Raw genomic sequence first — 57,671 nt, forward strand, 5'->3', positions numbered from 1 at the left:
AGGCGGAGCTGCGCGGCGGAGAGCCAGGCGTACGCGATATAGAACGCTACGTCACTTCTGAAACCTTTAGCGTGCGCAGCCGATTCCGTCAGCTGTAGGCGCCCGGAGAACACCATGCGTAACTGGCAATCTGCTTTACACCGCAACGCCGCGCCCACGCTGAAAAAGGCCGGTAAGTTCGTGCTGCTGGGCGCGTTAAGCTACGGCCCGGCTGGCCTGACCGGCTGGGCGGTGAAATCCGTCGCGCGTCGGCCGCTGAAAATATTGTTAGCCTGGGCGCTGGAGCCGCTTATCCGCCGCGCGCTGCGGGGCGCAACGGCGCGCTGGAACAAACCCTGAACGTCGCGGCTATGCTATTCTGAGCCGTCGGCCTTAAGGATATGGACCAATGAAACGACTTCAGACAGAACTGCTTTCATTAATGAACCGGGGCGCAGATCGTCATTTGCGCCTCGCCGTCACCGGCCTGAGCCGCAGCGGCAAAACGGCTTTTATCACCTCGCTGGTCAATCAACTGCTTAACGTTAACGCCGACGCGCGTCTGCCGATGTTTTCCGCTGCGCGAGAAGGCCGCCTGCTGGGCGTTAAGCGCGTGCCACAGCGCGATATGGGTATTCAGCGCTTTACCTATGATGAAGGCCTGGCGCAGCTGTATGGCGAGCCACCCGCCTGGCCGACGCCGACGCGCGGGGTCAGCGAAATGCGTCTGGCGTTGCGCTATCGCTCGCAGGAATCTTTGCTGCGCCATTTTAAAGATGCCTCCACGCTTTATCTTGAAATTGTCGACTACCCCGGCGAATGGCTGCTGGATCTGCCCATGCTGGCGCAGGACTATCCTGGCTGGTCGCGACAGATGGCGGGTCTGTTGAATGGCGATCGCGCCAGCTGGTCAGCGCCATGGCGCAAGCTTTGCGCCGATCTGGATCCGTTTGCGCCTGCGGATGAAAACCGGCTGGCGGCAATCGCGGCGGCGTGGACAGACTACCTGCATAAGTGTAAACGGGAAGGGCTGCACTTTATCCAGCCTGGCCGCTTTGTGCTGCCGGGCGATATGGCCGGCGCGCCAGCCTTACAGTTTTTCCCCTGGCCGCAGGCGGAAGAGGCGGACGCCTCCAGGCTGGCGCAGGCGGATGCCAACAGTAATATCGGGATGCTGCGCGCGCGCTATAACTACTATTGCCAGCACGTGGTTAAAGACTTCTACAAAAACCACTTCCTGCGCTTTGACCGCCAAATCGTGCTGGTGGACTGTTTGCAGCCGCTTAACAGCGGGCCACAGGCGTTTAATGATATGCGGCTGGCGCTGACGCAGCTGATGCAAAGCTTTTCCTACGGCCAGCGCACGCTATTCCGCCGCCTTTTCTCGCCGGTAATCGATAAGCTCCTGTTTGCCGCCACCAAATCCGATCACGTTACCAGCGATCAGCACGCCAACCTGGTGTCGCTGTTGCAGCAGCTGGTACAGGATGCGTGGCAGAATGCTGCTTTTGAGGGTATCGATATGGAGTGCCTGGGCCTGGCGTCGGTGCAGGCTACGCAAAGCGGGCTGGTCGATCATCAGGGCGAAAAGATACCGGCGCTGCGCGGTCACCGGCTGACCGACAACGAGCCGCTAACCGTCTATCCGGGCGAGGTGCCGCCGCGCCTGCCGGGCAACACATTCTGGCAGCAGCAGGGGTTTCATTTTGAACAGTTCAGGCCGCAGCAGCTGGACGCAGACAGGCCTTTGCCGCATATCCGTCTGGACGCGGTGCTGGAATTTTTACTGGGAGATAAACTGCGATGAACGCACCGCTTAAACCGCGTATCGACTTTGCGCAGCCGCTGACCGCGGAAAAAGATGCCGCTATAAAATCCGCCAGACATTTTACCCCGCAGGAGGCGAGCTTTATCGCTGCGGAGCCGGAAGCGCATGTGGAAGAGGAAGACGCGGGGGAAAAGGCGGTCGAGGCGGCGCTGCGGCCTAAACGTAGCCTGTGGCGCACGCTGGTAAAAGCCGGTCTGGCGCTGTTTGGCCTGAGCGTGGCGGCGCAGGGTGTGCAGTGGACTTATCAGGCCTGGCAGGCGCAGGACTGGATCGCCCTGGGAGGCTGCGCGGCGGGCGGACTGATCGTCGTGGCCGGCGCCGGTTCCCTGGTAGGCGAGTGGCGACGGCTTTACCGGCTGCGCGAGCGGGCCGAAGAGCGAGATATCGGCCGCGAGCTGTTAAACAGCCAGAGCATGGGCAAAGGGCGCGAATTTTGTGAAAGGCTGGCGCGCCAGGCCGGGCTGGATCGCACTAACCCGGCGCTGCAACGCTGGCATGCCTCGCTGCACGAAACGCATAACGATCGCGAAGTCGTGGCGCTCTATGCACAGATAGTGCAGCCGATGCTGGATAGCCAGGCGCGACGCGAAATCGGCCGCAGCGCCGCCGAGTCAACGCTGATGATCGCCGTCAGCCCGCTGGCGCTGGTGGATATGGCGTTTATCGCCTGGCGCAACCTGCGGCTGGTTAACCGTATCGCCGCGCTGTACGGCATCGAGCTGGGCTATTTCAGCCGCATTCGTCTGTTCCGGCTGGTGCTGTTAAACATTGCGTTCGCTGGCGCTTCCGAGCTGGTGCGGGAAGTGGGTATGGACTGGATGTCGCAGGACATTGCCGCGCGCTTCTCCGCTCGCGCCGCGCAGGGCATCGGCGCAGGCCTGCTCACCGCGCGGCTGGGCATCAAGACGATGGAGCTATGCCGTCCGCTGCCCTGGCTGGAAGGCGACAAGCCGAGGCTGGGCGATTTCCGCCGCGACCTGGTGGTGAAATTGAAAGAGACGTTGCAGAAGTAGGCAACTGTCAACTTTTCCTTCCAGAACGCTTCTGACCCCTGCGGCAATGGGGTATTATTAATGTCCGCCCGGAATTGATAAAGGTTTATACATGCGTCTGGAAGTCTTTTGCCACGACCGACTTGGTCTGACCCGCGAACTGCTCGATCTGCTGGTTGAAAGGAACATCGACCTGCGCGGCATCGAGATTGCCTCAATCGGCCGCATCTATCTTAACTTTTCAGCTGTGCCCTTCGAGCAGTTCAGCCAGCTGATGGCGGAAATCCGTCGTATTCCCAGCGTCACCGACGTGCGCACGGTGGCGTTTTTGCCGTCCGAACGCGAGCATCGGGCGCTGAGCGCGCTGCTGATTGCGCTGCCGGAGCCGGTGTTTTCCATCGATATGAAAAGCAAAATTGAGCTGGCGAACCCGGCAGCTCAGGCGCTGTTTTCGCTTAATGAAGAGAAAATGCGTAACTACGGCGCAGGCGCGCTGATTGGCGGCTTTAATTTTCAGCGCTGGCTGGAAAACGAGCGCATTGAGCCGCAGGCGCATCATGTGGTATTGCAGGGCCGCGACTTTCTGATGGAAATCACGCCTATTTTTACCGCAGGCGAGCACGAACAGGCAGACCGGCCAGCTGGCGCGGTAGTTATGCTTAAATCCACCGCCCGAATGGGCCAACAGCTACAGAACCTGGCGGTTAACGACGACAGCGAGTTCCAGCATATCGTGGCGGTTACGCCAAAAATGCGTCAGGTCGTGGACCAGGCGCGCAAGCTGGCGATGCTGGATGCGCCGCTGCTGATTGTAGGCGATACCGGCACCGGCAAAGATATGCTGGCACGCGCCTGCCATCTGCGCAGCGCGCGCGGTAAAAAACCTTTCCTGGCGCTGAACTGCGCCTCGCTGCCTGACGACGTGGCGGAAAGCGAGCTGTTTGGTCATGCCGCCGGCGCCTATCCCAACGCGCTGGAAGGCAAAAAGGGCTTTTTTGAGCAGGCCAACGGCGGCTCGGTGCTGCTGGACGAGATAGGCGAGATGTCGCCAAGAATGCAAACCAAGCTGCTGCGTTTTCTTAACGACGGCACTTTCCGCCGCGTAGGCGAAGAGCATGAAGTGCACGTAGACGTGCGGGTAATCTGCGCCACGCAGAAAAACCTGACGGAAATGGTGCAGCGCGGCGAGTTTCGCGAAGATCTCTTTTATCGACTGAACGTGCTGACGCTGAACCTGCCGCCGCTGCGCGATCGCCCTCAGGATATTTTGCCGCTGACGGAAATGTTTGTTGCGCGTTTCGCCGACGAGCAGGGCGTCGCCAGACCCAAGCTTTCTCCTCAGCTTAATGCCTTCCTTAGCCGCTATACCTGGCCCGGCAACGTCCGCCAGCTGAAAAACGCGCTTTATCGGGCGCTGACCCAGCTGGAAGGTTATGAGCTACGGCCGCAGGATATTGTTCTGCCGGAGTTTTCGATGGATATTCAGCTTGGCGAAGAGGCAATGGAAGGATCGCTGGACGACATCACCAGCCGCTTCGAGCGTTCGGTGCTGACCAAACTTTATCTCTCTTATCCCAGCACGCGCAAGCTGGCGAAACGGCTTGGCGTCTCGCATACCGCTATCGCCAACAAGCTGAGGGAATATGGGCTGAGTAAAAAAGCGGACAGCGAAGGGAAATAGCAAAAAAGCAGAGCGCTGGCTCTGCTTTTTACTCACAGACAGGGAAGGATATGCTGATGGAGAGTAACGACCCTATTCGTACCGTTATCGAAAATGAAATTGCAGCAGAATTAAAAAAGATTGGCGATTTCACCTGGGCTTACGTGGTCATGGAAAAAAAGAGCATGTTGCTCTCTTTCTATGCCACAACTTACCCTGAAGAGTGGGTGAAACACTATTATGAAAATAATTTGCAATGCACCGATCCGGTCGTCATTACCGCCTTAAAACGACTGACGCCATTTGCATGGAATGAGCAAATCAGGGTGGAAAATTATCATCACGGCAGCGATCTGCTGGCCAAAGCGGCGCAGCACACTATCAGCGGAGGCTATACCTTCGTTCTTCATGATTACAATAATAATCTGGCGATGCTTTCGCTACTTATTAATAAAGACGTATCCGAAGACATTCTCCATCTGGTTCAGTTTCACCAGAGCCAGCTGAATTTATTTTTGGCTGCCGTACACGAAAAATATCTTTCCCTGGCTTTATCGTCTCAGAGCGAGCCAGCGTCAGCCACGCTTTTCACCACAAGAGAAAATGCGATCCTTTACTGGGCGAGCGTGGGTAAGACCTATGAGGAAACCGGATTAATACTGGGCATCAAAACTACCACGGTTAAATTTCATATGGCGAATATAGTGAAAAAGCTGGGTGTGAATAATGCCAGGCAGGCAGTTTGTTTGGGCGTGGAGCTTAAGCTGGTAAAGCCGGTGCAGTAATAAAAGAGGCCGGTCGGTGACCGGCCCGGCGAATTACTTCAGCACGGCCAGCGCGGCGTCATAATCCGGCTCGGTGGCGATTTCATCGACCAGCTGGCTATGCAGCACCTTATCCTGCTCGTCCAGCACGACGACGGCACGCGCCGTCAGTCCTCTTAGCGCGCCGTCGTTAAGCGCCACGCCATACTCTTCTTTAAACGTCTCACCACGCAGGGTGGAAAGCGTAACCACGTTATTCAGGCCTTCCGCGCCGCAAAAACGCGACTGGGCAAATGGCAGATCGGAAGAAATGCACAGCACTACCGTGTTTTCTACCTTTCCGGCAAGCTCATTAAATTTACGCACCGAGGCGGCGCAAACGCCGGTATCCACGCTCGGGAAAATATTCAGCACCTTGCGCTTGCCCGCATAGTGCGAGAGCGAAACATCAGAAAAATCTTTAGCTACCAGCGTAAATGGTTTCGCGGTCTGGCCCGGCGTCGGCAGCTCGCCTGCCACGGCGACCGGATTGCCCTGAAAATGTACGGTCTGAGTCATAACTTTTCCTTATTAACGCGGTAAACGAATGTCTGAGTGTAAGCTATGGGGCTAAACTCCAACAGCGCTAAACACAACATTTCCCGCTTTATTGTCAAAATCCCCGTGGAATGGCTATGGTGTGGAAAGAATCATTGCTCTGCCAAAAGGAACCTTTAATGAGAAGTGTCAAAGTCTGGCCGGAAACCTGGCCGTTGCGCGCGCCTTTTGTTATCGCACGCGGCGGCCGCAACGAAGCGGACGTGCTGGTGGTGGAACTGGAGGAAGAGGGGATCGTCGGCACCGGCGAAGCCACGCCCTATGCGCGCTATGGTGAAACGGCGGCTTCAGTGCAGGCGCAAATCACGGCGCTGACCAAAGATCTGGAGCAGGGCATGACGCGTGAGCAGCTACAGCAGGCGTTACCCGCTGGCGCGGCGCGTAATGCTATCGACTCCGCGCTGTGGGATCTGGAAACCCGCAGGGCAAACAGCGATCTGTGGCGGATGACTCATGTTGTGCGTCCCGATGTGGTGGAAATGGCTCAGACCATCAGTATCGACTCGCCGGAAGTCATGGCCAGCGGCGCGCTGGCGCTGTGGCAGAACGGCGCGAAGGTGTTGAAAATCAAAATGGACAACGCGCTGATCACGGAAAGGCTGGTGGCTATCCGCACCGCCGTGCCGGACGCCACGCTGATCGTCGATGCCAATGAGTCCTGGCACAGCGAAGGCCTGGCGGCGCGCTGTCAGCTGCTGGCGGATCTGGGCGTGGTGATGCTTGAGCAGCCCTTACCGGCGGCGGACGATGCGCTGCTGGCCAACTTTATCCATCCGCTGCCGATCTGCGCCGATGAAAGCTGCCACACCCGCGAAAGCCTGCCTCAGCTGGCGGGACGTTATGAAATGATTAACATCAAGCTGGATAAAACGGGCGGGCTGACCGAGGCGCTGGCGCTGGCCGCCGCCGCCAAAACGGCCGGGCTGGAGGTGATGCTGGGCTGTATGCTTTGCACCTCCAGAGCCATTCGCGCCGCGCTGCCGCTGGCCGGCACGGCCCGTTTTGTCGATCTGGACGGGCCTACCTGGCTGGCGCAGGACGTGACCGCCTTGCCGTTCCGCTGCGGCAGAATCGCGCTTTCAGAAAGTCTTACTCAGTAGCTCGACCAGCGCGGTCAGATATTTTTCGCTGGCCTCGTCTGCCGAAACGGGCGGCAGCTCGGCGGTGATCACCGGCAGCCCCAAATCGGCGCACCAGCTGCCGAACGAGCCTGGCGTGGCGTAGCCGACAGACGTGACCAGCGGCAGCCCCATCTTTTCGGCCAGCCAGCGGCCCGCCTCGCTGTCGAGCGGATCCTCAATACAGGCCAGCGGCTCATGAAAGCTCACCACCCACGCCGGTTTGAGCTGATGGATCAGCGCACACAGCGCCTGCGTTTCCGGTTCTGATCCGGCGCTTTCCCCTGTGGAAAGCGTCACGTCTCGTTCATTCGCCGCGCTGTTCCAGCGATAAACTGTCTCGCCCGGCTGCCAGTTAGCCGCAGGAAAGTTACGGTTCAAATCCACGCCGCGCGCGTTTGCCCGTAGGCCAAGCTGGCAGCCGTCGGGATTAACCGCCAGCACCACGTGATGGCGACGATGCCTTTCGTGCAGCGTGCGCATGGCGCAGGAAAGGGTGATCACCGCCGCCGTTTCGTCGCCGTGTGTCCCGGCCAGGATCAGCCCGCTGGCATCATCCGCATTCGGCGCGGGAAACCAGAGCAGGGGGGCGCCCAGCACGCTGCTGCCATAGCGCAGGCGATCGGCCTCCAGCTTGCCGCGCCGGGGCCGTGGATGATTCTGAGGCATAGTGACTCCAGAGGATTTGTCTAAAAGCTTTTTATAGCAGACTCGGCGTACTCAAAGGAGGATGTTTTACGTGTTGTGAACTGACGAGCCGGAAAATGCTGTAATTATCACAATCAGTTGCGCTAAAGTTCCCTCTAAATTCCGTTGCCCTGACTGAGGTATCCTGATGAGGAACGCTTTTCGTTTTACGCTGACGCTGCTGGCCCTGAGCGTCAGCGCTTCTCTCTGCGCCGCAGAGGTGCCGGCCGGCACCGAACTGGCCGCCCGGCAGGAAATCGTTCGGCATATCAAAGACGAACCCGCCTCGCTCGATCCCGCTAAGGCGGTAGGGCTGCCGGAAATCCAGGTTATCCGCGATCTCTTTGAAGGATTGACCAATCAAAACGCGCAGGGCGAAAGCGTGCCGGGCGTGGCGACCCAGTGGCAAACCACCGACAATAAAACCTGGATTTTCACGCTGCGTAAGGATGCCCGCTGGTCGAATGGCGATCCCGTGACCGCCAGCGATTTTGTTTACAGCTGGCGGCGGCTGGTCGACCCGAAAACCGCCTCCACCTTCGCCTGGTTTGCCGATCTGGCCGGGATCGCTAACGCCGCCGCTATCACCAAAGGCGAGATGACGCCCGATAAGCTGGGGGTTAGCGCGCTGGACGACCATCGGCTGAAAGTGACGCTGGACAAGCCCGTGCCTTACTTCGTCAGCCTGACCGCTAACTTCAGCCTCTATCCGGTACCGCAAAAAGTAGTGGAGCAGCAGGGCTCTGCCTGGACGCAGCCCGACAGGCTGACAGGCAACGGCGCCTATAAATTGCAGGAAAGGGTGGTAAATGAAAAGCTGGTGCTGGTGCGCAACGATCGCTATTGGGATAACGCGCATAGCGTCATTAATAAAGTGACTTTCGTGCCCATCAACGAGGAGTCAAGCGCGACCAAACGCTATCGCGCGGGTGATATCGATATTACCGAATCTTTTCCTAAAAACATGTATGGCCTGCTGAAAAAGCAGATCCCTGACGAGGTGTATACGCCGGATCAGCTGGGCACTTATTACTACGCTTTTAACACGCAGAAAGGGCCGACGGCGGATGTGCGCGTGCGCAAAGCGCTTTCGTGGAGTATCGATCGCCGTATTATTGCGGAAAAAGTGCTGGGCACCGGCGAGAAACCCGCCTGGCATTTTACGCCGGACGTTACCAACGGCTTTAAGCCGCAGCCGGGCTTCCTGCAGCAGCATTCTCAGGCAGAGCTGGACGCTCAGGCTAAAACGCTGCTGGCGGCGGCGGGCTATGGGCCGACGCACCCGCTCAGCCTGACGCTGCTGTATAACAGCTCTGAAAACAATCAGAAGGTCGCCATCGCCGTCGCGTCTATGTGGAAGAAAAACCTGGGCGTTAACGTGAAGCTACAGAATCAGGAGTGGAAAACCTATATCGACAGCCGTAACAGCGGCAGTTTCGATGTGATCCGCGCTTCCTGGGTAGGCGACTATAATGAGCCTTCCTCTTTTCTGAGCCTGCTGACCGCCAGCCACAGCGGCAATATTTCGCGCTTTAAAGATGCGGCCTATGACGACTTGCTGACCAAAGCGAGCCGGGAAACCAATGCCGGGATCCGTAATGAGAATTACAATCGGGCGGAACAAATCCTCGCGGATCAGGTGCCCATCGCGCCTCTTTATCAACTCTCTAACGGCCGCCTGATCAAGCCCTGGGTCAAAGGTTATCCGATAACGAATCCGGAGGATGTGGCGTACAGCCGGATGCTTTATATCGTTAAGCATAACTAAGTACGCGCCGGAGCAGCTGTCGCTCCGGCCATAGCAGGCGGCCTCTTCGCTAACGCTCAATAAACCAGCTAATCGTGCAGGTGCTTTACGCATCGTTATCGGATTGACGAGAGATAATAACGGACAGTGACTCCCCGTTATCAGGTGCTTTATGACTAAAATCGTTACGCTGCTTTCTTTAATAGTGCTGCTATCCGGCTGCGCGTTGAAACACTATCCTTCTTCACCCTCGGTGAGTGAAGTACAAAAAACGACTCTGGACTGCCCGGCAGTGCAAAAGGAAATTGCCAGCCAGCAGCAGGTACAGCAGCAGATTGATAAAACCGGCGAGTTCAGCGGGCTTACCGTGCTGGGTTTTATCGGTGACTTCGGCATTGGCAACGGCGTGGCGAAAAGCCTGGCGCAAAAACATGCTGACCAGCGGATGATCCAGTTGAAACAACTGGAAAAAACCAAATGTTCCGCCACGCTGCCGGGCTGAAAAACGCGATTTACGAGAGATCTCACAGTTTCATCACGCAGCGCTTGAGCTACACCCGCAATGATCTATGGTAGCGGCTGGATTGCTACTGCTTCGCTGCAGGCAAAACCTGACATCGGCGCGATCCGACCGTCAGGTTTTTTTATTTGTGGGTAACTAAATGGATATTATCAAAGTACTCAATAACAACGTGGCGATAGTGCTGGATAAACAGGGCAAAGAGCAGGTCGTGATGGGGCGCGGGCTGGCCTTTCAGAAACGACCGGGCGAGCGGCTGGATCCCACGCGGGTGGAAAAAGTCTTTGCCTTGCAAAGCAGCGAGCTGACAGGGCGGTTAGCCGAGCTGCTGACGGAAATCCCGCCAGAGGTGCTTGCCGTCAGCGAATGCATTATCGCACAGGCGAGGCAGGCGCTGACCACCGCTCTGCATGAAAGCGTGGCGATTGGTCTGACCGATCATATCCACTTCGCGCTTCAGCGCCAGCAGCAGCAAATTCCCTTGCGCAACGTACTGCGTTGGGAGATCCGCTCGCTTTACCCTAAAGAATATGAGCTTGGCCTGGCGGCGCTGACGATTGTTGAGAAGCGGCTGGGCGTGCGTCTTGAAGAAGATGAAGCTGGTTTCATTGCGCTGCATCTGGTTAACGCGCAGCTGCATAGCGCGATGCCGGAGGTGCACGCCATCACGCGGTTTATGCAGCAAATTTTGGACATCGTGAAATACCATCTGCAGATCGAGTATCAGCCCGACTCGCTAAGCTATAACCGCTTTGTCACCCATCTTAAGTTCTTTGCCCAGCGGATGCTGGGGAAAAACGGCGTGGCCAGCGACGACCGCTCGCTGCACGACGTGGTGCGCAACCGCTACCCACAAGCCTATCGCTGCGTTGAGAAGATCGACCGCCATATCGTAAAAAATTATGCCTATACGCTGGGAACGGAAGAGCGCATGTTTCTGACCATTCATATTGAGCGGGTCAGAAAAGAGACGCTGGCCCTGGAAGAGCATGAGGATGAGGCGTAAGCTCGCAGGGCAGGCCTGACAAAGAGCAGGGCGACGAAATCTGGTATCGGGATACCGGGCCGCGGCTTATAGTAAGCATTATCAGTTATGCCTTACGTGCTATGGATTACAGGCTACAGATTTCAAACCTTATCAGGGCTGCTTACAAATCCACTATCAGAGAACGCCGCCTGAAGTCTCCTATACCGGCAGAAAATTCATCGCGGCGTGCCGATGTTTTTAATCAGAAAGTAATAACCGTTTTTACTCCTGTTACCCAGGCGTCCTGCGTTTCCCGTAAAGCACCGGGACGGTGCCAGTATTGCACTACTGGCTGAACCTCCAGCCACGAGGTCGCACGCAGGCGATAGTAGAGCTCGGCGTTAACGGTGTGACCAGGAAGAGGGTGATAAAGCGCATCGACATAGTCATGTGTTCCCTGTAGCTCGTTAAGGTATTGCTGGTTCCGGCGGTAATCCTTGCTTATTTCAATCCATGTAGCGCCCAGTCCCAGCCAGTCATCGGGCCGTGCATCGGCCAGGCCGTGATAGCGTAACGAAACGGCTGCGACCCGATGCAGCAGGTTACTGCGCCTATCGCTTAAACTCATACTGAATGAAGAGCTCAGCCCGCGGGTGGCATCGTCTTTGTGTCGGGTAAGCTGCTGGTTAAAGCCGCCGTACAGAAACCAGGTTCGATGATGGCTACGATAACCTTCCGCATCGTCAGCGCCGGTAGCCTGGGACTTTCCGGCATAAAAATCGGTTTGCGGCGCATTGGTAAACAGCAGGCCCAGGTTATAAATTCCGGGCAGGTTATTTATGCGAGTTTTTATTTCCAGCTCCAACGGCAGCACCACGCCTTTGCTGCCTCTGGTTGACCCGCTCCAGGCATGGCCGCGCGACTCAGCATTTGGGTTCTGCTCCATTATGCCGCTTTTTAAGGTCAGCTCATCGTTAAGCTTATATTGCAGCGTGGTTCCCCAGTAATGCACGTTCCAGTTATACCAGGTAAAAGAGTTAGCTGATTTGCCGCCGCACTGCGAAAGTAGCTGAAAGTCACAGGGGATTATTTGATCGAAATCCTGCACCTTGTTCATCATACCAATGCGCCAGTGCAGACGGCGATCGTGAAAGGTCCGGGCGAAAGTTAACCAGCCCAGACGGGTGATGGAACCCCGGCCAGAGCTTTCCTGAGCAATATCGTTAGCGCTGACCCTGGGATCCTGTAATCGTTTAAAGGTCAGGCTGTCATCGTGATTGCGATTAACAATATTGCCCTCGATTTTGGCATCGGCAATATTCGTCAGGTCTTCAAGATCCTGCCCGAACGTCAGCGAAAACTGATCGATATAGGCTGCATGACGATCGTGGTTGTAACCACCGGCAGCATTATAAGCAACCTGACTTAAATAGCCGAGGTTGAAATGGAAACCATCCGCCTCCAGAACCGGCCTTACCCCACCCATGTCGCCGAGCAGCCCTGGCGTGGAAGGAACAAAGCCCAGGGCCTCTCCCTGCCAGGCTTCGCTGGCGTAAGCGGGCGGGCCTGAAACCATCAGGCCAAAAACGATTGGCGTAATGAGCGTTCTGAATTTAAAGGTGTAAGCGATCTTTCTCATCCGTTATTCCTTTAACCGATTCAGGCAGGCTATTAACGACATTGCCGGAAGGCGTTAACTGCCCTCCGGATTGAGCATGTCCGGCCTGGATTTATTCACCGCTAGCTCAGAGAGGCACCCTGGGTTTTTATAACCTCGCGATACCACCAAAAACTCTTTTTGGGCCTGCGCGTCAGCGTACCGTTTCCCTGGTCGTCGCGATCGACATAGATAAAACCGTAGCGTTTGGAAAACTCGGCTTTCGAGGCGCTCACTAAATCAATTGGCCCCCAGCTGGTATAGCCCCAGACCTCCACGCCGTCTTTAATGGCTTCACGCACCTGCACCAGATGATCGTTCAGATAAGCGATGCGATAATCGTCGTTGATTGCGCCATCCGCTTCTGCCTTATCCCTGGCGCCCAGGCCGTTCTCCACGATAAACAGCGGCTTTTGATAGCGATCGGCAAGCATATTCAGCAGCAGCCGCAGTCCCTGCGGGTCGATCTGCCATCCCCATTCAGAGGCGGGAAGATGTGGGTTCGGCACCATATCCAGCACGTTGCCACGCGCCAGGGCCGCTGTTTTATCCGCCGTGGCGCAGCCGCTCATGTAATAACTGAAGGAGATAAAATCAACGGGTTCGCGCAGATCGATGTTGTCCTGCTCGCTGATAGCTATTTCGATACCTTGCTGTTTAAAAAAGCGTGCCATATAGGGTGGGTAAGCGCCGCGCGCCTGTACATCGCCAAAGAACAGCCATTCACGATTTTTTTGTAGCGCTTCGAGCATATCTTCAGGACGGCAGGTCAGAGGATAAAGCAGGCCGCCCAGCAGCATATTGCCGATTTTGCCTTCAGACACAATTTGATGGCAGGCTTTTACTGCCCGTGCGCTTGCCACCAGCTGATGGTGAATGGCCTGGTATATCGCCTGCCTGCTGCTGTTTTCCGGCAGGCCTACGCCGGTGAAAGGCGCATGCAGTGACATATTGATCTCATTAAAGGTGAGCCAGTATTTTACTTTGTGCCTGTAGCGCTCAAATACCGTGCGGGCATAGCGTTCAAAAAAAACAATTGTTTGACGGTTGCCCCAGCCGCCGTAGTTGCTGACCAGGCCGTAGGGCATTTCGTAATGCGAAAGCGTCACCATCGGCGCAATATTATATTTAGCCATCTCGTCAAACAGGCGATCGTAAAAAGCCAGTCCGGCCTCGCAGGGTTGCTCCTCGTCGCCCTGTGGGAAAATGCGTGTCCAGGCGATGGAGATGCGTAACACCGTGAAGCCCATTTCGGCGAACAGCCGGATATCTTCCGGATAGCGATGATAAAAATCGATGGCAATATCCTTGATGTTAAAATCGCCCGGCTGGCGCGCAACGCGTTCGCCAAAAATGCCGTGCGGTTGCAGATCGGAGGTCGACAGGCCTTTACCACCTTCCCGCCATGCTCCCTCAACCTGATTAGCGGCCATCGCGCCGCCCCAAAGAAAGTTTTGTGGAAATGTATGCATAATTGCTCCTTAAGCAGTTACATAATCAGCTTCAGCAACGCGCCGTTTTCCGCTACCTGTTCCCGATCGCTGGCGGGAAGCACGTCAAGATAGTCGTCGCTGTTGCTGATGATGACGGGCGTGGTCAGGTCATAACCGGCTTCACGCAGGGCCGGAAGATCGAACTCAATGAGCAGCTCCCCACGGCGCACTGGCTGATCCTGCGCCACGTGAACGGTGAAATAGTTGCCGTTCAGCTGTACCGTATCCAGCCCGACGTGGATCAGCAGCTCCACGCCGTTTTCGGCGATCAGGCCAATCGCGTGTCCGGTGCGAAACAGCGAAGCCACGCGACCGTCCAGTGGGGAAACGACACGACCGCAGTCGGGCACAATCCCTACGCCTTTCCCCAGCAGGCCGCTGGCAAAGGTTTCGTCGGCGATCTGTTCCAGCGGCACTACTTTGCCGCTTAGCGGGCTGGTCAGGGTAAAGGTGTGCGTCAGCTTTTCCGGGGGAGGCTCCGGCGTCGCATCGACGAGGGTTTCGGTTTCCTGCTGTGGAGCAAGACCGAAAAAGTAAGTGGCGACGGCCGCAAAAATCAGCGACAGCAGGGCGCCTGCCAGCACGGCATAAACGGTGATATCAATGCCCGTTTTAGGCACGCTCTGAAAAATCGTAAAGATGCTGGCCAGCCCAAACGAATAAACGCTGGCATGGTAAAAACCGATCAGCGCCGCGCCCAGCGCGCCGCCGATACAGCCAAAGATAAAGGGACGGCGGTTAGGGAGAGTGACGCCATAAACCGCCGGCTCGGTAATGCCAAAAATGGTGGCGCTGAAGGCGGAAGCGGCAATGCCTTTCAGCCTGCGATCGCGGGTTCGCAGCAGCACGCCCAGCGTTGCGCCGCTCTGGCCCATTACGGCGGCGAACAGCAGCGGCATCATAAAGTCCTGGCTATGCATGCTGAGGTTATTAATCATCAGCGGCACCAGCCCCCAGTGCAGGCCAAAAATAACCAGCACCTGCCAGAAACCGCCGAGGAAAAGCCCGGCGATCAGCGGACTCAGGGCGTAAATCCACAGATAGCCGTCGGCCAGCTGGTTACTGAGCCAGGTGGCGACCGGGCCGATAACTAAAAAGCTCAGCGGCACCACCACCCCCAGACAAAGCAGCGGCGTAATAAAATTCCGGATGGCATCCGGCAGGCGCGAATTAACCATTTTCTCCAGCAGGCTGGCGACCCAGGCGGCGAGTAAAATGGGGATCACCGACGAAGCGTAATTGATAAGGATCAGAGGAACGCCGAAAAAGGAGAGCGGCGCTTCGCCGCTTTGCGCCTGATTAAAGGCTTCCAGCATTAAGGGATGCACCAGCGCAGCCCCAATCGCCATCGACGTAAAAGGGTTGCCGCCGAATTTTTTACCGGCACAGTAGCCGAGCACGAGGGGGAAAAAATAAAACAGCGCATCGCTGGCGACGAAAAGAACCCGATAGCTGCCGCTCTGCTCCTGCAGCAGCCCGATCGCCAGCGCCAGCGCCAGCAGGCCTTTCAGCACGCCGGAAGCGGCCATTACGCCAAGGAACGGGGTGAAAATGCCCGAAACGATATCGATAAAACGATTAAAGAGAGACAGTTTTACGGGCGCAGCGGAAGCCTGTTCGCCTTCACTTAAGCCGCCTTCGCTCAACAGCGCCTGATAGACGTCGCCGACATGATTGCCTATCACCACCTGATACTGACCGCCGCTCTCGACGATCGTAATAATTCCCGGATTGTTTTTTAGCGAGGCCGTATCGGCCAGCGCTACGGATTTAAGCCTGAAGCGCAGTCGGGTCGCGCAGTGTACCAGTGACGCTATGTTTTCCCGGCCGCCCACGCCTTGCAGAATTTGTTGGGCCAGCTGCTGATAGTTCATAAAACGCTCCCTGCACCTTCGCCTTAACTGAAAAAAACCAAAAAAAAACCTGAACCGCTTATTTTCGCCACGGGCATGAAAATAAGCGGTTCAGGTTTTGCCTGCGTAGACAGTGACAACCCTGATTAGCATTCAGGATAGTTTCTTAAAGGCGAACAAATAACAAGCATCGGCGATGGGTTGATGACTGAATCGTGAGGCGGATCGAGTTTTATTTGCACACTGACACGCTTTTTAACCTGCGTGCTCAGAAAGGAGGTTTTGCATTGGCATTCGCGCAGGCTAGACTGTATCGCATTGATTATGCTGCGAGGAAAGGTTGTGGAAAGCATAGCAGGCAAGGCCTTACAGGTATCGGACGCCATTATTTCCTGCCAGCTGGACGGAAAGGGCGGACTGATCCCGATTGATGATAAAGACGTAATTCACTGTGACAAGCCCTGCTGGCTGCACCTGAATTACACCCACCGGGAAAGCGCAGAATGGCTGATGTCCACGCCGCTGCTCCCGGACGCCGTGCGGGACGCCCTGGGCGGCGACAGTATGCGCCCAAGAGTCAATCGACTGGGCGACGGAACGATGATTACGCTACGCAGCGTCAACCTGAACACCGAATCGCGTCCCGATCAGCTGGTGGTTGTGCGGGTATTTATTAATGACCGGCTCATTGTTTCTACCCGCCAGCGTAAGGTGTTCGCTATTGATGAAGTGCTGACCGATCTGCAAAACGGCAACGGCCCCACCAACGGCGGCGGCTGGCTGGTGGACGTTTGCGACGCCTTAACCGATCACACCAGCGAGTTTATTGAGGACCTACACGATAAAATTATCGAACTGGAAGATGCGGTAGTCGATCAGCAGGTGCCGCCCAGAGGCGAGCTGGCGCTGATCCGTAAACAGCTGATTATTATGCGGCGCTATATGGCGCCTCAGCGCGACGTATTTTCGCGTATCGCCAGTGAAAGGCTGCCGTGGATGAGCGATGACGATCGACGACGCATGCAGGATATCGCCGACAGGCTGGGTCGTGGGCTGGACGACCTGGATGCCAGCGTGGCGCGCACGGCAGTCTTGTCGGATGAAATCAGCACGGTGATGGCGGAAGCGATGAACCGTCGCACCTATACCATGTCGCTGCTGGCGATGGTCTTTTTACCGACAACCTTTCTCACCGGCCTGTTTGGCGTCAACCTTGGCGGCATCCCGGGCGGCGAGTGGCGCTTCGGCTTTGCCACCTTCTGCTTTTTGTTAGTGGCGCTGGTGCTTGGCGTTGCCTGGTGGTTACGTCGCCGTAAATGGCTGTAATTTACCGCCACTCTGCCGCGATAAAGCGCAAAAAGGGGCAATAAAGCTGATCGATATCAATAAAAGGAGCAGACGGCTGGGGCAAACTCTTTCTCGCAGGTGAATGCAACGTCAAGCGATGGGCGTTGCGCTCCATATTGTCTTACTTCCTTTTTTGAATTACTGCATAGCATTTTTAATTCATACAGGCCGGCGTAAGCCGGCTTTTTTTTGCCCGTTTGCCAGCGCTGGCGGTGGTGCCTATGCTTACAGTTCACCTTATGTTCGAGGAGGAAGATATGCTGTCCGACTACGTAATGGATACACCAAGAGCTTCCGATCCGGTGCCGACCGATCCCGTACCGATTCCCGATCCTATTCCAACACCGCAGCCGATGCCCGATCCGCCGCCTGATATGCCGGATCCCATCACCGATCCGCCGCCGCATATGTAGCACGGCCAGGCCGGTTAACATCGCCGGCCTTTTTTGCAGCTGACGGCCGCTTCCCGAATATTTCCACCTCTGTTAAAAACCCGTATAATCCGCGACAGTCCAACGCTCAACCAGGAAACCCGCCGCCGGTTTGTCCGCTCGGCGTAATAAGTATTTATGAATCAGACTGATACAAGAAAAGAGACGCTCGAATTCAACAAGTTGCAAAAGCGCCTCAGAAGAAACGTCGGCAACGCCATCATTGATTACAACATGATTGAAGAGAATGACGTGGTGATGGCCTGCATGAGCGGCGGTAAAGATTCCTTTGCCATGCTGGATATTTTGCTGGGTCTGCAAAAGGTTGCGCCCGTGAAGTTTGAGGTGGTCGCCGTGAATCTCGACCAGAAGCAGCCTGGTTTTCCCGAGCATATTTTGCCAGAGTACTTCGAGAGCCTGAATATCCCTTACTATATCGTGGATAAAGACACTTACTCTGTTGTAAAAGAGAAAATTCCCGAAGGCAAAACCACCTGTGGGCTTTGTTCAAGACTGCGCCGCGGCACGCTCTATTCTTTTGCAGAACGCATCGGCGCCACCAAAATCGCGCTGGGCCACCATCTTGATGATATTGTGGAAACCCTGTTTCTGAATATTTTTCACGGCGCGCGCATGAAGGCAATGCCGCCCAAGCTGCGTTCCGACGATGGCCGCAATGTGGTTATCCGGCCGCTGGCCTACTGCCGCGAAAAAGATCTGATCGCCTATTCTGAACAGAAAGACTTCCCGATTATTCCCTGCAACCTTTGCGGATCGCAGGAAAACCTACAGCGTCAGGCGATTAAAGCAATGCTTGCCGAGTGGGATAAAAAAGAGCCGGGACGCGTGGAAAGCGTATTCAAATCGCTGCAAAACGTCAGTCCAAGCCAGCTGGCGGATCGCAATCTGTTCGATTTCGTCAATCTGCCGTTGGCTCGCGAAGGCGAAAGAGAGGAGTACGCTTTTACCGAAGCGACGGTTTCCTCTACCAACATTGATAAAGCGATGTTTATCGACGTCACCAATATCTGAGTAAGCCGGGGAGGCCGCTCCCTGTCGTTAACCGTGCAGCGGAAGCCGCGCCTGCTTTTTCAGCCGCTGCTTTTGCTGCCCGTGCATCCCTTCGTCGGCCCGGCACACAATTCCCTCCGCGGCAGTAACGTCCGCCAGCGCTTTTCTGCTACACTCAGCGGCAATTTCCCCTCCGGTTTTTCAGAGAGTAATTTGTGAGCGCTTTTTCAACCCTGACTTCCCTGCCAGCCAGCCAGATCGCCAATCTGAACGAGCTGGGCTACCACACCATGACCCCCATTCAGGCCGCATCGTTACCGGCGATCCTGGAAGGTCGCGACGTCCGCGCGCAGGCAAAAACGGGCAGCGGCAAAACGGCCGCTTTCGGCCTCGGCGTGATGCAGCGCATCGACGCCACGCAGTTTGTTACCCAATCGCTGGTGCTTTGCCCGACGCGCGAGCTGGCCGATCAGGTCACCAAAGAGCTGCGTCGCCTGGCGCGTTTTACCGCCAATATCAAAATTCTGACCCTGTGCGGCGGCCAGCCGATGGGCGCCCAGCGTGATTCGCTGGTGCATGCGCCGCATATCGTCGTCGGCACGCCGGGGCGTATTCTGGATCATCTGAAGCGTGAAACCTTGCAGCTGGGCCAGCTAAGTACGCTGGTGCTGGACGAAGCCGACCGCATGTTAGAGATGGGCTTCCGCGATGATATCGACGCCATTATCAGCTACACGCCGCCCGCGCGTCAGACGCTGCTGTTCTCCGCGACCTGGCCGCAGGATATCGCAAAGATTAGCCAGCGTGTTCAGCGCGATCCGCTGAGCGTGGAAACAGATGTGGTCAGCGATTTGCCAGCGGTTGAGCAAACTTTTTATGAAGCCGGCTCGCGAGAGAAACTGCCGGCGTTAATCGGCCTGCTTAGCGATAAGCAGCCGTCTTCCTGCGTGGTGTTCTGCAACACCCGACGCGAATGCGACGATATCGCCGCCGCGCTGGAAGGGCAGCAAATCAGCGCGCTGGCGCTGCATGGCGATTTGGAACAGCGCGACCGCGACCAGGTGCTGATCCGTTTTGCCAACGGCAGCTGTCGCGTGCTGGTGGCTACGGATGTCGCCGCGCGCGGACTGGATATTAAAGCGCTGGCAATGGTGGTCAACTATCAGCTTTCGTACGATCCGGAAGTGCACGTGCACCGCATTGGCCGTACGGCCCGCGCGGGTGCGGAAGGGTTGGCGATCAGTCTGGTTGCGCCGGACGAGATGATCCGCGCCCACGCGCTGGAAGACTTTTTACAGCAGAAGCTGAGCTGGCGCAGCGTGTCGGAGCTGAAAAGCGTGGCGCCTCGTCCGCTACCGGCGGAAATGGCGACGCTGAGCCTGGACGGCGGGCGTAAGGCAAAAATCCGCCCTGGCGATATTCTGGGCGCGTTAACCGGTGAGGCAGGGCTGAGCGGCGACGCTATCGGTAAAATCGATATTGGCCCAACGCAGGCGTATGTCGCTATCCGTCAGAGCAGCGCGCGCCAGGTGATGAAGCAATTGCAGCAGGTGAAAATCAAAGGGAAAACCTGCCGCGCCCGACTTTTGAAGTAGCGGCGCCGGCAGGCCCGGAACACCCTGAACAGGGTGTTCTTGCTTCAGAACTTCAGCACTTCCGGCGGCTGCGCCACCAGAGGTTCGGCATCGGCCATCAGCGTTTTAAAGTGCGGCTGATTGCCATGCGTCTCTACGGCCTGCGCGTCCTGCCAGGTTTCGTGAAAAAGGAACACGTTGCCGTCTTCTACGCTGCGGTACAGGTCATAATGAATACAGCCTTCTTCCGCGCGTGCCGGCTTAACGCCCGCGTTTAGCACTTTCTTCAGTTCGTCTGCTTTACCTGCTCTGGCGGTAAACTTCGCCACGATACGCACATGTTTGTCGCTCATTTTATTCTCCTTAGATAAAACCCGGTGTAAGGCCGTTTCCGTTCGACAGGATTAGCCGCCGAAGAGAGAAAGCTATCATGCCATAAATTGCTTAAGCCTTCAGGTCGTTACGCTATTTATTCAGCCAGGCTTTAGTTCCAACGCACGTAATGCCAACAGCTAAAAGTCGATGAAGGTGACAACGTCACGCTCATACTCAGCTTCAGGCGGGCGCCAGGCTCATCCTGGTGACACTGTCACTACTGTCTGCGTTGATGACCTTATTGGTAAAATCAGACCAGCGGCTATTGCCATTCATTATTTTTAATTTAGTAAATATTCGTGACTGCGCTCGACCCTGACGGCATCCTGACATATGCTGACCCACGCCCAAGTCCTTCTTCCGGAGTTTTCTGATGAGAGCAGCGATATTTCTGCTTGCTGGTTGCGTCTTGCTTACCGGCTGTAGCCACGATAACGAGCCGCCGCAGCAGGCTACCAGCGCCCACGTGCCGCCTAAAGTTGTGATGTCCGACCTGGCCGCCAGCGCCTGTTCAGACGCCGGGGGAACGCTGGCGCTTTCGCGCCAGCTGGATGGAAGTGCTGTAGGCATGTGCCAGCTGGCCAACGGGCGTCGCTGCGGCGAAAGCGCGCTGGCCAGCGGCAGCTGCGCCCGCTAAAAACCGGCGTTAGCCCGTCAGCTCGTTATCGCAGAGATCGCCTTTTTCCAGCTGCTGCAGATTTTGCAAGGTGGTCTCGGCAATGCTGGTCAGGGCTTCTGCCGTCAGGAAAGCCTGATGGCCGGTGAACAGAACATTATGGCAGGCGGACAGGCGACGGAAGATATCGTCCTGAATAACGTCATTAGATTTATCTTCGAAAAAGAGATCGCGTTCGTTTTCGTAAACGTCCATACCCAGCGAGCCGATCTTCTGCATTTTTAGCGCGTCAATCGCCGCCTGAGAATCAATCAGGCCGCCACGGCTGGTATTAATAATCATCACGCCATCTTTCATCTGCTGGAAAGCCGCCATATTCAGCAGATGATTATTCTCGGGCGTTAGCGGACAGTGGAGCGAAATCACATCCGATTCCCTGAACAGCGTTTTGATATCGACGTAGGTGGCACCCAGTTCCAGCGCCTGGGGATTGGGATAAGGATCGAAAGCCAGCAGCCGCATACCAAATCCTTTCAGGATACGCAGCGTGGCAAGGCCGATTTTGCCCGTACCGATAATACCGGCGGTACGACCGTGCATATTGAAGCCGATCAGGCCTTCCAGCGAGAAGTTGGCGTCGCGGGTTCGCTGATAAGCCCGGTGAATACGGCGGTTCAGCGTCATCATCATACCAACGGCGTGTTCCGCTACGGCTTCAGGCGAATAGGCCGGCACGCGCACCACCTTCAATCCCAACGTTTTTGCCGCCTCCAGATCCACGTTATTGAATCCGGCGCAGCGCAGCGCGATATATTTGACGCCCAGTGACGCCAGCTCCTCCAGCACCTCGCGGCCGCCATCGTCGTTAACGAAAATGCAGACGCCGTCGCAGCCGGCCGCCGTCTTCGCGGTACGTGCGGTCAGCAGAAAATCAAAATATTCCAGCTCAAATCCATAGCTTTCGTTAACCTGCTCAAGGTATTTCCGGTCGTACTGTTTGGTACTGTATACCGCAAGTTTCATGCATGATCTCCTGTATCCGTCAGACAGCTCTCCCTTAACAATACTTCGCATTGGACGGCTAGTCAGCCAATGGCAGGCAATATTTGTTCGGCAGGTGAATAATTACCCGCTCAAATCTTCTCGCGGCGCGCAGGACGTGCCATGATTTACGCCTTAACGTAAGGAATGGATTGAAGTATGGGCCGGGGCTGGAAGCTATTTATTATTGCCATCGCGGCCGCTGCGGTTTTAAGCGGCGCCGGACTGCTGACGCTGAGCTGGTGGCTGCCGCGGCTGGCGGGCTTCTGGCTGCCCGCTGCCACCACGGTCAGGCTGGATGGCAACCCCCGCTGGCGTTCAGGCGCCTTGTGGCTGCCCGGCCTTCGCTATCGCACAGGCGACTGCGAGCTGGCGAGGGCGAGCAATGTGACGCTGGGAAGCGCCGAAGGCCGCTGGAAGCTGGGTGCGACGCTACTTGAAGTCAACAGCGCCTGTTTCAGCAAGCTGTCGACAAGCAGCGATCAGCCTGCCGCGCCGCGTTCGCTGGCGGAGTGGCAGTCAATGCTGCCAAAAGCAGACGTTGCCATTGAGCGCGTCAGCCTGCTTCCCTGGCAAAGCTGGGCGGGAGCGCTACGGCTCAACCTCGATCCACAACGGCAGCTTATTCACTGGCAGGGCGAAAACCTTTCGTTACGGGCCGTGCTGGCGGGCCAACAGCTGGATGTACAGTCGCTGGCGCTTAGCGTAGCGGGCATGACCGATCCCATCACCATGAACGGTTTGCTGACGCTGCCGAAAATACCTGACCGGCTGCCGGATAGCGGCGAGCTGGCGGCCACGCTGAAAACGGCCAGCGTTCCACAGCCGCTGCGGGCCAGCCTCAACTGGCAGCAGAACAGCGGCACGCTGACCCTCAGGGCGCAGGATCTGGAGGAGCCGCTGCTGCTGCTGCCGTGGCGGGTTTCCGCGCAGCAAATTGCGATTAGCCAGGGCAAATGGCGCTGGCCCTGGGCCGCACAACCGGTGTCCGGCGGCGTGGCCCTGACGCTAAAAGACTGGCGGCAAGGGCTGCCGGGGATGGAAGTCACAGGGAGACTCAACGTGCTGACCCAGGGACGCGGCGGCAAAGGCAACGTCGTGCTGTCAGTCGGGCCGGGCCATCTGGACTGGACGCAGAGCGAGCTGCCGTTTCGCCTGACGGGCGAGAGCAAACTGGCGCAGCTGCTTTTTTTCGCCGGCATTCCCGGCAAGCTACAGGGCCCGCTGCTTGATCCCGTGCTGCGCCTTCAGCCCGGCGCGCTGTTGCGGATGCGCGGGCGTCTGCTCTCTACGCTGGAGGTGGACGAAGCGCGCTGGCCGCTTTCCGGCGTGGCGGTCTCTTCAGCGGGCATCGAGGGGCGGCTACAGGCCATTCTTAGCGCGCACGATAACCAGATGGGACGGTTCCGCCTGCATCTGGACGGTCGCGCCACGGGATTCTGGCCGGACAAAGGCCGCTGGCTGTGGCGCTATTGGGGCGACGGGCTGATGGCGCCGCTGGCGGCCAAATGGGATGTAAAAGGGCGTGGAAGCTGGCAGGATCGGCAGATTGAACTCGCTTCTTTGTCCACCGGATTCGATCAAATTCGCTACGGCGGGGTAACAATGGCCGCGCCCAGGCTAACGCTGGCCAGGCCGGTTCGCTGGCTACGCGACGAGAAAACCCCTGCTTTTAGCGCAAGCTTGCGGCTCAACGCGCAGCGCACCAGCCTCGACAGCGGCGGCTATCTGCCGCCCGCAGAGTTAATGCTTGACCTCAACGGTAGCGATCCCGCTCGTTTCCTCTATAAGGGCAAACTGACCGCCGATCCGGTCGGCCCGGTACGGATACAGGGCCGCTGGGACGGTACGCGGCTGCGTGGCCAGGCCTGGTGGCCGCAGCAGTCGCTAAGGGTTTTCCAGTCACTGTTGAACGACGATCTGAAAATGTCTGTTCGCGGCGGCACGCTGAAAGCTCAGGTCGCTTTTTCAGCGGCGGCGGATCAGGGTTTTGCCGCAGGCGGCCACTGGGTGGTCAGCGACGGCAGCGTGCGCACGCCGGATAACCAGTTTACCGGCATCGATTTCTCTTTGCCGTTCAGGCTGCAAGCGGGCCAGTGGTACTTTGGCGCCAAAGGCCCGGTTTCGCTGCGCATCAAGGCAATTAAAAACCAGTTTGCGCTAAAAAATATTCGCGCCGATCTTCAGGGCTGGTATCCGTGGAGCGCCGCCCGGCCGCTGCGCCTGAGCAACGTCGGGGTGGAGGTGCTGGGCGGCGAGCTGAGTTTGCTTAGCCTTCAGCTACCGCAAACCGAAGCGGCCACGCTACGGCTGAAAGCTATCAGCATGAGCGAGCTGGTAACGGCCATTCAGCCGAAAAAAATCGCCATGTCCGGCCGCGTTGACGGCGCGCTGCCGCTGTGGCTGCAAAACTCTGCCTGGCTGGTCAAAGAGGGCTGGATCACCAACAGCGGCCCGCTGACGCTGCGGCTGGATAAAGATTTCGCCGACGCGCTGGCTTCCGGTAATATTGCCACCGGCGCGGCGATGGACTGGCTGCGCTATATGGAAATTTCCCGCAGTCGGGCCACGCTGAATATTGATAATAAAGGCGAGATGACCATGACGGCGCAGGTCAACGGCACCAGCCGCTTCAGCGATAAAAATCAGCACGTCTCGCTGCACTACACGCAGCAGGAAAATATTTTTCAGCTGTGGCGTAGCCTGCGCTTTGGTGACAATTTGCAATCCTGGACAGAGCAGCATGCCACGCTGTCAGCACAAGGAAAAACCGAATGAAAACAGCTCTGCCGATCCTCGCGGGGATGCTGCTCAGCGGCTGCGTGCCCCGTATTGAGGTCGCTGCCCCAAAAGAGCCGATTACCATCAATATGAACGTGAAAATCGAGCATGAAATCGTGATTAAAGCGGACAAAGACGTGCAGACGCTGCTGAAAAACGGCGAGGATGCGCCGCTGCGGCAATAAAAAAGCAGCCGGGCGGCTGCTTTTTCAGGCGAGATCTGAGGAAAAGATCAGGCGTTAACCAGCTGGTTCAGCGTGGCTTTCGCTTCTTCGCTGGCTTTGGTGGCCGCTTCCGGGCCGTATGCCATGCCTTCAGCGTAAACGAACTGTACGTCGCTCAGACCCAGGAAGCCCAGGAACAGCTTCAGGTAAGGCGTTTGCAGATCGGCTGGCGTATCTTTATGGATGCCGCCGCGGCTGGTGATCACAATTACTTTTTTACCGACGATCAGACCTTCCGGGCCTTTCTCGGTGTAGCGGAAAGTTACGCCGGCGCGGGCAATCAGGTCAAAGTAGTTTTTTAATTGCGTCGGGATGTTGAAATTGTACATCGGCGCCGTAATAACAACGGTATCCACAGACTGAATTTCAGCAATCAGCTCGTCGGAAAGCGCCAGGGCTTCCTGCTGACGCGGCGTCAGAGCAGCATCGGAAGGACGCAGCGCGCCGACCAGTTCGCCGTCCAGTACCGGAATCGGATTTGCAGCCAGATCGCGGATCACGATCTCATCGCCGCTGTGCGCCGCTTTCCACTCTGCAACAAAGTGATCGGCCAGCTGGTTGGACTGTGAGTAGCCTGCGAGAATGCTCGATTTCAGTACTAAAACTTTGCTCATAATGAATTTCCTTTGTTATGCGGATGTGTCCGCTCAATGACTTACACTCTATTGGCAAATCAGCCTTAGGGATAGTGCAATATTCTGAAGCCCGTGTTCGAATTTACTGAACAAGGTTAGCGCGCCGCAGCCGTAGCTAAGTGGTTGTCTGTGCTACAATACGCAAAATTTTTTATTCATACTTTGTTTGCCAGCCTGCTGGCGATTAGCGAGCTTTTTTATGTCTGATACTCCCCGTACGCCTTTAACGACGCTGGCGCCGCGCCTGGAAGCGCTGATGCTCAGAGATCGTCAGCGGCTGCAAAAGCGCCTGCACGGCGCAAAAAAAGTGAAGAACCCTGCGGCTCAGCAGGCGATAGCCGATGAGCTGAGCGGCGAAATCGCCGCGGCGGAACAGCGCGTGGCGCTGCGGAAAGCGGCCACGCCGACCATCCGCTACCCGGAAAACCTGCCGGTCAGCCAGAAGAAACAGGAAATCGCCGAGGCTATTCGCGATCACCAGGTGGTGATTGTGGCAGGCGAAACCGGCTCGGGGAAAACCACCCAGCTGCCGAAGATTTGCATGGAGCTGGGCCGGGGCATCACGGGGCTGATTGGTCACACCCAGCCGCGTCGTCTGGCGGCGAGAACGGTGGCCGATCGCATTGCGGCCGAGCTGGAAACCTCGCTCGGCGGCTGCGTGGGCTACAAGGTGCGCTTCAACGATCAGGTCAGCGAAACGACGCAGGTCAAGCTGATGACCGACGGTATCCTGCTGGCGGAAATTCAGCAGGATCGCCTGCTGATGCAGTACGACACCATCATTATTGATGAGGCGCACGAGCGCAGCCTGAATATCGACTTCTTGCTGGGCTATCTGCGCGAGCTGCTGCCGCGCCGTCCCGATTTAAAGATTATCATTACCTCGGCCACTATCGATCCACAGCGCTTTTCCCGGCACTTTCACCATGCGCCGGTGATTGAAGTCTCCGGCCGCACTTATCCGGTCGAAGTGCGTTACCGGCCGATTGTGGAAGAGGCGGACGACACCGAACGCGATCAGCTACAGGCGATTTTTGACGCGGTGGACGAGCTGGGTCAGGAAAGCCGTGGCGATATCCTGATCTTTATGAGCGGCGAAAGGGAAATTCGCGACACCGCCGATGCGCTGAACCGTCGCGATCTGCCGCATACGGAGATCCTGCCGCTCTATGCGCGCCTTTCCAACGCCGAGCAGAACCGCGTCTTCCAGTCGCACAGCGGCAGGCGCATCGTGCTGGCGACCAACGTGGCGGAAACGTCGCTGACCGTGCCCGGCATTAAGTACGTTATCGATCCCGGCACGGCGCGTATCAGCCGCTACAGCTTCCGCACCAAGGTTCAGCGTTTGCCGATTGAGCCGATTTCCCAGGCGTCGGCAAACCAGCGTAAAGGACGCTGCGGCCGCGTTTCCGAGGGCATCTGTATCCGCCTTTATTCGGAAGAGGATTTTTTAAGCCGTCCGGCCTTTACCGATCCGGAAATTTTGCGCACCAATCTGGCCTCGGTCATCTTGCAAATGACCGCGCTGGGCTTGGGCGATATCGGCGCGTTTCCTTTTGTGGAAGCGCCGGACAAACGCAATATTCAGGATGGCGTCAAGCTGCTGGAAGAGCTGGGCGCGATAACCCTGGACGACCAGCACTACAAGCTGACGCCTTCCGGCCGTTCGCTGGCGCAGCTGCCGGTCGATCCGCGCCTGGCGAAAATGGTGCTGGAGGCGCAGAAATACGCCTGTACCCGCGAAGTGATGATTATCACCGCCGCGCTTTCTATCCAGGATCCGCGCGAGCGTCCGGTTGAGAAACAGCAGGCATCCGACGAGAAACATCGCCGTTTTGCCGACAAAGAGTCCGATTTCCTCTCCTTCGTCAATCTGTGGAACTACCTTCAGGAGCAGCAGAAAGCGCTGTCGTCCAGCCAGTTCCGACGCCTGTGCAAAACGGACTACCTGAACTATCTGCGCGTGCGCGAATGGCAGGATATCTACACCCAGCTGCGGCAGGTGGTGCGCGAGCTGGGTATTCCGCTGAACAGCGAACCGGCGGATTTCCGGGGCGTGCATACCGCGCTGCTGACCGGGCTGCTTTCCCATATTGGTCAGAAAGACGTCGAGAAGCAGGAGTACTCCGGCGCGCGCAACGCCCGCTTCTCGATTTTCCCCGGCTCCGGCCTGTTTAAAAAGCCGCCGAAGTGGACGATGGTCGCCGAACTGGTGGAAACCAGCCGTCTCTGGGGCCGTATTGCCGCCCGTATCGAGCCGGAATGGATCGAGCCGCTGGCGCAGCATCTGATTAAACGCAGCTACAGCGAGCCGCACTGGGAGAAAGGCCAGGGCGCCGTGATGGCCAGTGAAAAAGTCACGCTGTACGGCCTGCCGATCGTAGCGGCGCGCAAGGTCAACTACGGCCCGATCGATCCGGTGCTGTCGCGCGAGCTGTTTATCCGCCACGCGCTGGTGGAAGGCGACTGGCAGACGCGTCACGCCTTCTTCCGCGCCAATCTTAAACTGCGTGAAGAGGTGGAAGAGCTGGAGCATAAATCGCGCCGACGCGATATCCTGGTGGATGACGAGACGCTGTTTACCTTTTATGACCAGCGTATTCCGCACGAGGTGATTTCCGCCCGGCATTTCGACAGTTGGTGGAAAAAGGCGAGCCGCGAGCAGCCCGAGCTGCTTAATTTTGCTAAAGAGATGCTGATCCGCGAAGGCGCTGAGAACATCAGCAAGCTGGATTACCCTAACTTTTGGCAGCAGGGCAACCTGAAGCTGAAGCTGAGCTACCAGTTCGAGCCGGGAACCGATGCGGATGGCGTTACGGTGCATATCCCGCTGCCGCTGCTGAATCAGGTTGAGGAAAAAGGCTTCGAGTGGCAGATCCCCGGCGTGCGGCGGGAGCTGGTTATCGCGCTGATTAAGTCGTTGCCAAAACCGTTACGCCGTAACTTTGTGCCCGCGCCGAATTACGCCGACGCTTTTCTGGCGCGCGCCACGCCGCTGGAGCTGCCGCTGGTGGACGCGCTGGAGCGCGAATTCCGTCGGATGAGCGGCGTCACTATCGACCGTGAGGCCTGGCAATGGGATCAGGTGCCCGATCATCTTAAAATGACTTTCCGCGTGGTGGACGAACATAACCGCAAGCTGGCGGAAGGACGCGATCTCGCCGCGCTGAAAGAGCAGCTGAAGGCCAAAGTGCAGGAAACGCTGTCGCTGGTGGCGGATGACGGGCTGGAGCAGAGCGGCCTGCATATCTGGAGCTTCGGCGATCTGCCAGACCATTTCGAGCAGAAGCGCGGCAGCTACAGCGTGAAGGCATGGCCCGCGCTGGTGGATGAAAAAGAGAGCGTGGCGATCCGGCTGTTTGATTCCGAGCACGAGCAGAAAAAAGCGATGTGGCGCGGTCAGCGCAGGCTGCTGCTGCTCAATATCCCTTCGCCGATTAAATATCTGCATGAAAAGCTGCCGAACAAAGCCAAGCTGGGGCTTTACTTTAACCCTTATGGCAAAGTGCTGGATTTGATAGATGACTGCATCGCCTGCGGCGTGGACAAGCTGATTGCCGAATATGGCGGCCCGACCTGGCAGGAAGAGGGCTTCCGCCAGCTGCATGAAAAAGTGCGAGCGGAGCTGAACGAAACCGTGGTGGAAATAGCCAAAAAGGTCGAGCAGATCCTGACGGCGGTGTTTGCTATCAACAAGCGGCTGAAAGGGCGCGTGGATATGACGATGGCGCTGGCGCTTTCCGATATCAAAGCGCAGATGAACGGCCTGGTATATCGCGGTTTCGTTACCGGCAACGGCTGGAACAAGCTTGCCGACACCCTTCGCTATTTGCAGGCTATCGAGCGCCGTCTGGAAAAGCTGCCGGTCGATCCGCACAGCGACCGCGCCAGAATGGTCAAGATAGAGAAAGTTCAGCAGGCCTGGCAGGGGTGGTTTAACAAGCTGCCGCTGGTTCGCCGCGATGATGAGGATGTAAAAGAGATCCGCTGGATGATTGAAGAGCTGCGCGTCAGCTATTTCGCTCAGCAGCTGGGCACGCCTTATCCGGTTTCGGAAAAGCGTATTCAGCAGGCGATGGATGAGATAGTGCTCTGAGATTAACTCGTCCGCAGGCAATACAGGCCAGCGGACGCTCTTAAACTTAAATAGCTGTTGCTAAAAGAATTAGCAGTAAAAACGCGTTAAGGATTGGTGAGCGGCTTTGCCTGCTGCATCCGGCTGGAGAAAAGGCAAAAAGGATATTCACTAGTACAGCTTAAAAACCTGCCTGAATGCCGCAAACCGACGGCATTCATTTATCCCTTTATTCCTGCGCCAGCGTTTCCAGGCCGTCCCGGAAAGCGGTGACGGCAATGGCGCGGTTATCCGCTTCGTAACGATCTTTTGCCGCCGGTGCAGAGCTTTGTACCGCAATCAGCTGCCAGCCGCTGTCGCTTTTTAGCAGGAGCGGCGAACCGCTGTCGCCAGGCAGGGTGTCGCACTGATGCGACAGCACATTTTTCTGCGCCCAGCCGGTAATCAGACAGTTGCTGTGTGAATAGAGCGTATCAAGATGATCTTCCGGGTAGCCCGCCTGAGTTACCCGACGCTGTTGCGTTTTCAGCGCGGCGGTCAGATCGCTGCGGCTGCCGTCAAACAGCGGCACGGGTGTTATGCCGGAAGGCGGATTATGCAGTACGACCAGCCCGTAATCGTAAGGTGCGGCCGATGAAGGCACGATCCAGCCGTCGCCGTCGGCCTTAAGCTTTCTGCCTAAAGCGGGATCGACCCGGGTATCCACATCGTGAATTTCGTAGCGCCAGTCGCCATCATGCCCGATAAAACGCAGCGCAACGACTTTATCGATTTTGCCCGGCGGCGCCAGCAGACAGTGGCCGGCAGTCAGGGCTAAATGAGGCGAAATCAGGGTGGCGCTACACAGGTTGCCGCTGGCGGTTTCCAGCTGGCCTATTGCTTCCCACGGCTGGCTGGCGGTATCGCTGACAGGGTGGCGATCGTCTTTGCCGAAAAACAGCGTTCTGACATCCTGTGCGTCGTCGTCACCGGCGTGGCTACAAAATGAAAGGGCTAAACATCCCATTAAAAAAAAAGCTTTCAGGCGCATGTCTCTCTCTGAATGGAGATTAAAAACCGCAGGTGGTAATAACTATAGTCGGCTGGCGGTAAAAAGGAAGTTTAATTTATAAATCAGCAGGCTACGGGTATTAAAGATAGAAGCTAAAGGCGATAGCGCCGCAGATAATCATACAGGCCAGGATAATTTCGAATAAATAGCGGCGCACCATCATCCGATACTCCAGGAAAAAAACACCCGGCTGAACCGGGTGTTTAAGTGAACAGACTAAGTTGAAGGCTTGCTTCGGCAATTACGCTTTAGGCGCGGCGGCTTTCTTAGCGGTTTTCTTGTGGTGTACTTTCTTGGCGGCCTGAGCTTTCTGCGCTACTGGCTTAGCGGCTTTCTTGTGGTGTACTTTCTTGGCGGCCTGAGCTTTCTGCGCTACTGGCTTGGTTGCTTTTTTATGGTGCACTTTCTTGGCGGCCTGCGCTTTCTGCGCTACTGGTTTAGCCGCTTTTTTGTGGTGTACTTTCTTGGCAGCCTGCGCTTTCTGTGCAGCTGGCTTAACGGCTTTCTTGTGGGCCTTCTTGGCTGCCTGAGCTTTCTGGGCTACCGGCTGTTTAACGGCTTTCTTATGTTTTTTAGCTGCCTGCGCTTTCTGCACGGCTTTCTTGTGCGCTTTGTGATGCTTAGCGGCATGAGCTGGCGCGGCGGTAGTAGAAGCAGCCGGTGCGGTAGTGGCTGGCGCGGCGGTGGTTTCAGCAGCAAAAGCAACTGAAGAGATACCCATAGCAGCGGCTACAACCAGAGCGAATAATTTTTTCATTGCACAACCCTCAAAGTGTTATTTCATTTTTCAGCCCACTGCGGGGCCGGTGAAGAGACTATAAGGGAAGGGCGGCGGGCTTTCCGTGAGTGATTGGTATCGGCGTGTTACCGATTGTACAAAGCCCGCCGGCGCGACGGGCTTGCGGACTGGTTACAGGTAGCGGTTTTCCAGATGCTGCCGGAAAAAGCGCGGATTAAGATCTTCGCCGGTGGCGTTTTCAATCAGCTGACGGGTGGTGAAACGACTGCCGTGCTGCCAGATATTCTGCTGTAGCCAGTCAAAGATCGGTTGCAGATTTCCTTCGCGGATATCGCTGTGCACCTGCGGCAGCGCCTTTTTCACGCTGTTGAAAAGCTGTGCCGCGTACATGGCACCCAGCGTGTAGGTAGGGAAATAGCCGAACGAGCCGTCCGTCCAGTGAATGTCCTGCATACAGCCGTCGCGATAGTTGCCGGTCGTGTCCAGCCCCAGCAGCGCCTGCATCTTCTCCTGCCACAGCGTCGGGATGTCGTCCACTTCAATCTCGCTTTCGATCAGCGCACGCTCGATCTCATAACGCAGAATGATATGCGCGGGATAGCTCACTTCATCCGCATCCACGCGGATCAAACCAGGCTTAACGCGCTGGTTAAGGGCGATAAAGTTAGCTTCTTCCAGCTCAGGACGGTCGCCCATCAGCGTTTTAACCTGCGGCAGCAGCAGGCTCAAAAACTCCGTGCTGCGGCCCAGCTGCTTTTCAAAGAAAAGGCTTTGCGACTCGTGAATCGCGGTGGAGCGGGCCAGTGCAACGGGCTGACCGGCCCACTGCTTCGGCAGATTCTGCTCGTAGCAGGCGTGGCCAGTTTCGTGGATCACGCCCATCATCGCGCTGATAAATTCGTTAGCGTTGTAGCGGGTAGTAATGCGTACATCTTCCGGAACGCCGCCGCAAAACGGATGCGCGCTGACGTCCAGTCGCCCGGCATTAAAGTCAAAATTAAGCAGCTTCATCAGCGCGTTGCCCAGCAGCTGCTGCGACTCCACCGCGAAAGGGCCAACCGGTACGGCAACCGGCTGGTGGGACTGCTTCTCGACAATACGCGCCAGCAGCGAAGGCAGCCACTGCTTCAGCTCGCCGAAGGTGCTGTCCAGCTTAGCGGCGGTCATGCCAGGCTCATAAAGATCCAGTAACGCATCGTAACGGGAGCAGCCGTTCGCCTGCGCGCGCAGCTCGGCTTCCGCCCGGCTCAGCTTCACCACTTCCTTCAGATTAGCGGCAAAACCCTGCCAGTCATTGGCGGGGCGCTGCTGACGCCAGGCGTGTTCGCAGCGGGCGCCGACGAGAGATTTTTCCTCGACCAGCGCGGCAGGCAGCAGGGCGGCCTGATCGTAAGCGCGGCGCATCTCACGCAGGTTAGCGCGCTCCACGTCATTCAGGGTTTCATTGGCAGCCTGATCCAGCCATTGCGCCACGGCTTTATCGGTCAGGATTTCATGACGCAGCACGCTCAGTTCGGCCAGCGCCGCGCCGCGTGCGCTACTGCCGCCGGGCGGCATCATGGTCATCATATCCCAGCCGGCGATGGCTGACAGATGGCCGAAGCGGGAAAGACGGGTAAAGGTTCGGGTCAGATTTGCATAGGCGGATGACATAGATATCCTTTTAGTCATGGCGCTGTCAGACAGCGCGAGGAGGCGTTAAGGGTAAATCAACCGGCCAGCAAAAGCGAACGCTTGCGCCGCCAAGCGGGCTGGCGTCGATAGTCACGGTGCCGCCAAAGGCCTGCGCTACCGAGTGCACAATCGCCAGCCCAAGCCCGCAGCCGCCGGTCGCGCGGTCGCGGCTGGGGTCAAGACGCACGAAAGGCTCGAATACCCGTTCGCGCTCGGCCAGTGGAATGCCCGGCCCGTCATCCTCTACCTGCAAGCAGGCGGTATCGCCGTCGAACCACAGCCCGACGCGCAGGCGCTGCCGGGCATAGCGCAACGCGTTATTGACCAGGTTATCCAGCACTCGCTCCATCAGCCGCGTGTCCGCCACGCCCAGGTTCTGACGCTGCGGCGTATCCAGCTCCAGGGTAAATTCGGGATGCACCATGCGGATATCGTCCAGCCGTTCGCTCAGCCAGGCAGCCAGATCGAGCGACTGAAGATGCAGATCGACCTTTGGCCTGTCCAGGCGGGCGTAGGTCAGCAATTCTTCAATCAGCGACTCCAGCTGGCCGATATCGCGATTCAGCGCGGCGGCTTCGCTGGCGCTAAGATTATCGCTCATCTCCAGCCGGTAGCGCAGGCGCACCAGCGGCGTGCGTAGCTCATGGGCGATGCCGTCAATCAGCTGCTTTTTACTGACCACCAGCGTATTGATATTGTCCGCCATCTGATTAAAGGCCACGCCGAGCCGCAACAGGCTGGAGGCGTTATCAAAATGGATCCGCTCGTCCAGATGGCCCTGGCCGAAGCGCTGCGCCGCCGACTCCAGCCGCAGCATGTCTTTCCAGTGCGGCCGCATCCAGATAAACACCGGCAGCGCCAGCGAAATGCCGATAAAGGCCAGCAGCACGATATCCAGGATGCGCATTTCGTGCAGGAAAAAGAGGTAAGGGATCGGCCCCACGGCCAGCACATAATGGCTGCGCGGAATGTGCTGTAAAAAAGTGTATTCGTCATCAAGGGCGACGATCCCGCCCGCGCGCAGGCGGCGCATGGTAGGCGCATCCAGCTGATACTTGTTCATCGGCTCGATATGCAGCTTAAAGGAGAGGTTAAGATCCAGATTATCGATGGTTTTATTCCAGTCGCGGGGCGGGATTTCCCGCAGCTCGCTGCGCATCAGGTAGAGCGAGCTTTTCATCAGGTCATCCATTGACTCTCGCCCGGCGCGCTCGGCGGTAAATTTATACACCAGCCCCACCAGCATCGCCATGACCAGAAAACAGACAAACAGCAGCAGATAAAACTGAATAAACAGCTTCTTCATTCGGTATCCCAGGCGTGTGGCGCAAACAGATAGCCTTTATTACGGATGGTTTTAATGCGATAAGGCTCGGTTGCGCTGTCCAGCAGCTTTTTACGCAGGCGTGAGATCGCCACGTCGATGCTGCGGTCCATGCCGTCGTAACTCACGCCGCGCAGCGTTTTCAGCAGGGCATCACGGTTAAGAATCGAACCGGCATGCGTCGCCAGCTCCCACAGCAGATCGAAGTCAGCGGTGGAAAGAGCGATGATTTCGCCGCCCAGCGTGACCTGGCGGTTAACGGCATCCACGGTCAACGTGCCGAAACGCAGGGTTTTCTGTGCGCTCATGGCCGGAGCAATCACCGCCTCGTCGCCGCTGTGCGTCGCGGCCTGACGCAGATGCAGCCGCAGGCGCGCCAGCAGCACCGCAGGCGGCGTGGTTTTAAGGATATAGTCGTTGGCGCCCATCTCCAACGATAAAATATGATTCATATCGCTGTCCAGCGAGGTCAGCAGCACAATCGGGCCGGACCATGTTTGGCTGGCGCGCAGATCGCGGCACAGCGTCATGCCGTCCTTGCCGGGCAGCATAATATCCAGCATCACCAGATCCGGCATGGCGGCCTCAATGGTGGCTTCGGCGCGGTCGCCACGGCTTTCTACGATCACTTCAATATCATGACGCTTCAGGTAGGCGGCGATAAGTTCGCCCACATCCCGATCGTCCTCAACGAATACTATTTTATTCATAGCGACATTTTTTTACCTGGGAGTAACAACATTACCCAATGTTTACGCTGACTACTATAAGTCAGGGCTAAATAACTCTCGATGTATAGTATAAATGGCGTAAAATATGTCATTATATTCGACAGGGTTGTTGCCTGACGACGCGGTGCGTTGATTAACGGAGAAAGGGGAGAAAAGGGTGTCTGATAAAGAGCTGGCTTCAACGGGACGGGATTGCCATATCTGCCTGAACTATATCGATTTTCTCGCGGCTTCCTGTAAAAAACGCTGGAGCTTTGTCGACGCTATTTACGGCGTCATGCCTATTTTCGGCATGGTGACCAAAAACTCGCCCGACCAGTCCTGTCCGCCATCGGAAAGGCTGAAAGCGCTGGCGCTGCAAATCATTTCTACCCAGGTAAGCGATGAGATAAATATCGCCCGATTGATAACCCTGGCTGAACAACAGCACATTGAACGCTTTGAAATCCTGCTGCCTTATCCGCTTTCTGAACAGCAGCTTGAGGCTATCCGCGAAGAGTACGTCAAGCCACTTTCGCTGGAACAGCATGACGATCGGTTAACGATCGCCATGCCCGCTTTTTCTCACTAACGCAGCAGCATCCACGTTGCCGGTGCAGCACCGGCAATCAGTACGCCCATCGCTATTTTTTCCAGTTTATTCAGATAGCCATTTCCCCGGCCGTTGCGGCGCGCCCAGATAAACAGCAGCATCCCGGGCGCATAAAGCACCACGGAAAGCAGCAGGTGCAGCGGCCCGGAGGCGTACAGTAGCCACAAACCGTAGGCGCTGGCACCCAACGCGACGATCAGCGCCGCCGTTTTCTGCTGCGCGCGAGCGACTTTAAACAGGTAGGCACCGACCAGAAGATAGGGCACCAGCACCATTTCGGAAGCGATGGTCAGCAGCGTGTTGTAATCGGAACCGGTCAGCCAAATCAGGATCAGGCAGCCCTGAACGCTCAGATTGGTCAGCCAAAGCGAGGCAGAGGGCGCGCCGCGCGCGTTTTGTTTCGCCAGCGAGCGCGGGAAGGTGCCGTTTCCGGCCGCCAGCATCGGCACTTCCGCCGCCATAATCGTCCAGCTGAGATAGGCGCCGCTAACCGAGACGATCAGCCCCAGCGCGATAACCATATCGCCCCATGAGCCAATCAGGCGGTTCAGCAGGCCCGCCATCGAAGGATTACGCATCTGGGCCAGTTCCGCTCGCGGCACAATGCCAAGAGAAAGCAGCGTAACCAACAGATAGACCACCAGCGCGGCAATTACCGCCAGCAGCGTGGCGCGTCCTACGTCTTTTTTGTTCCTCGCCCGTGCGGAAACCACTACCGCGCCTTCCACGCCGATAAACACCCACAGCGTGATCAGCATGGTGTTTTTGACCTGCTCCCAAACCGGCACGCCCAGCTCGATACCTGAAAAATCAAAGCGGAAACGATCGAGATTGAAGGCCGCTATCGCCAGCACCACAAACAGCCCCAGCGGCACCAGCTTGCCCAGGGTGGCGACAAGGTTAATACTCGCCGCCGTCTGCACGCCGCGCAGCACCAGCCAGTGCACCAGCCAGAGCAGCACCGAAGCGCCCAGCATGGCCTGCCAGGTATTGCCATCGCCAAACACCACGTGGCCCGGCGAGTCGGTAAAGAAGCTCAGGGCGGAGAACACAATCACCAGATATGAGACGTTAGCGATAACCGCGCACAGCCAGTAGCCCCAGGCCGAGCAGAAGCCGACCAGCTCGCCAAAACCGGCACGGGCATAGGTATAGATGCCGCCGTCCAGCTCGGGTTTAAGGCGGGTCAGCAGCAGCAGCGCCAGCGACAGCATAATAATGCCGACGCCGGTGATCGCCCAGCCCGTCAGCAGCGCCGCCGGGCCGGCCACTAACGCCATATTTTGCGGCAGACTAAAAACGCCGGCGCCCAGCATGGAACTCAGTACCAGCGCCGTCAGCGCGGTAAGACCTAATTTTTTGTCCAAAAAAGCATCCCAAAACCAGAATAAAAAACCATAACAGGATGAATGGCTCGCAATTTATACGCTTTGCACGGCTAAACCCGAAGAGATCCCCTGAAACCGGCGGCGATTTTACGGAGTGGCCCAGCGAGATGCAATGCGAAAGAGGGCGAAAAGTGATTGAGTATGCAAATTATGGCGGGAAGTTATGCAGCGGGGCGGCGGTGAGCGCTGTAGCGTTTTGCCTGAGAGAGGCGCGCCAGACGTACAGGCGCGCCTTTGCTGACGCTTACTTAAACAGGTCGGCAGAAACGGTCAGGTTGCCGCCGCTCTGGTTAGACCACTGGCGAGTAATATGATAATACTTGGCGCCTTTCTCAATCGCGGCCCGGCCCACGGCGTCGGAGATCTCCGTAGGCGTACCGAAGTGGCCGGTAAAGGTTACGCTGTCGAACGGCTGCATCTGCGCTGCGGTAATGGCGTTGACTTCCTGCACGCTTTTGCCCTGCGGCGTTCTCACGGTATAGCGTTCGCCGGTAGAGGACTGCGTTTCAAAGAAGCGGCCAACTTTATTGCTTGGCGTTTCGGAAGAGGCGACGCCGGGGATCTGCACAGCCTTCGCGGCAGTACCGCCTGCGGCGATGGCAGCTTTACCTGCCTGAGAATCGGCCGGGATCAGATCCGGAGACTGCACCTGGCGCGCTTTCGCATCGGCTTTGTAAACATAGGCGGTAATATACTGATTGCCGCCGCTGTTGGCGTCGATCTGACGGATAATAAAGAACGAAGCCGCGCCTTTCTCTTTCGCTTTTCGGGTAATAGCGTCGTTAACGTCCGGCTGGCTGTGGTAGAAGCCGCTGACGGAAACCGTATCAAAGGGTTCCAGCTTATAGGCTTCCGACTTGGTCAGCTCGCGCACGCCATTGATCACGCGATCCTGCGATTTCGGCGCCGGCTGCGCATCGTCGCGATAGATATCCGCCACCACGCGCCAGTTGCCGCCATTGTTGTTGCTGTCGTTAATACTTTGTACGTAAAAAGCTTTCGCGCCCAGCTCGTCGGCACGTTTTGAAATCGCCTCGTTGGCTTCGTTAATGGCATTAAAACGGCCGGTAATGCTGATGCGATCGAAAGGCTTCAGCGCCGCCGCTTTTTCCGGCGTCAGTTCCTGGGCCGCATAAGCGGAAAGTGAGGTGAGCGACAACAGGGCTGATGCCAGAATAGTAATCTTCAGCTTCATAAAAATAATCCTTCGCCTTGCGCAAAAAAAATGAGTACGAAAACGTGCTGGACTCTTGATGTGTAACAGATTAGCTCTCGATTATTGCATGTAATAATGCGTCCTGTCTCAGCCATTTTGAGTCAGGCGGCACCGCGATAAGCGCAGCGGCGGCAGGTCATATTAAAAAAATGTTAAATAATACCTTTGCCAACGGCTTTACCACTTAAGCCACTAAATACTATCGTTATTACAGTTAATTGGCTGTTAAATATTACCTTTTGTCGCCGCTTCTTTACCGTTTTGTTACTTTTCCTTAGCAGATTATGCGAGGAACATCGCGAAATAAGCGCTGAAAATCGCGTTTTTGCCGCCTGCGCCGAATTTTTCAGATATAAAAAGGGCAAACGGTACGGCAACGGCTGGTATGACCGTGCCGTTTTCAGTAGTTTATAAGGTGTTCGCAGTAAAACAGGTGGCGCTTAAGCCGCGCCGCCGCAGTAAGAAATCGTCTTACCTCTGATGAAAGGGAATACTATGCTGATTGGAATTACCAAAGAGCGGTTGCCCAATGAAACGCGAGTCGCCGCCACGCCCAAAACGGTTGAGCAGCTGCTGGCGCTGGGCTTCAGCGTGGCGGTGGAGCGGGGCGCAGGCAGGTTAGCCAGCTTTGACGACGACGCTTATGCCGCAGCGGGCGCTACGCTGGTCGATACCGACGCCGTCTGGCAGGCGGATATCGTGCTCAAAGTCAACGCGCCCGGGGATGAAGAAATTACGCAAACCCGTGAGGGCAGTACGCTGGTCAGCTTTATCTGGCCCGCGCAAAATCCGGCGCTGCTGGAGAAGCTGGCGGCGCGCAACGTCACCGTGATGTCGATGGATGCGGTGCCGCGTATTTCCCGCGCGCAGTCGCTGGATGCGCTCAGCTCGATGGCTAACATCGCCGGCTATCGTGCGATCATCGAGGCCGCGCATGAGTTTGGCCGCTTCTTTACGGGCCAGATCACCGCCGCAGGCAAAGTGCCACCGGCTAAGGTGATGGTTATCGGCGCAGGCGTCGCCGGGCTGGCGGCCATCGGTGCGGCAGGCAGCCTTGGCGCTATCGTGCGTGCTTTTGATACCCGCCCGGAAGTGAAAGAGCAGGTGCAGAGCATGGGCGCGGAATTCCTTGAACTCGATTTCGAGGAAGAGGCGGGCAGCGGCGACGGCTATGCGAAAGTGATGTCAGAGGCCTTTATTAAAGCGGAAATGGCGCTGTTCGCCGCGCAGGCGAAGGAAGTGGATATCATTGTCACCACTGCGCTAATCCCCGGCAAACCTGCACCGAAACTGATCACTGCCGACATGGTGGCTGCCATGAAGCCAGGCAGCGTTATTGTCGATCTTGCGGCACAAACCGGCGGCAACTGTGAGCTGACCGTAGCGGACCAGGTCACCACAACTGAAAACGGCGTGAAAATTATCGGCTATACCGATCTGCCGGGCCGCCTGCCTGGTCAATCCTCACAGCTTTACGGCACCAACCTCGTCAACCTGCTTAAACTGCTTTGCAAGGAGAAGAATGGCGAGATTACTGTCGACTTCGAAGATGTGGTCATCCGGGGCGTAACCGTGGTGCGCCAGGGCGAAATCACCTGGCCTGCGCCGCCGATTCAGGTTTCCGCCGCGCCGAAAGCGGCGCCTGCGGCCGCCAAAGCGCCAGAGAAACCAGAAGCGAAACCCGCTTCACCCTTCCGAAAATATGCGCTGTTTGCGCTGGCTATCGTGCTGTTCGGCTGGCTCGCTAACGTTGCGCCGCCCGCCTTCCTGACCCATTTTACTGTGTTCGCGCTCGCCTGCGTGGTGGGTTACTACGTGGTGTGGAACGTCAGCCACGCGCTGCATACGCCGCTGATGTCGGTCACTAACGCTATCTCCGGCATCATCGTGGTCGGCGCGGTACTGCAAATGGGGCACGGCGGCTGGGTCAGCTTCTTCTCCTTTATTGCCGTGCTGATTGCCAGCATCAATATCTTCGGTGGCTTCACCGTGACTCAGCGCATGCTGAAAATGTTTCGTAAGAACTAAGGGGTAATCAATGTCTGGCGGATTAGTGACTGCAGCATACATTGTTGCCGCAATTCTTTTTATTTGCAGCCTGGCCGGGCTGTCGAAGCATGAAACCGCTAAGCAGGGCAACCTGTTTGGCATCAGCGGCATGGCGATTGCGCTGCTGGCGACGCTGCTTGGCCCCGACAGCAGCAGCGTCGGCTGGGTGCTGTTGGCGATGGTGATCGGCGGCGCGATTGGCGTGCGGCTGGCAAAAAAGGTCGAAATGACCGAAATGCCGGAGCTGGTGGCGGTGCTGCACAGCTTCGTTGGCCTGGCTGCGGTGCTGGTGGGCTTTAACAGCTATCTCTATCACGCGCCCGGAATGGATGCGGTGATAGAGAACATTCATCTCACTGAGGTCTTTATCGGTATCTTTATCGGCGCGGTGACCTTCACCGGTTCGCTGGTCGCCTGGGGCAAGCTGTGCGGGAAACTCTCTTCCCGGCCGCTGGCGCTGCCGCACCGGCACCGGCTTAATCTGCTGGCGCTGGTGGTATCGCTTTGCCTGCTGATTATCTTTGTGCGCACCGACAGCACGGGATGGCAGGGCTTTGCGCTATTGCTGATGACCATCATTGCGCTGGCGTTCGGCTGGCATCTGGTGGCTTCCATCGGCGGCGCGGATATGCCGGTCGTGGTATCTATGCTCAACTCCTATTCGGGCTGGGCGGCGGCGGCGGCGGGCTTTATGCTCAGCAACGACCTGCTGATCGTGACCGGCGCGCTGGTCGGTTCAAGCGGCGCCATTCTCTCTTACATTATGTGTAAGGCGATGAACCGCTCCTTTATCAGCGTTATCGCAGGCGGTTTCGGCACCGACAGCAGCTCGACCGGCGAAGGCGAGGAGGCGGGCGAGTACCGCGAAATTGACGTGCAGGGAACGGCGGAACTGCTGAAAAACTCGCGCAGCGTGATCATCACCCCAGGCTACGGGATGGCGGTAGCGCAGGCGCAGTATCCCGTAGCGGAAATCACCGAGAAGCTGCGTGCGCAGGGCATTAAGGTGCGCTTTGGCATTCATCCGGTCGCCGGACGTCTGCCGGGCCATATGAACGTGCTGCTGGCCGAGGCGCGGGTGCCTTACGATATCGTGCTGGAAATGGATGAAATCAACGACGACTTCAGCGAAACGGATACCGTGCTGGTGATTGGCGCCAACGATACCGTCAACCCGGCGGCGCAGGAAGATCCGCGCAGCCCAATCGCGGGGATGCCGGTGCTGGAAGTGTGGAAAGCGCAGAACGTGGTGGTCTTTAAGCGTTCCATGAACACCGGCTATGCCGGCGTGCAGAACCCGCTGTTCTTTCGTGACAACACCCAGATGCTGTTTGGTGATGCGAAAGCCACGGTGGATGCCATTCTGAAAGCGCTGTAACAGGCGCTGAAGGTAAGAGGCCGGGGAGTTCCCCGGCCTCTTTTTTGACTAACGATCAGTCGTCTTCGTCATCATCCAGTTCGATCGGCGATACGAAGCCTTCCGGCTTGATCGCCAGCAGATCGCAACGCAGATGATCGATAACCTGCTCCGCCGTATTGCCCAGGAAAGCCGCTGACAGTCCGGTGCGGCCAATAGTGCCAAGCACCACCACGCCAGCGTCCAGCCGATCCGCCAGGTCCGGGATCACTTCTTCCGGCAGGCCTTTTGCTACATGAGTAAACTTTTCGTCGATGCTGAAGCTTTGCCGTAATGCCTTCATCGCCAGCAGGTGCTGACCACGGATCGCATCGTTGTAAACGCTGGGATCGAAGTCGGGCAGCTCAATGGCGATATTTACCGGGGTAACAGGATAGGCGCCAACCAGATGGACTTCGGTATGGTTGACCTGTTTCGCCAGCTCCAGCGTCTCTTTGACCAGTTGAGTATTCAACGGGTCGTGATGTGGCTCTTCGCTGGCGAGATTTACCGCCACTACCGCCTTGCCGCCTTCCGGCCAGGGCTGGTCTTTTACCATCCATACCGGGCAGGGACACTTGCGCAGCAGGTGCCAGTCGGTAGGCGTAAACACCACCGACTGAAGTCGGTCGTGCTGATGTGCCATCTTCAGCAGCAGATCGTAGCCGCCGTCCAGCACTTCCTGAATAATCGCCTCGTAGGGGCGGTTATGCCAGACCACCTTGATATCAATGTTCACGCCCGCGGCCAGATAGGCTTTTGCCTGCTCGCGGATCCATTCGGTGCGCTGGCTGATCACCCCTTTGCGCATGGTGACGCGCTCGTCGGGCGACAGCAGCGTCGTCATTTCGTAAGAAAAATCATAGATAGGCAGAAAAGCCGTGATCTGACCACCGAGGCGCTGATTAAGATAGACAGCACGGCGCAGCGCTGGCTGGTCGTCCTGTTGCGCGTCGATCGCCACGAGAATGTTTTGGTACTTAGCCATAACGGGTCCTCCATACGCTGGTTAGCTTAAAAGATAGCCCAATCAACGTCGGGAAAGAAAGAAAAAGTTATAGCCAGATCAATATTATAACAAAAGGATCGCTAAAAGCGGCTGGTACGGTCGTCTGCCCGCTTTTCCACCGCGCGAAAACGGCTAAACGGGGGCTATGACAGCATAGTGAAGGGCGAGTGAAAAGACGGAAAATGGGTCTGACGCTCAGTGGAACGAAAACTCACGTTAAACAATATTGTCTTCCTCTGACGCCTCTTTTAATGGCCGCAGATGCCCTTTTGTCACCAGTTTTGCCATAATGGCCGGGCATATTGATATGTCCGTGGCAAAGCAAAGCGGTGAGAGGCGTGCAATATCTTTATCATTCAGGGTTTTCCCCTGTGCCCGGAGATGATCCAGGGCTGCCTGCATATAAATAGTATTCCATAACACGACAGCGTTAGTGACTAGCCCCATGCTCCTGGTTGATCTTCCTGACCGTCGGTATATCACTTTCTTATCTCACCTTTCTGACCGTGACAGATAGCTCTGGCAACGGCATGGCGGCTTTCTCCACGGTTAAGTTGAGTCAGGATGCGCCTGCGATAATCTTCATCATCAATATAATTAAGCAGATACAGCGTTTTGTTAATGCGTCCCACTTCAATGATTGCCCGAGTTAGTCCGAAGGGGCGTCCACTTTTCAGTAATGAACGGACCAGCACCGAAGCCTGTACCTTGCCCAGTTTCAGAGAGCCTGCGGCCCGGATCATTTCGTCCCACTGAAGGACTATTTTTTGGGGATCTGACTGCCCTCTGGCAATATCATTCAGTACGCCATAATCGGCGTCATTGTCCATGCGCCAGAAAACCGAAGCACCGGCATCAGCCAGGCGCGGGGAAAACGGGTATCCCAGCAGCCAGAAAAGACCAAAGACGAGATCGCTGGCCCCTGCGGTATCGGTCATAATTTCGGTGGGATTCAGCCCTGTTTCCTGTTCCAGAAGGCCTTCCAGCACAAAGATCGAGTCCCTCAGCGTCCCCGGTATAACGATGCCATGAAAGCCGGAATACTGATCGGACATAAAGTTGTATCAGGTGATCCTCCTGTTATGGCCAAAGTATTTGCGGTTCGGTCCGGCATTGATTGTTTTGACCGGCGTAACAAAGTGCATTCCGCCTGCAGAGGCCACTTCGCCACCACCCCAGACCTGCGCCAGTGTTGCCTGAAAATCAACCAGCCTGGCATTCGCACTGGTGATAGTTTCAGCCCGAAGGTAGTTTGCTTTTTTCCAGTTCAGTCGGTGTTGGGTCAGGGCAGGATCATATGATCATATCAGGGGTTCCAGGACGATATTGAAGGCCTCGGCCATTAGTACGGCGCTGTTGCTGACGGAGAGATCGTCAACTCTGACGCTGGCTTCACTGGCGTGGAAAAACTCATCAGCAAATCCGGTATGGGCGTTGATTTCGAGCAACAGCTCTGTCAAATCCACAGTCGGGAGTAGATCACTGACCTGTTTGCTCATTCGTTTCTGGGAAACATGGTAGTCACTATTCTGTCGGCTGTAGCCCAAGCCGAAAGACAGAGAATTCTGGAACGTACAAACGAAGGCAGACAGGCGGCAAAGCTGAAAGCCATATGCTTTGGCCGCAAGCGAACACTCAACCCGGAACAGGTGCTGGCTCTACGGCAGGAAGGCTTGGATGCATCAGAAATAGCCCGCCGACTGAATATTGCCCGCTCAACAGTCTATAAAATTCTGAGCGAAGCATAATGATTTGCCGCTTTCCCTGTCCGTCATCAACGTTTGTATAAATAAAAGTGCGTTACCCTGCGACCTCTTAAATTTCAGACCCGACAGGGAGTCAGCATGATAATCAGCCCGCCGTTTGTTCGCCCCCGGAACGCCGGAGAAAGCGATCCGTCATGGGTCAACAGAATGATGCCCGTGGATATAAACCGGGATTTCCCGCTCAACCGGCATGCGTCATGGCACGGTGGTGTGCATGTTCTCCACACCGACCGCCGCGAGGAAGGCTACGACCGCATTGAGTTCGTCCGCGCCATTGCGGACGGGGAGGTTGTTTCTTTTCGTTCTCCGTCTTCCACAGACAAACGCGATGCATTCCCGCTGAATTATGATGGCAGAACCAATGACGGGTACGTGCTGCTGAAGCATCAGACCGATATCGGTGAAAACTGTAGCGTCGTGTATTACTCCCTGTACATGCATCTCATGGACCGGCTGGACCCGTCAATCAGGGCCGGCGCAAGAGTCTGGCGCAAGGACCGCATCGGGCAGAGCGGTACGGTGGATAACGTGAATGCTTTTCACTTTGAGGTGTTCTGTGACAACGAAAACATGCTGAAGCTGACCGGGCGCACCACGCCCGAACTCGATATCACCCGTGACGGCAGAACCGACACGGTTTACGGCGATATCCATTTTTATTTACCGTCAGGCACACAGTTTTATGACCATGTGCCTGACGCAAGCTCACCGGTCACAGACCACCTTAATTTTGTCCATACCAGCACAGAACCGTTGTACGTCAGCATGACCTTCGAAAAAGGCGACTGTACGATGGTCACCCGCAGACAGAGCGCTACTGCGGCGGCACTTTTCGACTCTGTGGGGGAGCCATTGGTCAACACCGATGCCGTAGCTGATGATGAAATTCCGTATGAATACAGTCTGTACCGGACAGCCCGTAGACTGTACCCGCAGAATCCGTCTGCCGGGTTCGAACTGCTCCGTTTCGGGCGGGTCATCAGTACCGGACATGAAACCCTGACGCCCGCTGATGCCACGCTGTGGCGTACCGTCAGCTTCCCCGGCGGAACGGGCATGGTCAATCTGGCCTCCCCTGACATCAAAAAATTCAGCGATGCCGACTTCCCGCACTGGACGGGGTGGGGGATAGTGGACGATGACACGGACAACAACAGCCAGTGTAATTCCCCTCTTATCGCCGCATTACAGGAAAGCGGGCGCCTCAGCGACCCGAGCAGCCGTCTGGTCTGCCATTTTCCGGTGGAGTGGAATGCCGCCACCTTTGACCCGCGCTATGCCTGGCTCAGAACCGGCTCTGACGATGTTCCTGCCATGTCTGATGAGGACTATGCCCGGCTGAAAAGTCATGCCTCAGCGCTGTGCTTTGACACAGGAGAACTCGGTACTGGTCGGATGTGGCATTTTCATCCGACGGCTTTTATTGCCCATTTCCGCAAGTGCTGCTGGCTCAGCAAGTCAGAGCTGAAGCAGCTTGTTCCCCGGAACCTGTTAAGAATGGCCGGCCGGAATGACTACCGCTGGGAGGCCATCACCTACCGGGACGGCGCCGGCAGCGTCGCGGACAACATCCGCACGCACATAAACAGGGCAATGCAGAAATACCTGATAACCACCCCGCTGCGCATCGCCTGTTTCCTGGGAAACGGCATTCAGGAAACGGGCTGGCTGGGGTCGATGGAGGAAGGGTATCGCTATACGGAAACAGACCCGCGCACGCGTCAGGTCATTCGACGCTACAACATCTGGTACTACCCGTGGTACGGGCGCGGCCTGTTACAGCTGACTAACCCTGAAAACTACTTTAATTATTTCAGCTTCAGGGGGCGAACCTGCCCGGAAAATATCAGGAACGCCCTGATAAATGAATACCGTCGTCTGTATGCCCACCGCCCACTTCGCTACACCGACAATCACCTGTCTGATACCGAAAACCACGTCCCGGAGAACATTATCCGGTGGCGGAATAACGTCAGCAGCGACCTCTATGAGGCGGCCAGCAGCGCCGGATTTTACTGGGTTTCAATGAGTATGGCCCCCTACGCTGATGCCGAACATGTGCTGGAGCGGTGCAGCGTCACTCCCCGGCGGAGCGGGATAAAGATTTACTATCGCAGCCAGGCCTTCTGGCAGGCCAGCGCCGCCGTTAACCTGCCGGGTCAGATCGATAACGAACACTATCAGGGGCTGAATGGCTTTGATACCCGCTGCTGCGTCTACGGCAGCGCGATAGCCGTCCTCACCGAGCAGAAATTCCCGGACAGCCATAACAACCCGGTCAACGAAAAACCCGAATCAGACCAGCTAAGGAAAGGCTGATGAAAAAATTATTACTGCTGATGGCAATCCCGTTTTTTTCCTCAGGAGAAATAACCCCCGAGATTACTACTCCAGACAAATTCAGTGCTCTGCCTTTTTACCAAAAAACATTACATCGATATGACTACCTGGCGGATACAGGCTGTGGAATTGTTTCATTAAAATTATTCTACCCAGCTGAGCATAATAAATATCCACCATCAGGTCCCAGCCCATGGCTTTGTCTGTATGCTGTAGATGTCATCAGCAACGGATACGGACCGGGACAGGTCCTGCCTGAAAGGATCTACCTTGATAAAAAAACAGGACAGTGGAAAAAGAAAAAGTACGCCCTGAGCAGGGAAAGTACACAACGTTCCCTTGAAGTTTATGGCATTAAAAGCCTGAGTGAGCTGCAGCCTCTGGATCTGTATAATATCCGGTCCGTCAATGCCCGTGGCTATGCGATAGTAAACCGCAATATTCCCCTGGAGGAAAAAAAGAAAGGGGTGAAGAAAAAAATGTCATTCTGCCTGATACAAAACCAGAGCTATTCTGCTTTCTGCGGTTCAAGATCGATGCTCAAACTCGTCGACGGGAAAGAAGTAGATTTCACCCCCTATATGCTTAAATCTCTTGAAACGGTCGAAATGGGTTTGTCGGAATAATAAAATAATTGACTGCGATTGAAATTCGTCATAAGCCCAATTCAGAGCCATATAAACAGCTAAGGTTTTCACAAGCAAAAGGATCTAATAAGGATCTTTTTGCTTATCCTGGCTTACCATAATCTCCTGGCTTGAGTTTTCGTTCCACGGAGCGTCAGACCCCGAAAGAAAGCGGCAGGATGGACAAAACTGCCAGGTCAGCGCACCGGGCCAGACAATGGAAAAACAGGCGGATTAACGCACCAGGCCAGAGAATGAAAAACCGGCCGGATTAGCGCACCGGGCCAGACAATGGAAAAACAGGCGGATTAACGCACCGGGCCAGAGAATGGAAAATCAGCAGGATTAACGCACCGGGTCACAGAATGGAAAAACAGATGGATTAGCGCACTGGGTCACCAGGCGAAAAAAAGCAGCCGGACTGGCTCGAACCAGTCCGGCATAGCATCAGGCAATCGCGCGGCTTTGACCAGCCAGCTGCGACAGCACCTCATGATTTTCGATAGTGATATATTTACCTTTCACCGCCAGCATACCGCTTTTCTGAAAGCGGCCCAGCAGGCGGCTGATGGTTTCAACCGTCAGGCCGAGGTAGTTGCCGATATCGCCACGGGTCATGGTCAGACGGAATTCGCGCTGGGAGAAGCCGCGCTCGCCGAAGCGGCGGGAAAGGCCATAGATAAAGGCGGCAAGACGCTCTTCCGCATTTTTCTTCGACAGTAGCAGGATCATCTCCTGATCGCCCTTAATCTCGCCGCTCATCAGCCGCATCATCTGCTGACGCAGGCTGGGCATTTTGCCAGACAGATCGTCCAGGGTTTCAAAAGGAATTTCGCAGACCATAGCGGTTTCCAGCGCCTGAGAAAAGCTGGGGTGCTGACCGCCGCTGATGGCGTCGAAGCCTACCAGGTCGCCCGCCAGGTGAAAGCCGGTGATCTGCTCGTCGCCCTGTTCGGTAATGGTATAGCTTTTGATGGTCCCGGAACGAATGGCGTACAGCGACTTCAGTTCGTCACCGGCTTTGAACAGCGTTTGCCCTTTCTGAATAGGCTTTTTGCGCTCAATGATGTTATCCAGCTGATCGAGTTCGTGCTCGTTCAGCGTGAAAGGAATACAGAGCTGGCTGATGCTGCAATCCTGACAGTGAATCGCACAACCGCCAGACTGGATACGTCTGTTGATAACACGTTTTTCCGGGATCATAGTGTTGGCTCGAGTGATTATTGATTGAGGTCAATTTTAACATTTTTTGCTCAGCAAAGGGAACTCATCCAGGCCTTTTTAGCCACATAAAAAACAGGGACGTCACTTTTGGTGACGTCCCGTTTAAAAAAGTGCCAAAAGCCAAACCTACGTTTTATCGGGCGTAGCGGCCGTTGAACCGTAGTTATTAAGGTTGTTTTTGGCGCTTTTTCTGGAGGGTTGTTCTACCTGAATAATCAACGTCAGCACCCCGGCTAACAGGTAAAGCGCGGTGTAGGTCCAGACCACGCCCTTGATATCAAAAAAGGGCAGTACCAGCGAGGCGATGGCGGGCGCAAGAAAATTGCTCAGGCCAGCGGAGAGGTTGTAGATGGAGATCGCCGCACCTTTATGCTTCGGCTCCAGCACGGGAAATACCGCCGTCATCGGCACAAACGCCGCGACGGTAATGCCCAGCATGACGGCGGGCACCAGCGCCATCCAGAAGTTATGACCAAAGGTCACCGGCAGGTAATAGAAGGCCAGGCTGGAAATCGCGCAGCCCAGGCAGCCAAACCAGCGCACCTGACGGATCCAGCCGATATATTCGCCCAGCACGCCCCACATAATATTGGTGAAGATGGTAACGAAAAAGAATACCGCCCAGATTTGCAGCCATTCCGACATGGTAAAGCCCAGGCGCCCGACGAACAGCATCGGCATAATCACTGCAAAGCCAAACAGCGACAGCGTATTGATAATGCGGATCAGGCAGGCCAGGAAGATGTTGCGGTTAGTGAAGAGAATGGTCACGGCCCGCGACAGCTCGGTCAGTTTTTCACGTGGGGAAAGATTGGCTTTCTCGCTCTCGCCGCCGACCTTGCGCAGCAGAGTCATCGCCATCAGCCCGCCAGCCGCTACCCAGGCTATAGCAAACCACAGGGTGCCGGTTTCACCGAGCCAGGGAATGGTAAAGCTGGGCAGATAGCTGCCGACGCAGCCGATGCCGATGGAATACATCGCCCAAAACCAGCCCATGGCGGAAGAGAGCTGGTGTTTAGGCACGTTCTGCACAATCAGCATCACAAACGAATAAATGAACAGCGGATAGGCAAGACCGCGAATGCCGTAGAACAGCAGCATCAGCGGATAGTTGCGCAGCCCCAGGCCCAGCGTCATAAACAGAATATGCATCACTACCCACAGCAGAAAACCGATACGCATTGCGCGCTGCGGCGTAATGATCTCCGCGACTACGCCGGAGCTCCAGGCCGCCAGCGCCGCTGCGCCGCCGTAAACCGTGAACACCAGCGCAGACTGCGCGGGCGAAAAGCCGAGATCGGTAATGTGCTTCGACAGGAAAGCCATTTCAAAGCCGTCCCCGCTCATAAAGACGGCGATGGCGATATAACCCCATATTAACGACAAGGGGAGGCCGAACCAGTTATTGGCTGATTTCATCATATTTCCTCTCAGGCGTGCAGGTGACGGACGCCTGAGGCGTCCGCATCAGTGTTCAGAAACCGGATGCGCGAGCATCGCGCTGCTGTTGGTAGAGCAGGCGGAAGTGGTCGAGCCGCCTTTGCAAATGATGATGACGAAGCGCATTGGGCAGATAGCGCCGCAGCACGGCAGGTTTACGGCAGACCTCGGCCGGATCGCCGCCGTCGGCCAGCCAGCCCAGACGCGCCGCGCCCAATGCGCCGCCCGCTTCGCCGCCCTGATGGGTAACTATCGGCAGATCCAGCGTATCCGCAATCAGCTGCGCCCAGAACCCGCTTCGCGCGCCGCCGCCGGTCAACGAACAGCTTTCCAGCTCGGTGCCCGCCGCCCGCAACGCCTGTAGGCCGTCGGCAATGCCGAAGGCGACGCCCTCCAGCACGCTATAGGCCAGCGCTGCACGGTTAGTGGCATGGGTCAGACCATGAAAAGCGCCGGTGGCCTGCGGATCGTTATGCGGCGTGCGTTCACCGGAAAGGTAGGGCAAAAAGAGCGGGGCGCTGCGCTGAACCGTCTCGCTTAGCGCCGCCACCTCGGCCAGCAGATCGGTTTCGGTGGCGTTCAGCAGATCGCACAGCCAGCGCAGGCTGGAGGCCGCCGTCAGCATGACGCTCATCTGGTGCCAGCGATCGGGCAAGGCATGGCAAAAAGCGTGTACGGCCGAGGCGGGCGCGGGACGAAAACGATCGTTGACCGCAAACAGCACGCCGGAGGTGCCAAGGGAAATAAAAGCGTCGCCGGGTTCGATCGCCCCCAGCCCGACCGCGCTGGCCGCGTTATCGCCACCGCCGCCCGCAATCACTATACCTTCCTGCAAGCCCCAGCGCCGCGCGACATCAGCCTGTAGCCTGCCGCCGGGCTGCGATCCCTCCGTCAGCCGCGGCATCTGATCGCGGTTCAGCCCGCAGGCCGCCAGCAGGGCGTCCGACCAGTCGCGCCTGGCGATATCCAGCCACAGCGTACCGGCGGCATCGGACATATCGCTGATCTTTTCACCGCACATCTGCCAGCGCAGATAGTCCTTAGGCAGCAGAACGCTGGCGATGCGAGAAAAAATCTCGGGTTCATGGCGGGCGACCCACAGCAGCTTCGGCGCGGTAAAACCGGGCATCGCTAAATTGCCCGCCACGCTGTGCAGGTCGGCAGCCCGTTGCGTCAGCTCCTCGCACTCGGCTGCGCTACGCGTGTCGTTCCATAATATGCACGGGCGCAATACCTGATTTTCCCTGTCCAGCAGCACCGCGCCATGCATCTGGCCGGAAAGCCCGATGGCGCGGATTTGCTGCCAGCGAGCACCAGCCTGCTGGCGCAGCTCGTCAATGGCCTGCTCCAGCGCCAGCCACCAGCTGTGCGGATCCTGCTCCGCGTAGTGGGGCTGCGGCCGCTGTACGTCCAGTTTTACACCGCTGGCGGTCACGATTTCGCCTGCGGCATCAATAACCAGCGTTTTGATTTCAGAGGTGCCAAGATCGATCCCGAGATACATTACCGACTCCTTACTCGTTCACCGGTTGAGGGACTTTGGCCCATTCATCGAGCGTGGCAACCGTCTCCGCCAGCAGCGTGGCAAAGGCGGTATCGTGGGCAAGCGGGCCAAACAGCGCCTCGTCGGCGGCAAAACGTGCGAGCGCGTCCGGGCTTGCCATGATGCGGTGCCAGCTTTCAGCTTCCAGCGCGCCATCCTGATAGACATAAGGAAGCTCGCCGCGATGCCAGCGCTGTAAAAACAGGAAGAAGAGCGCGGGCAGCACCGCCGTCGCGCGAGGCGTTTCGCCACGGGCGTAGCATTCCGTCAGGGTCGGCGTAATAAATCCCGGGATTTTTGACAGGCCGTCCGCCGCGACTCGCTGGTTGGTATCGCGGATATAAGGATTGGCAAAGCGGGCCAACACTACGTCGCGGTATGCTTCCAGCTCAAGCGGGCTGGGCGACAGCGAGGGAATAACGTCCTGGGTCACATACTCCCAGGCCATCTCTTTGATCGCCTGGGTCTGCGTGCTCTGGTGAATAAAGTCCTGTCCGACCAGCGTCCCTGCCCAGGCGATGCAGCTGTGGCTGGCGTTAAGAATGCGGATTTTCGCCTCTTCCCACGGCAGAACGGAGTCGACCAGGGTCACGCCGACCTTCTCCAGTGCAGGTCGTCCGGCGGCAAAGTTATCTTCAACCACCCATTGAATAAAGGCTTCGCCCATAACCGGTGCGCTGTCGGCAAAACCGGTCGCTTCCAGCACGCGCGGGGCGATATCCGCCGTCGGGCGCGGAGTAATGCGATCCACCATCGTATTGGGCGAGGTCGTCTGCTCCGTTACCCACGCCAGCAGCGCATCGTCGTGACATAAACGCAGAAAAGCGAGAAAGCCCTCACGGAAACGCTCGCCGTTATGCCGCAGATTATCGCAGTTTAACAGCGTAACCGGCTGACCGTGCGCCTGCATTCGCGCCTGCAAAACGCGGCGTAACGCGCCATAAAGCGTGCGCGCTTCGCCCTGCAAATCTGCGGTAATATCAGGGTGACGCGGATCGAGACGGTGGTCGCTGTCCAGGTAGTAGCCGCTCTCGGTGACGGTAAAGGCGATCACTTTCGTGGCGGCGTCTGCGCCTCGCGCAACCATAGCCGTTAGCCCGGCGTCCCACGGGACGATATGTTTGATTGAGGTAATTTTCTCATACTGACGTTCGCCTGTTGGGGTGACCGTTTCCAGCACGTATTCGCCGTTTTGCTGCGTCAGGGCATTCAGCAAGGGCACGGCATCATCGCGAATATTGCTGAGCGCGATTTCCCAGCGCGGGCCGTCCTGCTGCAACAGACGATGCAGATACCAGGCCTGATGGGCGCGATGAAAAGAACCGGCGCCGATATGTAACCAGACAGAGGGGGAAGCAGCGGTCATCATTCTCTCCTGTAAATGGGCTTTTGCTCTTGTGTTGAGCTTTTGCTTAGTTGCGTTACAGCCTGGTGAATTTTTTACCAACGGTCTGCGGGAGCGATCACAAAATTTGCTTTTGCCCGTCAATCGGGCAATTATTCGGATTGGGCTTAAGGAGTGGGATATCACAATGAGCAAGCACGACAAAAAGCTGGATCTGGCGGCCAGAGCAGCCTGGATGTATTACGTGGCGGGAGAAACCCAGCAGGATATCGCTGAAAAACTTGGCGTATCGCGTCAGGTAGCGCAGCGGCTGGTGGCGCTGGCGTCAGAACAGGGGCTGGTGAGCGTCAGCGTCAATCATGCCGTGGCCGACTGCATGACGCTGGCGCAGCAGCTACAGGAAAAATTCAGCCTGGCGTTTTGTCAGGTAGTGCCGTCTGGCAATGTGGAAGGCGGCGGCTTACAGCAGATGATTGCCGTAGCGGGTGCGGAAGTGATGGCGCAAACGCTGAAAAGCGAGCGGCCGCAAATTGTCGCGGTAGGATCGGGAAGAACCCTGCGGGCCACTATCAACGAGCTGCCAGAGCTGGACAGGCCGCAGCACAGCTGCGTTTCGTTGATCGGCGCTATCGCCAGTGACGGCTCCTGCACCCGTTATGATGTGCCGCTGTGGATGGCGGAAAAAACGCAGGGACGCTATTTTATCCTGCCCGCGCCGCTGTATGCCGACAGCGTCGACGATCGCGATTTGTGGTGCAATCATCGCATCTACCGCACCGTTACGGAGAAGGCCGCCCAGGCGGATATTATGTTTGTCGGCATTGGTCAGGTTTCGCCGGACTGCCCGCTGAACGCGGATGGCTTTATCAGCGACGATGAAGTGACCACGCTGTTGGCGGATCGGGTGGCCGCAGAGATGCTTGGCCATTTTATCGGTGAGGAAGGCGAAAGAGCGGCAACCGCTCTGGACAGCCGTTTGACCAGCGTGCGGCTGACGGCCCATACCCAACGCAATATCGTCGCTTTTGCGGGAGGCAGCGAAAAGCATCGGGCGATAGCCGCCGTGCTAAGGGGCGGTTGGATCAGCGGGCTGGTCACCGACGAGGCGAGCGCACGTTATGCGCTGGCGGCGTCCGCCTGAAGTTTTGCCAGAGCGGCCCGGTGAGGATACCATTACACTATCCTTAATCGTGGCCACCGGGGAACCTGTATCATGAGCTTTAATGATGAAGACCTGTTTAAAGACGCGATGGAAGACGTTACGCCGCTCAAGGATTGCAGCAACATTCTTTGGTTAAAATCCCCTTCGACGAAATCGCCTCGCCAGCGCCAGGAAGAGCAGCAGCTGGATAATCCGCTGACCAGTGGCTTTTTGACCGTTATCCCCCGGGAAACGCCGTTGGAATACAAAGCGGAGGGGATCCAGCAGGGCGTGCTGGATAAGCTGCGGTTGGGCAAATATCAGGTCGATGCCAGTCTTAATCTGCTGCGTCAGCCGGTGGAAATCTGCCGTCAGTCGCTTTACAGCTTTATGCTGCAGGCGGAGCGCGAAAATTACCGCAATCTGCTGATCGTGCATGGCAAAGGCAAAGAGGACGAATCGCACGCCAATATCGTCCGCAGCTATCTGGCGCGCTGGCTACAACAGTTTGATCAGGTGCAGACGTTTTGCAGCGCTCAGCCGCAGCACGGCGGCAACGGCGCCTGCTATGTGGGGCTACGTAAAAGCGAGCAGGCGCGCCTGGACAACCGCGAACGGCACGCCAAGCGCAGCCGCTAGCCGGAGTGGGATTTACGGATGGTCGCCATCAGCACTTCGGCGCTGCGGCTAAGGGGCGCGCCGGTACGGGTAATAATGCCGACCGGTTCGCCCGGCCCATGTGAGGCGACGGGCAGCGCGGCCAGCGCATTATGCAGCAGGTCGTCCTTGATCGCGCCGGAAGGCACGAACCAGACATAGTTATAGCGAAGCGCCAGCTGACGGGCGAGCGAGGTTGCAGAGGTTTCCACTACCGCATCCGGCAGGCGGCAGCCGTGATCTTTCAGCATCGCATCGGCGATACGGCGCGGCGCGGTGCCCTCCGGTGAAATCACTACGGGCCAGTTAAGCGCCCGCGACAGCGTGACGTTGTCACTTAATAGTGGGTGTTCGGGCCTTACCACCAGCCGCAAAGACTCCAGAAACAACAGCTCGTAGGTCAGGCCGGTCATCATCTCCGTTTCGGCCATGCGGCCAATGCCTACTTCAAATTCGCCCGCTCTCAGTCCGGCAAGCAGCACGTTGTTGTGCAGCGTAGCGACCTGAACCAGTGTTCTGGGCTGCTGCTGGTGAAAGCGTTCCAGAATTGAAGGCAGCATCCCCAGCGCTACCGTGGTTAACACGCCGATGCGCAGCACGGCCGGATCGCGCGCGGCCACCGGGCTGAGCGACTGACCGGCATGGTTAAGCGCATCCAGAATCCGCACCGCATGGGTCAGAAACTGCTCGCCCGCCGTGGTCAGCTGCGCGCCAAGACGGCCTCGCTCAAATAGCCTGGCCCCGGCCATCTCTTCCAGCTCGTTCAGTGTTTTTGACAGCGCAGGCTGGCTAAGCGACAGCACCTCGGCGGCGCGCCCCAGCGTGCCTTGCTGCGCCACGGCGACAAAAGTATGCAGATGGCGCAGACGAATGCGCTGATTAAACAGGTAATTTTTTTCCATAACTGCAGCGTAGACAGCAAGGTGGCGGGCAGGCAAGCGGCGCGTTGGAATACTGTTAACCTTATTGCAAAATTTCATTAACATAAGGGCGTTTTTCCATCACTTTTCGCCGCCCGGAGGCAATAGCCTCATCACCTTTACTGATAAAAGCCCTTTTTTTCCTTGCGGATGCTTGCTTTTTTCGGGGAAATTGCTACGCAAACGGGTAATTCACCGGGTGAAATCGATAACAATCCGTTATGATAGCCAACACTTTTTTTCGGAACCGACGCCAGCCGCTTTGCACACCGCTGGCCATGGAGCGCTAACGTGGAGAGTATTGTTGCGACAGATGTCCGCACCCTGATCAACGAAGGCAGCGTCAGTCGCTATCAGCAGCGTATTATCGCTCTCTGTTTTGCGGTGGTGGCGATGGACGGCATGGATATCGCCCTGATGGGCTTTATCGCGCCGGCGCTTAAGGTTTCCTGGGGCGTCACCACGCAGCAGCTGGGCGCTATCATCAGCGCCGCGCTGATCGGCCTGGCGCTGGGTGCCCTGTTTGCCGGCCCGCTAGCCGATCGCTTTGGCCGTCGCGTCATCATTATCAGCAGCGTTTTTTTCTTTGGCCTGTGGACGCTGGCGACCGCCTTTTCGCATAACGCCGATCAGATGATGCTGTTCCGCTTTCTTACCGGCCTTGGGCTGGGCGCGGCCATGCCCAACGTCGGCACGCTGGTGGCGGAATACTCTCCCGAGCGCAAGCGCGCTTTCATTATTACCGTGGTGTTCTGCGGCTTTACCTTCGGCGCGGCGGGCGGCGGCTTTGCTGCGTCCTGGCTGATCCCTCATTACGGCTGGCACGCCGTGCTGATTCTGGGCGGGCTGCTGCCGCTGCTGATCGTGCCGCTGTTGCTGAAATGGTTACCGGAATCGGTGCGCTTTTTGCTGTCGCGGCAGGCGCCCGTAGAGCGTATCCGGCAGATAGTTGAAAAAATGGCGCCGGGCCAGGTACAGCAGGGAAGCCAGTTCGCCATGGCGGAAAAAGCGCAGCGCGAGGGCGCGGTGAAGCTGGTGCTGACGCGACCTTATCTCTCCGGCAGTGTGCTGCTGTGGGGCAGCTACTTTATGGGGCTGTTTCTGGTCTATCTGATCGGCAGCTGGCTACCTTCGCTGGTGAAAGATATGGGCATGACGGTTACGCAGGCCGCGCTGGTGACCGCCATGTATCAGGCCGGCGGCACCGTTGGCTCGCTGTTTGCCGGCTGGATGATGGATCGCTTTAACGCCAACCTGGCGCTGGCCGCCATCTACTTTACCGGCGCTATCGCGACGGTAGCGATTGGCTACGCGCCGGCAAATACGCTAATCCTGAGCCTGGTCGCTTTTTGCAGCGGTTTCTGCCTTAACGGTGCTAATACCGGCATGAACGCGCTGTCGGCCAGCTATTATCCTACCCACGCCCGCGCGACCGGCTCCAGCTGGATGCACGGCGTAGGGCGCATGGGCGCTATTCTCAGCGCCTTTGCCGGCGCGCAGATGCTGGCGATGGGCTGGCATATTACGG

At 56.9% G+C, this 57,671-nt stretch carries 48 protein-coding genes and 2 pseudogenes (2 of these 50 cut by a window edge); 27 read left to right on the forward strand and 23 right to left on the reverse strand.

The window, feature by feature from the left end:
* The 6 genes from pspC to ACMGEE_RS01660 all read left to right on the forward strand — a co-directional run.
* Positions 1-98, forward strand: the end of a protein-coding gene (gene pspC / locus ACMGEE_RS01635) for an envelope stress response membrane protein PspC (RefSeq protein ID WP_253453896.1). The gene continues 244 nt to the left of window position 1, outside the view; only the last 98 of its 342 coding nucleotides appear in the window; its start codon lies beyond the left edge, outside the window; the stop codon is at positions 96-98.
* A 16-nt stretch (positions 99-114) separates the two neighbouring features.
* Positions 115-339, forward strand: a complete 225-nt coding sequence (gene pspD / locus ACMGEE_RS01640) for a phage shock protein PspD (RefSeq protein ID WP_253453899.1) — start codon at positions 115-117, stop codon at positions 337-339.
* Between the two features lie 49 nt (positions 340-388).
* A complete protein-coding gene (locus ACMGEE_RS01645) occupies positions 389-1,786 on the forward strand; it encodes a YcjX family GTP-binding protein (RefSeq protein WP_436829559.1) in 1,398 nt (465 codons plus the stop codon).
* Positions 1,783-2,820, forward strand: a complete 1,038-nt coding sequence (locus ACMGEE_RS01650; RefSeq protein ID WP_370734084.1) for a TIGR01620 family protein — start codon at positions 1,783-1,785, stop codon at positions 2,818-2,820. Before ACMGEE_RS01645 ends, ACMGEE_RS01650 begins: the two co-directional genes overlap by 4 nt.
* 91 nt (positions 2,821-2,911) lie before the next feature.
* Entirely contained in the window at positions 2,912-4,480 is a 1,569-nt protein-coding gene (gene tyrR, locus ACMGEE_RS01655) for a transcriptional regulator TyrR (RefSeq protein ID WP_253453909.1), read from the forward strand.
* A 56-nt stretch (positions 4,481-4,536) separates the two neighbouring features.
* On the forward strand, positions 4,537-5,244 hold the full coding sequence (locus ACMGEE_RS01660; protein ID WP_301251668.1) for a LuxR family transcriptional regulator: 708 nt from the start codon (positions 4,537-4,539) through the stop codon (positions 5,242-5,244).
* A 33-nt stretch (positions 5,245-5,277) separates the two neighbouring features.
* On the opposite strand, the gene tpx is transcribed toward ACMGEE_RS01660, so the two are convergent.
* Positions 5,278-5,781: a thiol peroxidase gene (gene tpx / locus ACMGEE_RS01665; RefSeq protein ID WP_253453915.1), complete on the reverse strand. Its 504-nt coding sequence runs from the start codon at positions 5,779-5,781 to the stop codon at positions 5,278-5,280.
* 158 nt (positions 5,782-5,939) lie between these two features.
* Here tpx and ycjG point away from each other — a divergent pair, with 158 nt between their 5' ends.
* Positions 5,940-6,920: an L-Ala-D/L-Glu epimerase gene (ycjG, locus tag ACMGEE_RS01670; RefSeq protein WP_253453917.1), complete on the forward strand. Its 981-nt coding sequence runs from the start codon at positions 5,940-5,942 to the stop codon at positions 6,918-6,920.
* Here the strand turns inward: ycjG and mpaA are convergent.
* On the reverse strand, positions 6,900-7,607 hold the full coding sequence (mpaA, locus tag ACMGEE_RS01675) for a murein tripeptide amidase MpaA (protein ID WP_125287670.1): 708 nt from the start codon (positions 7,605-7,607) through the stop codon (positions 6,900-6,902). The genes ycjG and mpaA overlap by 21 nt on opposite strands.
* Before the next feature lie 166 nt (positions 7,608-7,773).
* Here mpaA and ACMGEE_RS01680 point away from each other — a divergent pair, with 166 nt between their 5' ends.
* From ACMGEE_RS01680 to licT, 3 genes are all read left to right on the forward strand, one after another.
* Positions 7,774-9,393: a peptide ABC transporter substrate-binding protein gene (locus ACMGEE_RS01680; protein ID WP_370734082.1), complete on the forward strand. Its 1,620-nt coding sequence runs from the start codon at positions 7,774-7,776 to the stop codon at positions 9,391-9,393.
* A gap of 151 nt (positions 9,394-9,544) precedes the next feature.
* On the forward strand, positions 9,545-9,874 hold the full coding sequence (locus ACMGEE_RS01685; RefSeq protein ID WP_301251670.1) for a hypothetical protein: 330 nt from the start codon (positions 9,545-9,547) through the stop codon (positions 9,872-9,874).
* A gap of 160 nt (positions 9,875-10,034) precedes the next feature.
* Positions 10,035-10,898 carry a BglG family transcription antiterminator LicT gene (gene licT, locus ACMGEE_RS01690; protein WP_436829560.1) on the forward strand — a complete coding sequence of 288 codons (864 nt, stop codon included), beginning with the start codon at positions 10,035-10,037 and terminating at the stop codon, positions 10,896-10,898.
* A 223-nt stretch (positions 10,899-11,121) separates the two neighbouring features.
* Here licT and ACMGEE_RS01695 read toward each other — a convergent pair whose 3' ends face one another.
* From ACMGEE_RS01695 to bglF, 3 genes are all read right to left on the reverse strand, one after another.
* Complete coding sequence (locus ACMGEE_RS01695; RefSeq protein ID WP_436829745.1) at positions 11,122-12,435, reverse strand: carbohydrate porin; 1,314 nt, start codon at positions 12,433-12,435, stop codon at positions 11,122-11,124.
* Positions 12,436-12,599: 164 nt separating this feature from the next.
* Positions 12,600-13,988, reverse strand: coding sequence for a 6-phospho-beta-glucosidase (ascB, locus tag ACMGEE_RS01700; protein ID WP_436829561.1), 1,389 nt, complete (start codon positions 13,986-13,988; stop codon positions 12,600-12,602).
* Positions 13,989-14,005: 17 nt separating this feature from the next.
* Positions 14,006-15,883 (reverse strand): PTS beta-glucoside transporter subunit IIABC, encoded by a 1,878-nt coding sequence (gene bglF / locus ACMGEE_RS01705; protein ID WP_301251674.1) that lies wholly within the window; start codon positions 15,881-15,883, stop codon positions 14,006-14,008.
* 321 nt (positions 15,884-16,204) lie between these two features.
* Between bglF and zntB the strand changes: the two genes are divergently transcribed.
* From zntB to dbpA, 4 genes are all read left to right on the forward strand, one after another.
* A complete protein-coding gene (gene zntB / locus ACMGEE_RS01710) occupies positions 16,205-17,188 on the forward strand; it encodes a zinc transporter ZntB (protein ID WP_253453929.1) in 984 nt (327 codons plus the stop codon).
* Between the two features lie 278 nt (positions 17,189-17,466).
* A complete protein-coding gene (gene ynaL / locus ACMGEE_RS01715; protein ID WP_253453930.1) occupies positions 17,467-17,622 on the forward strand; it encodes a proline-rich small protein YnaL in 156 nt (51 codons plus the stop codon).
* Positions 17,623-17,778: 156 nt separating this feature from the next.
* A complete protein-coding gene (ttcA, locus tag ACMGEE_RS01720; RefSeq protein ID WP_436829562.1) occupies positions 17,779-18,672 on the forward strand; it encodes a tRNA 2-thiocytidine(32) synthetase TtcA in 894 nt (297 codons plus the stop codon).
* 194 nt (positions 18,673-18,866) lie between these two features.
* On the forward strand, positions 18,867-20,246 hold the full coding sequence (dbpA, locus tag ACMGEE_RS01725) for an ATP-dependent RNA helicase DbpA (RefSeq protein WP_301251679.1): 1,380 nt from the start codon (positions 18,867-18,869) through the stop codon (positions 20,244-20,246).
* 44 nt (positions 20,247-20,290) lie between these two features.
* Here dbpA and ACMGEE_RS01730 read toward each other — a convergent pair whose 3' ends face one another.
* Complete coding sequence (locus ACMGEE_RS01730; RefSeq protein WP_253453937.1) at positions 20,291-20,578, reverse strand: putative quinol monooxygenase; 288 nt, start codon at positions 20,576-20,578, stop codon at positions 20,291-20,293.
* Between the two features lie 395 nt (positions 20,579-20,973).
* Between ACMGEE_RS01730 and ACMGEE_RS01735 the strand changes: the two genes are divergently transcribed.
* A complete protein-coding gene (locus ACMGEE_RS01735; protein ID WP_125287660.1) occupies positions 20,974-21,237 on the forward strand; it encodes a putative hemolysin in 264 nt (87 codons plus the stop codon).
* A gap of 9 nt (positions 21,238-21,246) precedes the next feature.
* Here ACMGEE_RS01735 and ACMGEE_RS01740 read toward each other — a convergent pair whose 3' ends face one another.
* Positions 21,247-22,239: a 2-hydroxyacid dehydrogenase gene (locus tag ACMGEE_RS01740; RefSeq protein ID WP_253453939.1), complete on the reverse strand. Its 993-nt coding sequence runs from the start codon at positions 22,237-22,239 to the stop codon at positions 21,247-21,249.
* 177 nt (positions 22,240-22,416) lie between these two features.
* Here ACMGEE_RS01740 and ACMGEE_RS01745 point away from each other — a divergent pair, with 177 nt between their 5' ends.
* Entirely contained in the window at positions 22,417-25,035 is a 2,619-nt protein-coding gene (locus tag ACMGEE_RS01745; protein WP_436829563.1) for a YdbH family protein, read from the forward strand.
* Positions 25,032-25,223, forward strand: coding sequence for a YnbE family lipoprotein (locus tag ACMGEE_RS01750; RefSeq protein WP_253453943.1), 192 nt, complete (start codon positions 25,032-25,034; stop codon positions 25,221-25,223). Before ACMGEE_RS01745 ends, ACMGEE_RS01750 begins: the two co-directional genes overlap by 4 nt.
* Before the next feature lie 47 nt (positions 25,224-25,270).
* Here ACMGEE_RS01750 and ACMGEE_RS01755 read toward each other — a convergent pair whose 3' ends face one another.
* On the reverse strand, positions 25,271-25,876 hold the full coding sequence (locus tag ACMGEE_RS01755) for an FMN-dependent NADH-azoreductase (protein ID WP_253453945.1): 606 nt from the start codon (positions 25,874-25,876) through the stop codon (positions 25,271-25,273).
* A 220-nt stretch (positions 25,877-26,096) separates the two neighbouring features.
* On the opposite strand from ACMGEE_RS01755, the gene hrpA reads away from it, so the two are divergent.
* Positions 26,097-29,993 (forward strand): ATP-dependent RNA helicase HrpA, encoded by a 3,897-nt coding sequence (gene hrpA, locus ACMGEE_RS01760; RefSeq protein ID WP_436829564.1) that lies wholly within the window; start codon positions 26,097-26,099, stop codon positions 29,991-29,993.
* A gap of 208 nt (positions 29,994-30,201) precedes the next feature.
* Here hrpA and ACMGEE_RS01765 read toward each other — a convergent pair whose 3' ends face one another.
* The 6 genes from ACMGEE_RS01765 to rstA form a co-directional block, all read right to left on the reverse strand.
* On the reverse strand, positions 30,202-31,002 hold the full coding sequence (locus ACMGEE_RS01765; RefSeq protein WP_253453949.1) for a trypsin-like serine peptidase: 801 nt from the start codon (positions 31,000-31,002) through the stop codon (positions 30,202-30,204).
* A gap of 100 nt (positions 31,003-31,102) precedes the next feature.
* Positions 31,103-31,186: a small membrane protein YdgU gene (gene ydgU / locus ACMGEE_RS21720; protein WP_495849197.1), complete on the reverse strand. Its 84-nt coding sequence runs from the start codon at positions 31,184-31,186 to the stop codon at positions 31,103-31,105.
* Positions 31,187-31,264: 78 nt separating this feature from the next.
* Positions 31,265-31,780 (reverse strand): acid resistance repetitive basic protein Asr, encoded by a 516-nt coding sequence (asr, locus tag ACMGEE_RS01770; RefSeq protein WP_253453951.1) that lies wholly within the window; start codon positions 31,778-31,780, stop codon positions 31,265-31,267.
* A gap of 153 nt (positions 31,781-31,933) precedes the next feature.
* On the reverse strand, positions 31,934-33,415 hold the full coding sequence (locus ACMGEE_RS01775; protein WP_436829565.1) for a carboxypeptidase M32: 1,482 nt from the start codon (positions 33,413-33,415) through the stop codon (positions 31,934-31,936).
* A gap of 25 nt (positions 33,416-33,440) precedes the next feature.
* On the reverse strand, positions 33,441-34,742 hold the full coding sequence (gene rstB / locus ACMGEE_RS01780) for a two-component system sensor histidine kinase RstB (RefSeq protein WP_253453955.1): 1,302 nt from the start codon (positions 34,740-34,742) through the stop codon (positions 33,441-33,443).
* The gene (rstA, locus tag ACMGEE_RS01785) at positions 34,739-35,470 is read right to left on the reverse strand and encodes a two-component system response regulator RstA (protein ID WP_370734078.1); all 732 of its coding nucleotides are present in this window, start codon (positions 35,468-35,470) and stop codon (positions 34,739-34,741) included. Before rstA ends, rstB begins: the two co-directional genes overlap by 4 nt.
* Before the next feature lie 178 nt (positions 35,471-35,648).
* On the opposite strand from rstA, the gene ACMGEE_RS01790 reads away from it, so the two are divergent.
* On the forward strand, positions 35,649-36,062 hold the full coding sequence (locus ACMGEE_RS01790; protein WP_125287647.1) for a hypothetical protein: 414 nt from the start codon (positions 35,649-35,651) through the stop codon (positions 36,060-36,062).
* Here ACMGEE_RS01790 and ACMGEE_RS01795 read toward each other — a convergent pair.
* On the reverse strand, positions 36,059-37,450 hold the full coding sequence (locus ACMGEE_RS01795; RefSeq protein ID WP_253453963.1) for an amino acid permease: 1,392 nt from the start codon (positions 37,448-37,450) through the stop codon (positions 36,059-36,061). The two genes, ACMGEE_RS01790 and ACMGEE_RS01795, sit on opposite strands and share 4 nt — an antisense overlap.
* A gap of 265 nt (positions 37,451-37,715) precedes the next feature.
* A complete protein-coding gene (gene ydgH, locus ACMGEE_RS01800) occupies positions 37,716-38,666 on the reverse strand; it encodes a DUF1471 family protein YdgH (protein ID WP_253453965.1) in 951 nt (316 codons plus the stop codon).
* 516 nt (positions 38,667-39,182) lie between these two features.
* On the opposite strand from ydgH, the gene pntA reads away from it, so the two are divergent.
* Both pntA and pntB read left to right on the forward strand, forming a co-directional pair.
* Positions 39,183-40,715, forward strand: coding sequence for a Re/Si-specific NAD(P)(+) transhydrogenase subunit alpha (gene pntA / locus ACMGEE_RS01805; RefSeq protein ID WP_436829566.1), 1,533 nt, complete (start codon positions 39,183-39,185; stop codon positions 40,713-40,715).
* Positions 40,716-40,725: 10 nt separating this feature from the next.
* Positions 40,726-42,114, forward strand: a complete 1,389-nt coding sequence (gene pntB / locus ACMGEE_RS01810; protein WP_301251688.1) for a Re/Si-specific NAD(P)(+) transhydrogenase subunit beta — start codon at positions 40,726-40,728, stop codon at positions 42,112-42,114.
* Positions 42,115-42,169: 55 nt separating this feature from the next.
* Here pntB and uspE read toward each other — a convergent pair whose 3' ends face one another.
* Together uspE and ACMGEE_RS01820 are read right to left on the reverse strand one after the other, a co-directional pair.
* Positions 42,170-43,120, reverse strand: coding sequence for a universal stress protein UspE (gene uspE / locus ACMGEE_RS01815; RefSeq protein WP_253453971.1), 951 nt, complete (start codon positions 43,118-43,120; stop codon positions 42,170-42,172).
* A 237-nt stretch (positions 43,121-43,357) separates the two neighbouring features.
* A pseudogene (locus tag ACMGEE_RS01820) lies at positions 43,358-44,622 on the reverse strand (Tn3 family transposase); the annotation flags it as partial.
* Between the two features lie 24 nt (positions 44,623-44,646).
* On the opposite strand from ACMGEE_RS01820, the pseudogene ACMGEE_RS01825 reads away from it, so the two are divergent.
* From ACMGEE_RS01825 to ACMGEE_RS01835, 3 genes and pseudogenes are all read left to right on the forward strand, one after another.
* Positions 44,647-44,889, forward strand: a pseudogene (locus tag ACMGEE_RS01825) (helix-turn-helix domain-containing protein); the annotation flags it as partial.
* A 96-nt stretch (positions 44,890-44,985) separates the two neighbouring features.
* Positions 44,986-47,226 (forward strand): M23 family peptidase, encoded by a 2,241-nt coding sequence (locus ACMGEE_RS01830; protein ID WP_436829567.1) that lies wholly within the window; start codon positions 44,986-44,988, stop codon positions 47,224-47,226.
* Positions 47,226-47,873 (forward strand): hypothetical protein, encoded by a 648-nt coding sequence (locus ACMGEE_RS01835; protein WP_253453975.1) that lies wholly within the window; start codon positions 47,226-47,228, stop codon positions 47,871-47,873. The genes ACMGEE_RS01830 and ACMGEE_RS01835 overlap by 1 nt, the downstream gene beginning before the upstream one ends.
* A gap of 447 nt (positions 47,874-48,320) precedes the next feature.
* Here ACMGEE_RS01835 and fnr read toward each other — a convergent pair whose 3' ends face one another.
* From fnr to dalD, 4 genes are all read right to left on the reverse strand, one after another.
* Positions 48,321-49,076, reverse strand: coding sequence for a fumarate/nitrate reduction transcriptional regulator Fnr (fnr, locus tag ACMGEE_RS01840; protein ID WP_125287641.1), 756 nt, complete (start codon positions 49,074-49,076; stop codon positions 48,321-48,323).
* A gap of 147 nt (positions 49,077-49,223) precedes the next feature.
* Positions 49,224-50,516, reverse strand: coding sequence for an MFS transporter (locus ACMGEE_RS01845; RefSeq protein ID WP_253453976.1), 1,293 nt, complete (start codon positions 50,514-50,516; stop codon positions 49,224-49,226).
* Positions 50,517-50,571: 55 nt separating this feature from the next.
* Positions 50,572-52,041: a xylulokinase gene (xylB, locus tag ACMGEE_RS01850; protein ID WP_436829568.1), complete on the reverse strand. Its 1,470-nt coding sequence runs from the start codon at positions 52,039-52,041 to the stop codon at positions 50,572-50,574.
* A gap of 10 nt (positions 52,042-52,051) precedes the next feature.
* Positions 52,052-53,446, reverse strand: coding sequence for a D-arabinitol 4-dehydrogenase (gene dalD / locus ACMGEE_RS01855; protein ID WP_301251723.1), 1,395 nt, complete (start codon positions 53,444-53,446; stop codon positions 52,052-52,054).
* A 166-nt stretch (positions 53,447-53,612) separates the two neighbouring features.
* On the opposite strand from dalD, the gene ACMGEE_RS01860 reads away from it, so the two are divergent.
* Positions 53,613-54,566, forward strand: coding sequence for a sugar-binding transcriptional regulator (locus ACMGEE_RS01860; RefSeq protein ID WP_436829569.1), 954 nt, complete (start codon positions 53,613-53,615; stop codon positions 54,564-54,566).
* A gap of 72 nt (positions 54,567-54,638) precedes the next feature.
* Positions 54,639-55,205 (forward strand): DNA endonuclease SmrA, encoded by a 567-nt coding sequence (gene smrA / locus ACMGEE_RS01865; RefSeq protein ID WP_301251692.1) that lies wholly within the window; start codon positions 54,639-54,641, stop codon positions 55,203-55,205.
* Here smrA and ACMGEE_RS01870 read toward each other — a convergent pair.
* Positions 55,202-56,125 carry a LysR substrate-binding domain-containing protein gene (locus ACMGEE_RS01870; protein ID WP_253453985.1) on the reverse strand — a complete coding sequence of 308 codons (924 nt, stop codon included), beginning with the start codon at positions 56,123-56,125 and terminating at the stop codon, positions 55,202-55,204. The genes smrA and ACMGEE_RS01870 overlap by 4 nt on opposite strands.
* Before the next feature lie 309 nt (positions 56,126-56,434).
* On the opposite strand from ACMGEE_RS01870, the gene ACMGEE_RS01875 reads away from it, so the two are divergent.
* Positions 56,435-57,671 carry the 5' portion of an MFS transporter gene (locus ACMGEE_RS01875; RefSeq protein ID WP_253453987.1) on the forward strand. 92 nt of this gene lie beyond the right edge of the window, so only the first 1,237 of its 1,329 coding nucleotides appear in the window; it begins with the start codon at positions 56,435-56,437; its stop codon lies off the right edge, out of view.

The sequence above is a fragment of the Erwinia artemisiae genome (assembly GCF_051400835.1).
In the GTDB taxonomy this organism is placed as follows: domain Bacteria; phylum Pseudomonadota; class Gammaproteobacteria; order Enterobacterales; family Enterobacteriaceae; genus Erwinia; species Erwinia aeris.

Coding starts and splice junctions, on each gene's coding strand:
- pspD (WP_253453899.1), top strand. CDS start 115: ATGCGTAACTGGCAATCTGCTTTACACCGCAACGCCGCGCCCACGCTG.
- ACMGEE_RS01645 (WP_436829559.1), top strand. CDS start 389: ATGAAACGACTTCAGACAGAACTGCTTTCATTAATGAACCGGGGCGCA.
- ACMGEE_RS01650 (WP_370734084.1), top strand. CDS start 1,783: ATGAACGCACCGCTTAAACCGCGTATCGACTTTGCGCAGCCGCTGACC.
- tyrR (WP_253453909.1), top strand. CDS start 2,912: ATGCGTCTGGAAGTCTTTTGCCACGACCGACTTGGTCTGACCCGCGAA.
- ACMGEE_RS01660 (WP_301251668.1), top strand. CDS start 4,537: ATGGAGAGTAACGACCCTATTCGTACCGTTATCGAAAATGAAATTGCA.
- tpx (WP_253453915.1), bottom strand. CDS start 5,781: ATGACTCAGACCGTACATTTTCAGGGCAATCCGGTCGCCGTGGCAGGC.
- ycjG (WP_253453917.1), top strand. CDS start 5,940: ATGAGAAGTGTCAAAGTCTGGCCGGAAACCTGGCCGTTGCGCGCGCCT.
- mpaA (WP_125287670.1), bottom strand. CDS start 7,607: ATGCCTCAGAATCATCCACGGCCCCGGCGCGGCAAGCTGGAGGCCGAT.
- ACMGEE_RS01680 (WP_370734082.1), top strand. CDS start 7,774: ATGAGGAACGCTTTTCGTTTTACGCTGACGCTGCTGGCCCTGAGCGTC.
- ACMGEE_RS01685 (WP_301251670.1), top strand. CDS start 9,545: ATGACTAAAATCGTTACGCTGCTTTCTTTAATAGTGCTGCTATCCGGC.
- licT (WP_436829560.1), top strand. CDS start 10,035: ATGGATATTATCAAAGTACTCAATAACAACGTGGCGATAGTGCTGGAT.
- ACMGEE_RS01695 (WP_436829745.1), bottom strand. CDS start 12,435: ATGGTTTCAGGCCCGCCCGCTTACGCCAGCGAAGCCTGGCAGGGAGAG.
- ascB (WP_436829561.1), bottom strand. CDS start 13,988: ATGCATACATTTCCACAAAACTTTCTTTGGGGCGGCGCGATGGCCGCT.
- bglF (WP_301251674.1), bottom strand. CDS start 15,883: ATGAACTATCAGCAGCTGGCCCAACAAATTCTGCAAGGCGTGGGCGGC.
- ynaL (WP_253453930.1), top strand. CDS start 17,467: ATGCTGTCCGACTACGTAATGGATACACCAAGAGCTTCCGATCCGGTG.
- ttcA (WP_436829562.1), top strand. CDS start 17,779: ATGAATCAGACTGATACAAGAAAAGAGACGCTCGAATTCAACAAGTTG.
- ACMGEE_RS01730 (WP_253453937.1), bottom strand. CDS start 20,578: ATGAGCGACAAACATGTGCGTATCGTGGCGAAGTTTACCGCCAGAGCA.
- ACMGEE_RS01735 (WP_125287660.1), top strand. CDS start 20,974: ATGAGAGCAGCGATATTTCTGCTTGCTGGTTGCGTCTTGCTTACCGGC.
- ACMGEE_RS01740 (WP_253453939.1), bottom strand. CDS start 22,239: ATGAAACTTGCGGTATACAGTACCAAACAGTACGACCGGAAATACCTT.
- ACMGEE_RS01745 (WP_436829563.1), top strand. CDS start 22,417: ATGGGCCGGGGCTGGAAGCTATTTATTATTGCCATCGCGGCCGCTGCG.
- ACMGEE_RS01750 (WP_253453943.1), top strand. CDS start 25,032: ATGAAAACAGCTCTGCCGATCCTCGCGGGGATGCTGCTCAGCGGCTGC.
- ACMGEE_RS01755 (WP_253453945.1), bottom strand. CDS start 25,876: ATGAGCAAAGTTTTAGTACTGAAATCGAGCATTCTCGCAGGCTACTCA.
- hrpA (WP_436829564.1), top strand. CDS start 26,097: ATGTCTGATACTCCCCGTACGCCTTTAACGACGCTGGCGCCGCGCCTG.
- ACMGEE_RS01765 (WP_253453949.1), bottom strand. CDS start 31,002: ATGCGCCTGAAAGCTTTTTTTTTAATGGGATGTTTAGCCCTTTCATTT.
- ydgU (WP_495849197.1), bottom strand. CDS start 31,186: ATGATGGTGCGCCGCTATTTATTCGAAATTATCCTGGCCTGTATGATT.
- asr (WP_253453951.1), bottom strand. CDS start 31,780: ATGAAAAAATTATTCGCTCTGGTTGTAGCCGCTGCTATGGGTATCTCT.
- ACMGEE_RS01775 (WP_436829565.1), bottom strand. CDS start 33,415: ATGTCATCCGCCTATGCAAATCTGACCCGAACCTTTACCCGTCTTTCC.
- rstB (WP_253453955.1), bottom strand. CDS start 34,742: ATGAAGAAGCTGTTTATTCAGTTTTATCTGCTGCTGTTTGTCTGTTTT.
- rstA (WP_370734078.1), bottom strand. CDS start 35,470: ATGAATAAAATAGTATTCGTTGAGGACGATCGGGATGTGGGCGAACTT.
- ydgH (WP_253453965.1), bottom strand. CDS start 38,666: ATGAAGCTGAAGATTACTATTCTGGCATCAGCCCTGTTGTCGCTCACC.
- pntA (WP_436829566.1), top strand. CDS start 39,183: ATGCTGATTGGAATTACCAAAGAGCGGTTGCCCAATGAAACGCGAGTC.
- pntB (WP_301251688.1), top strand. CDS start 40,726: ATGTCTGGCGGATTAGTGACTGCAGCATACATTGTTGCCGCAATTCTT.
- uspE (WP_253453971.1), bottom strand. CDS start 43,120: ATGGCTAAGTACCAAAACATTCTCGTGGCGATCGACGCGCAACAGGAC.
- ACMGEE_RS01830 (WP_436829567.1), top strand. CDS start 44,986: ATGATAATCAGCCCGCCGTTTGTTCGCCCCCGGAACGCCGGAGAAAGC.
- ACMGEE_RS01835 (WP_253453975.1), top strand. CDS start 47,226: ATGAAAAAATTATTACTGCTGATGGCAATCCCGTTTTTTTCCTCAGGA.
- fnr (WP_125287641.1), bottom strand. CDS start 49,076: ATGATCCCGGAAAAACGTGTTATCAACAGACGTATCCAGTCTGGCGGT.
- ACMGEE_RS01845 (WP_253453976.1), bottom strand. CDS start 50,516: ATGAAATCAGCCAATAACTGGTTCGGCCTCCCCTTGTCGTTAATATGG.
- xylB (WP_436829568.1), bottom strand. CDS start 52,041: ATGTATCTCGGGATCGATCTTGGCACCTCTGAAATCAAAACGCTGGTT.
- dalD (WP_301251723.1), bottom strand. CDS start 53,446: ATGACCGCTGCTTCCCCCTCTGTCTGGTTACATATCGGCGCCGGTTCT.
- ACMGEE_RS01860 (WP_436829569.1), top strand. CDS start 53,613: ATGAGCAAGCACGACAAAAAGCTGGATCTGGCGGCCAGAGCAGCCTGG.
- smrA (WP_301251692.1), top strand. CDS start 54,639: ATGAGCTTTAATGATGAAGACCTGTTTAAAGACGCGATGGAAGACGTT.
- ACMGEE_RS01870 (WP_253453985.1), bottom strand. CDS start 56,125: ATGGAAAAAAATTACCTGTTTAATCAGCGCATTCGTCTGCGCCATCTG.